The organism is Arthrobacter sp. TJ-266 (assembly GCF_058269115.1).
The window spans coordinates 229,562-284,404 of sequence record NZ_JBZCNC010000003.1 but is presented as its reverse complement, the minus strand read 5'-3'; the positions used below and the strand labels follow the sequence as shown (position 1 = coordinate 284,404).

General features: G+C 69.8%; 54 protein-coding genes, 1 tRNA gene and 1 pseudogene (2 of these 56 only partly in view). 24 read left to right on the top strand and 32 right to left on the bottom strand.

The window, feature by feature from the left end; genetic code table 11:
- Together pstA and pstB are read left to right on the top strand one after the other, a co-directional pair.
- Nucleotides 1-606 carry the 3' portion of a phosphate ABC transporter permease PstA gene (gene pstA / locus AC4D12_RS09960; protein WP_490949768.1) on the top strand. Its footprint begins 498 nt before the window's first position, so 606 of the gene's 1,104 nt are visible here — the last part of the coding sequence; its start codon lies beyond the left edge, outside the window; it ends in the stop codon at nt 604-606.
- A 39-nt stretch (nt 607-645) separates the two neighbouring features.
- Nucleotides 646-1,425 carry a phosphate ABC transporter ATP-binding protein PstB gene (gene pstB / locus AC4D12_RS09955; protein WP_490949767.1) on the top strand — a complete coding sequence of 260 codons (780 nt, stop codon included), beginning with the start codon at nt 646-648 and terminating at the stop codon, nt 1,423-1,425.
- A 190-nt stretch (nt 1,426-1,615) separates the two neighbouring features.
- Here the strand turns inward: pstB and AC4D12_RS09950 are convergent, their stop codons facing one another.
- From AC4D12_RS09950 to AC4D12_RS09940, 3 genes are all read right to left on the bottom strand, one after another.
- Complete coding sequence (locus AC4D12_RS09950; protein WP_490949766.1) at nt 1,616-2,626, bottom strand: inorganic phosphate transporter; 1,011 nt, start codon at nt 2,624-2,626, stop codon at nt 1,616-1,618.
- The gene (locus AC4D12_RS09945) at nt 2,627-3,244 is read right to left on the bottom strand and encodes a DUF47 domain-containing protein (protein ID WP_490949765.1); all 618 of its coding nucleotides are present in this window, start codon (nt 3,242-3,244) and stop codon (nt 2,627-2,629) included.
- A 212-nt stretch (nt 3,245-3,456) separates the two neighbouring features.
- Nucleotides 3,457-4,104 carry a hypothetical protein gene (locus AC4D12_RS09940; RefSeq protein WP_490949764.1) on the bottom strand — a complete coding sequence of 216 codons (648 nt, stop codon included), beginning with the start codon at nt 4,102-4,104 and terminating at the stop codon, nt 3,457-3,459.
- A gap of 124 nt (nt 4,105-4,228) precedes the next feature.
- Here AC4D12_RS09940 and AC4D12_RS09935 point away from each other — a divergent pair.
- Nucleotides 4,229-4,302: transfer RNA gene (locus AC4D12_RS09935), tRNA-Lys, on the top strand.
- Nucleotides 4,303-4,357: 55 nt separating this feature from the next.
- On the opposite strand, the pseudogene AC4D12_RS09930 reads toward AC4D12_RS09935, so the two are convergent.
- Nucleotides 4,358-5,109, bottom strand: a pseudogene (locus tag AC4D12_RS09930) (ZIP family metal transporter).
- Between the two features lie 309 nt (nt 5,110-5,418).
- Here AC4D12_RS09930 and AC4D12_RS09925 point away from each other — a divergent pair.
- The 4 genes from AC4D12_RS09925 (at nt 5,419) to AC4D12_RS09910 (ending at nt 8,727) form a co-directional block, all read left to right on the top strand.
- Entirely contained in the window at nt 5,419-6,690 is a 1,272-nt protein-coding gene (locus AC4D12_RS09925; protein WP_490949763.1) for an endonuclease/exonuclease/phosphatase family protein, read from the top strand.
- Between the two features lie 233 nt (nt 6,691-6,923).
- Complete coding sequence (locus tag AC4D12_RS09920) at nt 6,924-7,145, top strand: hypothetical protein (protein WP_490949762.1); 222 nt, start codon at nt 6,924-6,926, stop codon at nt 7,143-7,145.
- Between the two features lie 128 nt (nt 7,146-7,273).
- On the top strand, nt 7,274-8,008 hold the full coding sequence (locus AC4D12_RS09915) for a hypothetical protein (RefSeq protein WP_490949761.1): 735 nt from the start codon (nt 7,274-7,276) through the stop codon (nt 8,006-8,008).
- Entirely contained in the window at nt 8,005-8,727 is a 723-nt protein-coding gene (locus AC4D12_RS09910; RefSeq protein ID WP_490949760.1) for a hypothetical protein, read from the top strand. The genes AC4D12_RS09915 and AC4D12_RS09910 overlap by 4 nt, the downstream gene beginning before the upstream one ends.
- 290 nt (nt 8,728-9,017) lie before the next feature.
- Here AC4D12_RS09910 and AC4D12_RS09905 read toward each other — a convergent pair whose 3' ends face one another.
- From AC4D12_RS09905 to AC4D12_RS09885, 5 genes are all read right to left on the bottom strand, one after another.
- On the bottom strand, nt 9,018-9,296 hold the full coding sequence (locus AC4D12_RS09905; protein WP_490949759.1) for an HPr family phosphocarrier protein: 279 nt from the start codon (nt 9,294-9,296) through the stop codon (nt 9,018-9,020).
- Between the two features lie 51 nt (nt 9,297-9,347).
- Nucleotides 9,348-11,495, bottom strand: a complete 2,148-nt coding sequence (locus tag AC4D12_RS09900; RefSeq protein ID WP_490949758.1) for a PTS fructose transporter subunit IIABC — start codon at nt 11,493-11,495, stop codon at nt 9,348-9,350.
- Entirely contained in the window at nt 11,495-12,517 is a 1,023-nt protein-coding gene (locus AC4D12_RS09895; RefSeq protein ID WP_490949757.1) for a 1-phosphofructokinase family hexose kinase, read from the bottom strand. Before AC4D12_RS09895 ends, AC4D12_RS09900 begins: the two co-directional genes overlap by 1 nt.
- On the bottom strand, nt 12,514-13,281 hold the full coding sequence (locus tag AC4D12_RS09890) for a DeoR/GlpR family DNA-binding transcription regulator (RefSeq protein WP_490949756.1): 768 nt from the start codon (nt 13,279-13,281) through the stop codon (nt 12,514-12,516). Before AC4D12_RS09890 ends, AC4D12_RS09895 begins: the two co-directional genes overlap by 4 nt.
- Before the next feature lie 235 nt (nt 13,282-13,516).
- The gene (locus AC4D12_RS09885) at nt 13,517-13,771 is read right to left on the bottom strand and encodes a DUF6458 family protein (protein ID WP_490949755.1); all 255 of its coding nucleotides are present in this window, start codon (nt 13,769-13,771) and stop codon (nt 13,517-13,519) included.
- Between the two features lie 347 nt (nt 13,772-14,118).
- Between AC4D12_RS09885 and AC4D12_RS09880 the strand changes: the two genes are divergently transcribed.
- Together AC4D12_RS09880 and AC4D12_RS09875 are read left to right on the top strand one after the other, a co-directional pair.
- Entirely contained in the window at nt 14,119-14,388 is a 270-nt protein-coding gene (locus AC4D12_RS09880; protein ID WP_490949754.1) for a GlsB/YeaQ/YmgE family stress response membrane protein, read from the top strand.
- 233 nt (nt 14,389-14,621) lie between these two features.
- Complete coding sequence (locus AC4D12_RS09875; RefSeq protein WP_490949753.1) at nt 14,622-15,407, top strand: hypothetical protein; 786 nt, start codon at nt 14,622-14,624, stop codon at nt 15,405-15,407.
- 38 nt (nt 15,408-15,445) lie between these two features.
- Here AC4D12_RS09875 and AC4D12_RS09870 read toward each other — a convergent pair whose 3' ends face one another.
- Nucleotides 15,446-16,693 carry a DUF445 domain-containing protein gene (locus AC4D12_RS09870; protein WP_490950120.1) on the bottom strand — a complete coding sequence of 416 codons (1,248 nt, stop codon included), beginning with the start codon at nt 16,691-16,693 and terminating at the stop codon, nt 15,446-15,448.
- A 150-nt stretch (nt 16,694-16,843) separates the two neighbouring features.
- Here AC4D12_RS09870 and AC4D12_RS09865 point away from each other — a divergent pair, with 150 nt between their 5' ends.
- Entirely contained in the window at nt 16,844-17,716 is an 873-nt protein-coding gene (locus tag AC4D12_RS09865) for a glycerophosphodiester phosphodiesterase (RefSeq protein ID WP_490949752.1), read from the top strand.
- A gap of 28 nt (nt 17,717-17,744) precedes the next feature.
- The gene (locus AC4D12_RS09860) at nt 17,745-19,601 is read left to right on the top strand and encodes a glycoside hydrolase family 15 protein (protein ID WP_490949751.1); all 1,857 of its coding nucleotides are present in this window, start codon (nt 17,745-17,747) and stop codon (nt 19,599-19,601) included.
- 115 nt (nt 19,602-19,716) lie between these two features.
- On the opposite strand, the gene AC4D12_RS09855 is transcribed toward AC4D12_RS09860, so the two are convergent.
- Nucleotides 19,717-20,907 carry a zinc-dependent alcohol dehydrogenase gene (locus AC4D12_RS09855; protein WP_490949750.1) on the bottom strand — a complete coding sequence of 397 codons (1,191 nt, stop codon included), beginning with the start codon at nt 20,905-20,907 and terminating at the stop codon, nt 19,717-19,719.
- A gap of 99 nt (nt 20,908-21,006) precedes the next feature.
- Here AC4D12_RS09855 and AC4D12_RS09850 point away from each other — a divergent pair, with 99 nt between their 5' ends.
- The 3 genes from AC4D12_RS09850 (at nt 21,007) to AC4D12_RS09840 (ending at nt 22,859) form a co-directional block, all read left to right on the top strand.
- Nucleotides 21,007-21,843, top strand: a complete 837-nt coding sequence (locus AC4D12_RS09850; protein WP_490949749.1) for an AzlC family ABC transporter permease — start codon at nt 21,007-21,009, stop codon at nt 21,841-21,843.
- The gene (locus AC4D12_RS09845) at nt 21,840-22,151 is read left to right on the top strand and encodes an AzlD domain-containing protein (protein ID WP_490949748.1); all 312 of its coding nucleotides are present in this window, start codon (nt 21,840-21,842) and stop codon (nt 22,149-22,151) included. The genes AC4D12_RS09850 and AC4D12_RS09845 overlap by 4 nt, the downstream gene beginning before the upstream one ends.
- Before the next feature lie 189 nt (nt 22,152-22,340).
- The gene (locus AC4D12_RS09840; protein ID WP_490949747.1) at nt 22,341-22,859 is read left to right on the top strand and encodes a hypothetical protein; all 519 of its coding nucleotides are present in this window, start codon (nt 22,341-22,343) and stop codon (nt 22,857-22,859) included.
- Nucleotides 22,860-22,877: 18 nt separating this feature from the next.
- Here the strand turns inward: AC4D12_RS09840 and AC4D12_RS09835 are convergent, their stop codons facing one another.
- The 4 genes from AC4D12_RS09835 to pta form a co-directional block, all read right to left on the bottom strand.
- The gene (locus tag AC4D12_RS09835; protein WP_490949746.1) at nt 22,878-23,216 is read right to left on the bottom strand and encodes a YnfA family protein; all 339 of its coding nucleotides are present in this window, start codon (nt 23,214-23,216) and stop codon (nt 22,878-22,880) included.
- A gap of 68 nt (nt 23,217-23,284) precedes the next feature.
- Nucleotides 23,285-24,184 carry a cutinase family protein gene (locus tag AC4D12_RS09830; protein ID WP_490949745.1) on the bottom strand — a complete coding sequence of 300 codons (900 nt, stop codon included), beginning with the start codon at nt 24,182-24,184 and terminating at the stop codon, nt 23,285-23,287.
- Nucleotides 24,185-24,346: 162 nt separating this feature from the next.
- Nucleotides 24,347-25,462, bottom strand: coding sequence for an acetate/propionate family kinase (locus AC4D12_RS09825; protein WP_490949744.1), 1,116 nt, complete (start codon nt 25,460-25,462; stop codon nt 24,347-24,349).
- A 36-nt stretch (nt 25,463-25,498) separates the two neighbouring features.
- Complete coding sequence (gene pta / locus AC4D12_RS09820) at nt 25,499-27,580, bottom strand: phosphate acetyltransferase (protein WP_490949743.1); 2,082 nt, start codon at nt 27,578-27,580, stop codon at nt 25,499-25,501.
- Nucleotides 27,581-27,713: 133 nt separating this feature from the next.
- Here pta and AC4D12_RS09815 point away from each other — a divergent pair, with 133 nt between their 5' ends.
- Together AC4D12_RS09815 and AC4D12_RS09810 are read left to right on the top strand one after the other, a co-directional pair.
- On the top strand, nt 27,714-28,061 hold the full coding sequence (locus AC4D12_RS09815) for an ArsR/SmtB family transcription factor (RefSeq protein ID WP_490949742.1): 348 nt from the start codon (nt 27,714-27,716) through the stop codon (nt 28,059-28,061).
- A gap of 12 nt (nt 28,062-28,073) precedes the next feature.
- Nucleotides 28,074-28,571 carry an SRPBCC family protein gene (locus tag AC4D12_RS09810; RefSeq protein WP_490949741.1) on the top strand — a complete coding sequence of 166 codons (498 nt, stop codon included), beginning with the start codon at nt 28,074-28,076 and terminating at the stop codon, nt 28,569-28,571.
- Nucleotides 28,572-28,659: 88 nt separating this feature from the next.
- On the opposite strand, the gene AC4D12_RS09805 is transcribed toward AC4D12_RS09810, so the two are convergent.
- Nucleotides 28,660-29,805 carry a fatty acid desaturase family protein gene (locus tag AC4D12_RS09805; RefSeq protein WP_490949740.1) on the bottom strand — a complete coding sequence of 382 codons (1,146 nt, stop codon included), beginning with the start codon at nt 29,803-29,805 and terminating at the stop codon, nt 28,660-28,662.
- Nucleotides 29,806-29,825: 20 nt separating this feature from the next.
- Nucleotides 29,826-30,932: a ferredoxin reductase gene (locus AC4D12_RS09800; RefSeq protein ID WP_490949739.1), complete on the bottom strand. Its 1,107-nt coding sequence runs from the start codon at nt 30,930-30,932 to the stop codon at nt 29,826-29,828.
- 97 nt (nt 30,933-31,029) lie between these two features.
- Here AC4D12_RS09800 and AC4D12_RS09795 point away from each other — a divergent pair, with 97 nt between their 5' ends.
- Nucleotides 31,030-32,235 carry a PucR family transcriptional regulator gene (locus AC4D12_RS09795; RefSeq protein ID WP_490949738.1) on the top strand — a complete coding sequence of 402 codons (1,206 nt, stop codon included), beginning with the start codon at nt 31,030-31,032 and terminating at the stop codon, nt 32,233-32,235.
- On the opposite strand, the gene AC4D12_RS09790 is transcribed toward AC4D12_RS09795, so the two are convergent.
- Nucleotides 32,223-33,083, bottom strand: coding sequence for a DNA-3-methyladenine glycosylase family protein (locus AC4D12_RS09790; protein WP_490949737.1), 861 nt, complete (start codon nt 33,081-33,083; stop codon nt 32,223-32,225). The two genes, AC4D12_RS09795 and AC4D12_RS09790, sit on opposite strands and share 13 nt — an antisense overlap.
- Nucleotides 33,080-33,880, bottom strand: coding sequence for an SDR family NAD(P)-dependent oxidoreductase (locus AC4D12_RS09785; protein ID WP_490949736.1), 801 nt, complete (start codon nt 33,878-33,880; stop codon nt 33,080-33,082). The genes AC4D12_RS09790 and AC4D12_RS09785 overlap by 4 nt, the downstream gene beginning before the upstream one ends.
- Before the next feature lie 265 nt (nt 33,881-34,145).
- Between AC4D12_RS09785 and AC4D12_RS09780 the strand changes: the two genes are divergently transcribed.
- Entirely contained in the window at nt 34,146-34,451 is a 306-nt protein-coding gene (locus AC4D12_RS09780) for a DUF4193 domain-containing protein (protein ID WP_055765785.1), read from the top strand.
- 99 nt (nt 34,452-34,550) lie between these two features.
- On the opposite strand, the gene AC4D12_RS09775 is transcribed toward AC4D12_RS09780, so the two are convergent.
- Nucleotides 34,551-35,045: a hypothetical protein gene (locus AC4D12_RS09775; protein ID WP_490949735.1), complete on the bottom strand. Its 495-nt coding sequence runs from the start codon at nt 35,043-35,045 to the stop codon at nt 34,551-34,553.
- A 96-nt stretch (nt 35,046-35,141) separates the two neighbouring features.
- On the opposite strand from AC4D12_RS09775, the gene AC4D12_RS09770 reads away from it, so the two are divergent.
- From AC4D12_RS09770 to AC4D12_RS09760, 3 genes are all read left to right on the top strand, one after another.
- Nucleotides 35,142-35,783 carry an alpha/beta hydrolase gene (locus tag AC4D12_RS09770; RefSeq protein WP_490949734.1) on the top strand — a complete coding sequence of 214 codons (642 nt, stop codon included), beginning with the start codon at nt 35,142-35,144 and terminating at the stop codon, nt 35,781-35,783.
- A 58-nt stretch (nt 35,784-35,841) separates the two neighbouring features.
- Complete coding sequence (locus AC4D12_RS09765) at nt 35,842-36,768, top strand: AEC family transporter (protein ID WP_490949733.1); 927 nt, start codon at nt 35,842-35,844, stop codon at nt 36,766-36,768.
- A gap of 175 nt (nt 36,769-36,943) precedes the next feature.
- Complete coding sequence (locus AC4D12_RS09760; RefSeq protein ID WP_490949732.1) at nt 36,944-37,768, top strand: YsnF/AvaK domain-containing protein; 825 nt, start codon at nt 36,944-36,946, stop codon at nt 37,766-37,768.
- A gap of 11 nt (nt 37,769-37,779) precedes the next feature.
- Here AC4D12_RS09760 and AC4D12_RS09755 read toward each other — a convergent pair whose 3' ends face one another.
- Nucleotides 37,780-38,178 (bottom strand): VOC family protein, encoded by a 399-nt coding sequence (locus tag AC4D12_RS09755; RefSeq protein WP_490949731.1) that lies wholly within the window; start codon nt 38,176-38,178, stop codon nt 37,780-37,782.
- 111 nt (nt 38,179-38,289) lie between these two features.
- Between AC4D12_RS09755 and AC4D12_RS09750 the strand changes: the two genes are divergently transcribed.
- Entirely contained in the window at nt 38,290-38,916 is a 627-nt protein-coding gene (locus AC4D12_RS09750) for a DEAD/DEAH box helicase family protein (protein ID WP_490949730.1), read from the top strand.
- A gap of 19 nt (nt 38,917-38,935) precedes the next feature.
- Here AC4D12_RS09750 and AC4D12_RS09745 read toward each other — a convergent pair whose 3' ends face one another.
- From AC4D12_RS09745 to AC4D12_RS09705, 9 genes are all read right to left on the bottom strand, one after another.
- On the bottom strand, nt 38,936-41,029 hold the full coding sequence (locus tag AC4D12_RS09745) for an iron ABC transporter permease (protein ID WP_490949729.1): 2,094 nt from the start codon (nt 41,027-41,029) through the stop codon (nt 38,936-38,938).
- Nucleotides 41,030-41,035: 6 nt separating this feature from the next.
- On the bottom strand, nt 41,036-42,028 hold the full coding sequence (locus AC4D12_RS09740; protein ID WP_490949728.1) for an ABC transporter substrate-binding protein: 993 nt from the start codon (nt 42,026-42,028) through the stop codon (nt 41,036-41,038).
- A gap of 122 nt (nt 42,029-42,150) precedes the next feature.
- Nucleotides 42,151-42,993, bottom strand: a complete 843-nt coding sequence (locus AC4D12_RS09735; protein WP_490949727.1) for an ABC transporter ATP-binding protein — start codon at nt 42,991-42,993, stop codon at nt 42,151-42,153.
- 88 nt (nt 42,994-43,081) lie between these two features.
- Nucleotides 43,082-43,918: a class F sortase gene (locus tag AC4D12_RS09730; RefSeq protein ID WP_490949726.1), complete on the bottom strand. Its 837-nt coding sequence runs from the start codon at nt 43,916-43,918 to the stop codon at nt 43,082-43,084.
- 159 nt (nt 43,919-44,077) lie between these two features.
- Nucleotides 44,078-45,535, bottom strand: a complete 1,458-nt coding sequence (locus AC4D12_RS09725; RefSeq protein ID WP_490949725.1) for a hypothetical protein — start codon at nt 45,533-45,535, stop codon at nt 44,078-44,080.
- Between the two features lie 301 nt (nt 45,536-45,836).
- Complete coding sequence (locus AC4D12_RS09720) at nt 45,837-47,180, bottom strand: ABC transporter permease (protein WP_490949724.1); 1,344 nt, start codon at nt 47,178-47,180, stop codon at nt 45,837-45,839.
- Nucleotides 47,177-47,854 (bottom strand): ABC transporter ATP-binding protein, encoded by a 678-nt coding sequence (locus AC4D12_RS09715; protein WP_490949723.1) that lies wholly within the window; start codon nt 47,852-47,854, stop codon nt 47,177-47,179. The genes AC4D12_RS09720 and AC4D12_RS09715 overlap by 4 nt, the downstream gene beginning before the upstream one ends.
- Entirely contained in the window at nt 47,851-49,455 is a 1,605-nt protein-coding gene (locus AC4D12_RS09710) for an efflux RND transporter periplasmic adaptor subunit (RefSeq protein ID WP_490949722.1), read from the bottom strand. The genes AC4D12_RS09715 and AC4D12_RS09710 overlap by 4 nt, the downstream gene beginning before the upstream one ends.
- Nucleotides 49,456-50,460, bottom strand: a complete 1,005-nt coding sequence (locus AC4D12_RS09705) for a hypothetical protein (RefSeq protein WP_490949721.1) — start codon at nt 50,458-50,460, stop codon at nt 49,456-49,458. It lies immediately after the preceding gene.
- Nucleotides 50,461-50,654: 194 nt separating this feature from the next.
- On the opposite strand from AC4D12_RS09705, the gene AC4D12_RS09700 reads away from it, so the two are divergent.
- A complete protein-coding gene (locus tag AC4D12_RS09700; RefSeq protein WP_490949720.1) occupies nt 50,655-51,398 on the top strand; it encodes a CPBP family intramembrane glutamic endopeptidase in 744 nt (247 codons plus the stop codon).
- A gap of 134 nt (nt 51,399-51,532) precedes the next feature.
- The gene (locus tag AC4D12_RS09695; protein WP_490949719.1) at nt 51,533-51,772 is read left to right on the top strand and encodes a hypothetical protein; all 240 of its coding nucleotides are present in this window, start codon (nt 51,533-51,535) and stop codon (nt 51,770-51,772) included.
- A gap of 81 nt (nt 51,773-51,853) precedes the next feature.
- Here AC4D12_RS09695 and AC4D12_RS09690 read toward each other — a convergent pair whose 3' ends face one another.
- Together AC4D12_RS09690 and AC4D12_RS09685 are read right to left on the bottom strand one after the other, a co-directional pair.
- Nucleotides 51,854-52,804 carry a manganese catalase family protein gene (locus AC4D12_RS09690; RefSeq protein WP_490949718.1) on the bottom strand — a complete coding sequence of 317 codons (951 nt, stop codon included), beginning with the start codon at nt 52,802-52,804 and terminating at the stop codon, nt 51,854-51,856.
- Nucleotides 52,805-53,011: 207 nt separating this feature from the next.
- A protein-coding gene (locus tag AC4D12_RS09685) for an Ig-like domain-containing protein (RefSeq protein ID WP_490949717.1) crosses the window boundary here: on the bottom strand, nt 53,012-54,843 show its 3' portion. It continues 1,354 nt past the right edge of the window; 1,832 of the gene's 3,186 nt are visible here — the last part of the coding sequence; its start codon lies beyond the right edge, outside the window; its stop codon occupies nt 53,012-53,014.

Genomic DNA, 54,843 nt, shown 5'->3' with positions numbered 1-54,843 from the left:
TACCTCGTCGAGTACGGCACGGGCGGCACGCTGGACCGCGCGATCACCTTCTTCGTGGACGTCATGACCGGCATCCCCTCGATCGTCGCGGGCCTGTTCGCCGCAGCCTTCTTCGCCCTGCTCTTCGGTCCGGGCACCAGAACGGGCTTCGTGGCGGCGGTCGCGCTGTCGGTGCTGATGATCCCGGTCGTGGTGCGCTCCACGGAGGAGATGCTGAAGATCGTCCCGAACGAGCTGCGCGAGGCGGCCTACGCGCTCGGCGTCCGCAAGTGGCGCACGATCGTGAAGGTGGTGGTGCCGACGGCGATCTCCGGTATCGCCTCTGGCGTAACCCTCGCGATCGCGCGCGTGATCGGTGAGACGGCGCCTATCCTCGTCACGGCGGGCTTCGCGAGTTCCATCAACGTCAACGTCTTCGGTGGCTGGATGAGCACCCTCCCCACGTTCATCTACTACCAGATCCTCACGCCCACCTCCCCGACGAACATCGACGCGAGCACCCAGCGCGCCTGGGCGGCGGCGCTGATCCTCATCGTGATGGTGATGCTCCTCAACCTCGTGGCCCGTCTGGTCGCCCGGGCGTTCGCGCCCAAGACCAGCCGCTGATCCGCGGCCTGCCGCCCGACCCGAAACGATAAGGAAAGAATGTCCAAGCGAATCGACGTCAAGGACCTGAACGTCTACTACAGCAAGTTCCTTGCCGTGGAGGACGTCAACATCAACATCGAGGCACGCTCCGTCACGGCGTTCATCGGCCCCTCGGGCTGCGGCAAGTCCACGTTCCTCCGCACCCTGAACCGCATGCACGAGGTCATCCCCGGCGCGCGCGTCGAGGGTGAGGTGCTGCTGGACGGCGACAATCTCTACGACTCCGCGGTGGACCCGGTGACCGTTCGTGGCCAGATCGGCATGGTCTTCCAGCGCCCCAACCCGTTCCCCACCATGTCCATCCGTGACAACGTGCTCGCCGGCGTCAAGCTCAACGACAAGCGCATCAGCAAGTCGGACGCGGACGCGCTCGTCGAGAAGTCGCTGCGGGGAGCCAACCTGTGGAACGAGGTGAAGGACCGCCTGGGACGTCCCGGCTCCGGTCTCTCGGGTGGCCAGCAGCAGCGCCTCTGCATCGCCCGCGCCATCGCCGTCTCGCCGCAGGTCATCCTCATGGACGAGCCGTGCTCCGCGCTCGACCCCATCTCGACGCTCGCGATCGAGGACCTCATCAACGAACTCAAGGCCGAGTACACGGTGGTCATCGTGACGCACAACATGCAGCAGGCAGCACGCGTGTCCGACCGCACGGCGTTCTTCAACATCGCCGGGACGGGCAAGCCGGGCAAGCTCATCGAGTACGACGACACCACCACGATCTTCAACAACCCGAGTATCAAGGCCACGGAGGACTACGTCTCCGGTCGCTTCGGGTAAACCCCTGACGCACTGCGGCACAGCACCGCGAACGACGACGGCGGCTCCTTCCGGGGCCGCCGTCGTCGTGCGTCCGGCCGTGGGCCGCAAACCCGGGGCAGATGTCCCGCGGAAGGGGTAAAGGAACCCCGTGTCCGGACAGCCGCCGCGGCGGCACCGGGAATCGTGAGGGTCGATCCCTGCCGGCGACCTAGAGCAGCGGGCTCAGGGCGAGGAAGAAGATGGCGCCCATCAAGGCGGTCGCCGGCGCGGTGGTCAGCCAGACCGCGAGGATGCGAATCACGGTGGGACGCTGCACGGAGGCGCTGTGGCCGTTCGCACCTGCGCCCACGATCGCCGAGGTCATGGTGTGCGTGCTCGAGAGCGGCACGTGGAGCGAGATGGCCCCGATGAAGAGCATCACCGAGCTCACTCCCTGCGCCGTCATGCCGCGCAGCGGATCTACACGGACCAGCTTGTTGCCGAGGGTGTGGGTGATCCGCCAGCCGCCGAACAGTGATCCCGTGGCCAGCAGCACGGCGGCGAACACCTGGACCCAGAGCGGCATGTCCGAGCCGACGGCGTAGCCGGAGCCCACCAGCGCGAGCAGGATCACCGCCATGGTGCGCTGTCCGTCCTGGAGCCCGTGCCCCAGTGCGAACGCCCCGGCCAGCACCGACTGCGCCATGCGGTTGCCGCGGTTCACAGCCGCGGGGGAGCCGTTGCGCAGCAGCCACGTGGCCGGGAACACCGCCACGTAGGCGAGCACGTAGGCGACGACGGGCGAGAGCACGAGCGGCAGTGCGATCTGGAGCAGGAGCATCCGGCCCATGCCGTCCATGGACGGGCCGCTGGTCAGCTGGGACGCGGCGCCGGCTCCCACGAGGCCGCCGAGCAGGGCGTGCGTGGACGAGGATGGCTTGCCGCGGTACCACGTGAACAGTCCCCAGAGGCAGGCTGCGAGCAGGGCCCCCATGAGGATGCCGAGTCCAACGGTGCCCGAGGGGAGCCCGATGGCGGCGTCCGTGAAGAAGAGTGCCAGGGAGGTGCTGAGGAGCGCGCCCACGAGGTTGAACAGGGCCACGAGCAGGACGGCGACGGTGGGCGTGAGCGCCCGCGTACGCACCGCAGTGGCCACCGAGTTGGAGACGTCGTGGAAGCCGTTGAGGAAGGCGAAACAGCCGGCCGTGGCCACGACGGCACCGAGGAGGAGGGGCTCCACCTACGATTCCTTGACGATGATGCCGCCAACCTGCGTGGCGACCCTCCGGATGTCCTTCGTGACGTCGACGAGCTGGTTCGCCACGTCCCGGTGCCGGGCGTAGACGAGCGGCTTGTGGTCGTTCAGGAGTTCGGCGCACCAGCTGCGGTGCGTCCGCTCCGCGCGGCGGGAGAGCCGGAGGATCTCGATCCAGTACTCCTCGAGGTCCTCCATGGACGTGAGGCGCTGCATCGCGGTGGCGGTGAGCTCGGCCTGCCGGTTGATGACCTCGAGCTGGTCCGCGGCCCGGCGGCTGAGCTTGCTCAGCTTGTACAGGGCGATCAGCTCACCGGCGCCGTCGAGCTTCTCGATCGCCTCGTTGAGCAGCCGCGACAGCGCATAGAGGTCCTCCCGCGGCAGGGGGTTGATGAAGGAGGACCGCATGGAGGTGAGGAGGGCGAAGTGCAGGTCGGTCGACGCGGACTCGTGCTGGTGGAGTTCCTCCACGAGGCGGTCGTACTCCTGGGTGGAGGCCCCGAGGATGGCGGACATGGTGCCGACGCCGAGGACGAGTTGCTGCGCCATCCGCGAGAGGAGTTCGAGCCCGGCGTTCTCCTGTGGGAAGAGGCGTAGTTTCACGGAGTCTTCCTGGACGGGCACGGAGCTCTCAGTGCGGCGGGCGGTACCGGACGCACTGCGTCGGGGCAAAGTAGTGGCGCCGAACCGGGAGCGCCTCTCGGCGGAAGGCCGCTCGAAGCGGCTGAGTGTTGAAGCCCGGGGGTTCCACGGTCCGACGCCTCTTCAAGTCTTGCCCTCCCCGCAGCCCGTGTCAACATCGGTCCCCGGGACGTTCAGTCGAGCTCCCCGCGACGCCACGACGACGCGGCGTGCTCGAGGTCCTCGGCCGTCTTGATCAGTTGGTGGGAGTTCCGCGTGAGTTTGGAGGCGTGGGCGCCGTTGGCGATCTCGGCGTCGTCGGCGTGGTTCGCCTGTCCGAGGGCGATCACCCGGCAGAACGCGGCGAAGCGTTCCAGCGCGACGTCGAACTCGCCCTCGAAGGCGCCGGAGAGGATGGTGTCCGCCATCGCGGTCATCTCCGCGGCACCCGGCGGCTCGGCGACCCCGGCCACCACTTTCGAGACCTGCGCCACCTCCTTGCCCGACGTGAAGTACGCGGCGATGCGCTCAGGGTTCTGCTGGGTCGCCGCCCGCAGTGCGTACAGCCGCCAGAGGGCGCCCGGGAGGGAGCGTGCGGGGCTTTCCGCCCACATCTCCGCGATGGCCTCGAGACCCTGCTGGTCGGCGAGCTCGACGAGCCGCCGGGTGACGTCGGGATCATCGGCATCGCGTCCGTGGTGCACCAGTGCGTGCGCCGCCATGTGTGCCGCCTCGGACACCCGGGAGGGGTCCACGCCACCCGCGAACACCTCGAAATCCATGGGTGCGAAAGGCTTCGGCTTGTGCGGCCGAGGGCTCTTGTTGGTGTAGTCGCCGTCCATGGGACGAGGATACTCCTGCGGTTCACCGGCCCTGCCGCCGTACCCGGGGCGGAGGCCTTCTGCGATAAAGTGGACGGGTCATCGCTGCACGACGGCGGCTCCCGCCGGCCGGGCACGATGCGGCGGGCCCTTAGCTCAGTTGGCTAGAGCAATGGACTTTTAATCCGTGGGTCGTGGGTTCGAGCCCCACAGGGCCCACCGCCACGCAGGAGGGGTTCCGGTACGCGCCGGGACCCCTTCTGCGTGTGAGGGATCAGCCGGCAAGCTCGTGCACCACGAAGGCCGACAGGAAACCGAGCGCGGCGATCAGCCCGGTGAGCAGGTGCTGCCGTTCGAACGCCTCGGGGATCATGGTGTCCGCGACCATGGCGAGGATGGCGCCGGTGGCGATCGCGGTGATGAAGGCGATGGTGCCGCCCGGAGCCTCTGCCAGGAGGGTGTAGCCCGCGAGGGCGGCGAGCCCGGAGGCCAGCGCGATCCCACCCCAGAGTCCGAACACGTACCGCGCGCTGCGGGCCGCGTTCTTCATGCCCGCGCTGCTCGAGAGACCCTCCGGCACGTTGGAGACGAACACCGCGACGAGCACGGCGGGGTTGATCGCCCCTCCGGCCACCAGCCCGAGCCCGAGGACCACCGACTCCGGGACACCGTCCAGCAGGGCCCCGAGCGCGACCGCGTTGCCGCTCCCGGCGTCGTCCTCGGTGGGCTGCTGGGAGCCCGAGCGTTTTCGGTGCTGCGCGCCCCGGTGGGCGAGCAGGACATTCCCGCCGACATGGGTGAGCGCGCGGCGAGGAAGCCGAGCGCCGTGGGCGCCAGGCCGCCCGTCTCCTCGGCCTCGGCGACCAGTTCGAACGCGAGAGCGGAGATGAGCGCGCCGGCGCCGAACGCCATGACGTAGGACACCACCTGCGGCGGGACGCGCCAGCGCCGTGCGATCGCGGCGCCGATGAGGAGGGCGGCGCCCGCGACGGCACCCCACCCGAACGCCTGCATCCGGAGCGGCACACCACACCTCTCCCTGGTCGTCCTGCTGACCGACCTGGCCGACGGCGTGGATCGACGGCCCAGCGTCGCACGGCCCCGGCCTATCCGGGGCAGGATGTTCGGCCGGATCCGCCCCTTGACCGGTCCTGTCCGGGGAGTCCCGACCGGATGATCCGGCGGCGCGCCGGACGGGCCACCGTGCGACGTCGAATCGTTACCTCCCGGACTCCTTCCGTCCTCGGAGCGCCGTTAGGCTCGAAGGACGGAAGCACGATCATCGGTGCCGAGCTGTGTCCCTGGGGCCGTTCGGCCGGGAGCTGAAGGGTCCTCATGCGAGTACGCGCACACTGCTCGGTCGCCGTACTGACGGCCTGCCTTCTCGTCACCTCGGCCCCCGCGGCGCTCGCGGACCCCGCGGACGAAACCCGATCATTGGGGACAGGGGCGTCGGCCGACGCCCGGACGCCCCTCCGGTTCGCGACCTACAACGCGAGCCTCAACCGCCTCGCGGCAGGGGATCTGGTCAGGGACCTCAGCACGCGCGGCAACGCCCAGGCCCGGGCCATCGCCGAGGTGGTGCAGATCAACCGCCCGGACGTCCTGCTGCTCAACGAGTTCGACTACGTCCCGGACGACAGGGCCGCGAACCTGTTCCGTGACAACTACCTCGCGGTGGGCCAGAACGGCCGTACCCCGATCGACTACCCGTACGTGTACACGGCGCCCTCCAATACGGGCGTGCCGAGCGGGTTCGACCTCAACAACGACGGCACGGTGGGTGGCGCGGACGACGCCCTGGGCTTCGGCACTTTCGAGGGCCAGTACGGCATGGTCATCTACTCCCGCTACCCCATCGAGCAGCAGGACGTCCGCACCTTCCGGACCTTCCTGTGGAACGACATGCCCGGGGCCCTCCTGCCCGACAACGCGGCCACCGCGACGCCCGGCGACTGGTACTCGCCCGAGGAACTGAACGCGCTGCCGCTGTCCAGCAAATCGCACTGGGACGTCCCCGTGACCGTGGGCGGCCGTACCGTGCACGTCCTCGCCAGTCACCCCACCCCGCCCGTGTTCGACGGCGCCGAGGACCGCAACGGCAGGCGCAACAGCGACGAGATCCGCTTCTGGTCCGACTACGTGACCTCGGGCGCGGCCGCCTCCTACATCTACGACGACGACGGCGGCACGGGCGGCCTGAAGCGCGGCGAGCGCTTCGTCATCATGGGGGACCAGAACAGCGACCCCCTCGACGGCGACTCCCGCGAGGGGTCCATCGACCAGCTGCTGCAGAACAAGCTCGTGCAGGATCCGACGCCCACGTCGCGGGGTGCCGTCGAGGCCTCGGCGCTGCAGGGTGGCGCGAACGCGATCCATCAGGGCGACGCCGCGCTGGACACGGCCGACTTCGAGGACCGGAACGCCGGCAACGTGCGCGTGGACTACGTGCTCCCGTCCCGCGGACTGCGGGTGGCCGGCTCCGGCGTCTTCTGGCCCCGCGTAGGACAGCCGGGGTCCGAACTGACGGGCATCTTCCCGTTCCCCACGAGCGACCACCGGCTCGTCTACGTGGACATCACCGTGAACGGGTCGCGGCAGCGCTGACCCGCGGAGCACCACTCCCTTGCCCGGGCCCGCACGGCGGGTGTACGTTCGAGGGCATGAGGACAATCCTGTTTCAGTAGCGAGACGGCTCCGCCGATCTCACCGCATCTTGTCGATGTCATCACTCCAAGTGCGCCCACTGAACCCGGTCCTCGACACCCGTCGCCGCAGCTGATGGTGCGCGCCGTGGGGTCCGCCGTTGCTGAGTGAGCGCTCCGAACGGAAGGAACCCCATGACCAGCACACCCAAGAAATCAGTCACGTCCGAGGAATCGGAACGCACCGACGCCGCAGCGGCTCGCGCTCGCAAACTGCTCGACGATCCGCGCGCGAGGCTCGCCCTGGAGAAGAAGAACCAGGCGGCCAAGCCCTCCGCGGGAACCGGTGCAGGCCACGCGAAAGCGGCGCACGAGAGCGGGAAGCAGGGCAAGAAGGAGAAGAAGGTGCGTTGGTGAGGCGGGCTCGCAGCGCCGGTTAACTGGAGCTGGCTCCGAGTTCTGCGTATGGGGGAATCGCAGAATTCGGAGCCAGCGATCTCAGTATACTTCGACGGGACACTGGAAAGTCCAATCGAAAGGTGAGAATGGCCGTCACAGCAAAAGCCTTTCAGCTGTGGCGTTCCCGCGTCGCCCCGCAGGCCACCGTGACGGACGTCTGCCGTGTCGCCGGGATCAAACGGTCGACCCTCGCGCAGCAGTTGGTGCGCGGGAAGGTGTCCGTCGCGACCGTCGTCGCGATCGCCCGGGGGTACGGCGTCTCCCCGGTGCGGGCCCTCGCCGAGTTCGACGGGTACGAGGACGTCCCGGCGGGCGTGCGCACCCCCACCGATGCCGAACTGGTCAGCCAGGTCTCCCACATCGACATCCTCCGCCTGCTGCTGGCACGCAGCGCTGACGAGGAGTGCGCGGGGACGGACCTCCAGTTGCAGCTCGCCCCGTTCCCGCACCGGAACTCCGTGCGGGCATGGATCGAGGCGGTGGACCCGGGTGATCTCCGCCAGCAGATCGCCCTCAGGACCGGCGTGGCCCGGCAGAACCTGTCCGCGCAACTCACGGCCGGGCGGCTCGCCCCGGAGATCGCCGTGGAGGCCGCGCGCATCGCCGGGGTCTCGCTGACGAGCGGTCTTGTGGTCACCGGTCTGCTCACGCCCGAGGAGGGTGGCTGGCCGGAGGACGGACGGGCTCGCGCCCTGTGTGCCATGCCGGACCTCGATCTCGTGTTCCTGGCCCGCGACAGGCTCGACGTGCTCGGCAAGCAGATCAGACGTTCCGAGCTCGACGACACGAAGGATCGCGCCATGTGGGAGAACCTCGGATGAACCCGGCCATCATCCAGTGGGGGGCGCTGGCCCTGTGCGCAGTGGGGGCCGTGATCCGTGTGCCCGGGCTGAGGAACGGGCAGGGCCGGACCGTCTTCGCCGCTCTCGTCCTCCTGACGGCAGCCGTGGCGCTGTCCCTCTCACCGATCTACGAAGTGGTGGACGCGGCTCTGGGCGGCGTCAACGTGGCGAACCTCGTGCTCCGCTTCGTTCTGTATGCCGTGTTCGTGCTCCTCGGTGTGCGCATGGCGGCGGCCTTCGGTTCCGCGCTCGGGAAGCGGCTGATCATCGGGCCGTTCGGCGTGGCGATCCTTGCGCTGACGGTGATCGCCACGCTGTATTTCTTCGTCGCCAGCGAGCTGCCCACGAGCTCACGGTCGCTGTACGCCTTCGATGACCAGGACACGGTCCAGCAGTACGCGGCCGTCGGCAGGCTCTACCCCGGATACGTGTCGGCCTGTCTCGTCCTGCCGGCGGTGGCCTCCGTACTGGACGCGCGATCACGGGCCATCCACAGGGTCGCCTGTGCCTTCCTGGCCAGCGGGTTCGGTCTCGTGGTGGTGTTCGTCCTGCTGCGGCTGACGTCGATCGACCTGCGGCAGTGGGACATCGTGCTGCCCTTCACGGCGATCGTCCTGACCGTGGTGGGGCTGTGCCTCATCCGCATCGGACGCACGATGATCCGGCGTCGGGAGCGGCACGCCAACCTGCTCGCCTGAGGCTGGAGCGGTACGGAGGCCCGGTTCTCCGGCACTCCCCGGAGTAATGAGATGCAAACGTGTCCTACGGTGATTCACAGATTCATGATCGTGTGTAAAAATTATGATTATGTAACTGCCGCTGTCCGTGGGGGGTCAGCGGATGGTTATCAGGCGAGTGGCTGTGTCCATGAGAACGGGTGGACCCAGTCACTCGAACCATCTGGGGACGACACAGAGGGCGCCTCCCGTTGCTTGCCAGCAGCGGGAGGCGCCCTTTTCCGTGATCGGCGTCGCCGACCTGCGTGCGCCTACTCGGCGTCGTGGTCCGTCTCGATGATCCGGGCCAGTCCCTCGAGGGCATCCTCGGCGCCGTCGCCCTCCGCACGGAGCACCACGACGTCACCGTGCGATGCGCCGAGGCTCATGAGGGAGAGGATGCTCGAGGCGTCCATGGCCTCCTCCGCGGGTTCGCCGTCCATGGCGATGGTGACCTCGAGGGGCAGCTCACCCGCGGCCTCGGCGAAGATCGACGCGGGCCGAGCGTGCAGCCCTACGCGGCTGGCCACTGTTGCCTTGCGTTCTGCCATGGTGATGCTCCTTCTCTAGGTGGTATCCCGTACAGCCAACCGGACGTGGGGTCAGGCTGCAACCGGTTCCGCGACGGGCGTGTTCGTCTTCCTGGTCGCGAAGCGCTTCAGGGCGATGACGGCGAGGGCCGAGATGATCGTCCCGACGATGATCGCCACGATGAACAGCGGCAGGTTGCCGATCGCGAAGAAGACGAAGAACCCGCCGTGCGGAGCCTGCGATGTGACGCCGGTGCCCATGATGATGGCGCCCGTCGCCGCGGAACCGAGGAGCGAGGCAGGGATGACGCGGAGCGGGTCGGCGGCGGCGAACGGGATGGCACCCTCGGAGATGAACGCCGCTCCGAGCAGCCATGCGGCCTTACCGTTCTCCCGCTCGGCCAGCGTGAACCTGCGCTTGTCGAGCAGGGTCGCGAGGGCCATCGCGAGGGGCGGCACCATGCCGGCGCCCATGACCGCGGCCATGATCTGCAGGGGAGCGGGGTTGTCCACCACCGATCCGGTGCTCAGCCCGGCGACCGCGAAGGAATAGGCCACCTTGTTGATGGGCCCACCGAGATCGATGGCCATCATGAGGCCCAGGATCACGCCGAGGCCGAGTGCTGCAGTGCCGGTCAGGCCGGAGAGCCAGGAGTTCAGCCCCGTGGTGATCGCGGCGATGGGGCCACCGAGGACGAGGAACATGAGCCCGGAGGCGACGATCGAGGCCACGAGCGGGATGATGACGACCGGCATGAGACTGCGGAGCCACTTCGGAACGGCGATCCGCCCGATCATCAGGGCCACGTAGCCGGCGAGCAGGCCGCCGACGATCCCGCCGAGGAACCCGGCACCCATGAAGCCGGCGACGGCACCCGCGACGAAGCCCGGTGCGATACCGGGCCGGTCCGCCAGCGCGTACGCGATGTAGCCGGCGAGTGCTGGGATCAGGAACCCGAGGGAGAGCTGCCCGATCTTGAAGGCGACCGCCCCGAGGTACGTGGCGAGCCCGCCCTCCGGGAGGTTGGTGAGGCTGTTCTCGAGCGTGATCGCATCGGCGGTCTCGGTGATGAGGTAGCCGCCGAGCAGGAAGCCCAGCGCGATCAGCAGACCGCCGCCGGCGACGAAGGGGATCATGTAGCTGACGCCGGTGAGGAGTGCCCGCTTGAGGGTGCTGCCGATGCTGTCCCTGCCGCCGTCGTCGTCCGACTGCTGCTCACCGGCGGTGCCGGCGACGCGACGCGCGTTCGGGTTGTCCGCTGCCGCGAGGGCCTCCTCGACCATCTCGCCCGGCTCGTCGATGCCGCGCTTGACGGGCGAGGAGATCACGGGAAGCCCGGCGAAGCGCTGCTTGTCCCGCACGTCGACGTCCACGGCGAAGATGACGGCGTCCGCTGCGGCGATCACGGCGGGGTCGAGCGGCGTGGCACCGGAGGAGCCCTGCGTCTCGACCTGCAGGTCGATGCCGCGCTCCTTCGCCGCGGCGACGAGGGAGTCGGCCGCCATGTAGGTGTGGGCGATGCCCGTGGGGCACGCGGTGACGGCGACGAGGCGACGGACCTTCGTGCCGGTGCCCGCACTGCCACCAGCGCCATGGTCGACGGCGGGACCGGTGGTGTCCGTGCCCGCCGGAGAGGTGCCCAGGGTCGCTGCGGCTTCCGAGGCGTGGTCGCCGTGCTGCGAGGCGTGCTGTCCGGAGGCCTGCGACGACGCAGCGTGCGCGCCTGCGCCGGCGGTTCCTGCCGCCGTCGTCCCGGTGGCCGCGTCGCCGATGCCGAGGGCACCGTTGACGAGCGCGACGACGTCATCGGGAGTGCGCGCGGCGCGGAGCGAGGCCGTGAAGTCTTTTTTGATCAGCGAGCGGGCGAGCTTGGAGAGCAGCTTCAGGTGCTCCTGGTCGGCGCCGTCCGGGGCCGCGATGAAGAACACGAGGTCGGCGGGGCCGTCCTTGGCACCGAAATCGACGCCGGGGGAGAGGCGGGCCATGGCGAGAGTCGCCTCCGAGACGGCCTTCGAGCGGCAGTGCGGGATGGCGATGCCACCCGGAACGCCGGTGGAGGTCTTCTCCTCACGGGCGAGGGCGTCCGCGTACAGGCCGTCCACCTCGGTGGAGCGGCCCTGCGCCGCGACCTGCTCCGCGAGGAACCGGATCACCGAGGAGCGCTCGGCCCCCAGGTCGACGTCCAGAGCAACGAGCTCCGGGGTGATGAGTTGGGACATCAGCTTTCCTCCTGTGCGGTTGGTCCCGCGACGGACCCGGTTTCGCGTGGTTCGATCACGGGCATCGTGACCTCGAGGGGTGTGACGACGACGGCGGCCGGCGTGGTCTGGTCGAGCGACGGAACGGTGGAGCCCGGAAGCCCTGCGGCTGCCGATCCGTGCGCCACGGCCTGACGCAGGCAGTTCTCCGGCAGTTCGCCGGCACTGTGCGCCAGGAGGTACCCGGCCAGCGCGGAGTCTCCCGCGCCGACCGTGGAGCGTGTGGTGATGGGTGGGTGCACGGCGTGCCAGGCACCCGCGCTCGTGACGAGCAGGGCGCCCTTGGACCCGAGGGTTGCGAGCACGGCACCGACGCCCGCGGTGATCAGCACGGCGCAGGCCCTCGCCGCAGCCTCGTGGTCGTGCTCGAGCTCGTCCCCCGAGCCGATGCCGGTGAGTTCGCTCAGCTCCTCGGCATTTGGTTTGAGCAGATCGGGAGCGGGCACTCCCGCCGCGGCCTCGATCAGCGGCGAACCGCTCGAATCGATGGCGATGAGCGGGGCATCGAGGCCGTAGGCATCCCGGACGGCTGCGGTGACCCTCGTGTAGAAGGTCACCGGTACGCCGGGCGGGAGGGATCCGGCGAGCACCAGCCAGTCGGCGCCGTCCACCTCGGTGACGACGGCGTCGAGCAGGGCGTCGAGCTGGGCGCCCGTGAGTTCGGGGCCGGGTTCGTTGATCTTCGTGGTGGTGCCGTCCGGCTCGGTGATCGCCGTGTTGATGCGCAGGCCTGCTCCGATGGGCAGGTTCCGGAAGGGCACCGACGTGCTGCGGAGGCCCGCGACGACGGCGTCGTCGTCGTCGCCGGGCAGGATGGCGAGGGTCCGGGTGCCGGAGGCGGTGAGCGCCCGGCTCACATTGACGCCCTTGCCGCCGGCCTCCTGACTGACGTGGGTGGCGCGCTGGACGGCACCACGGGCGAGCGGCGCGGCGATCGCGACGGTGCGGTCCATGCTCGGATTGAGGGTCAGGGTCAGGATCACGCGACGATCACCTCCACATCGGCGTCGGCGAGGGCGTCCGCGAGGGGCGGGGCGGGTGCGCGGTCGGTGATGAGCACATCGAGGTCCTCCAGGTGGGCGAAAGCGACGAGCGACTCCTCGTCGAACTTGGACGAGTCGGCGAGCAGGACGACGCGGCGTGCGCTGCGGATGATGGCGGTCTTCACGGCGGCCTCGTCGGTGTCCGGCGTGCTCAGGCCGAAGCCCGCCGAGATGCCGTTCGTGCCGATGAACGCGAGATCCGCGCGGAGCCGCCCGAGGTGCGCCACGGTGCTGCTGCCGACGGCGGCACTCGTCAGGGCCCGCACGCGGCCTCCCACCAACTCCACGCTGAGCCCGGCGCCGGAGAGGGCGGCGGCGACCGGGACGGAGTGCGTGACGACGGTGAGGCCGGCGCCGGCCTCCTCGACCAGTTCGTCCGCGAGGGCTCCGATGGTGCTGCCGGCGTCCAGCAGGACGGCGCCGGTTGCGGGCACGAGGGCAAGTGCGGCGAGGGCGATGCGTTTCTTCTCGGGCGAGTGCTGCGAGGCACGGCTGGAGAGGCTGGGCTCGTTGGTGGTGGCACCGCTGCCGGAGATCGCGCCGCCGTGGACCCGGCGCAGCACGCCGTCGCTCTCCAGGAGGGCGAGATCGCGGCGCACGGTCTCCTTGGTGATACCGAACCGCGAGGAGAGGCCCGCGACGGTGACGCGGCCTTCCGCGGAGACCAGACCGCTGATCTGGCGGTAGCGCTCTTCGGCGAACATGGGACTCCATCGTCGTGCCGTCGTCGTCATGGTGTACGAGGATCGTCGCAGAACGGATGTTTGCTTATCTGCGTTTGAGTGACTCTATCTTCGCTTCTGATGTGACGTCAAGCACTTTCTCTTCCGACCAGAAGCAAGCGGACATGACGAAGGCCGGGGCATGATGCCCCGGCCTTCGTTCGTGGCCCAGTGAACCTGCTCAGGTGTTCACATGCTGTCGTTCGGTGCCGCCTGCTCAGAGGCCGGTGTCTCGGGACTCGCGCCGCGTGATCGTCTCGCCGGTGTTCGGGTCGACGACGGAGCGGGACTCCGAGACGCGCGCCTGCCTCCGGGGCGCGGCCAGGACGAGGGACGCGATGAGTCCGACGACGCCCACGGCCATCAGGATGTAGCCCACCAGGGCGAGGTCCACGAAGGAGACCTGGACCTGGACGGCGAACGCGAGAATTGCACCGAGTGCAATAAGAAAGATTGATGATCCGATTCGCATGATGAGAATCCCTTCGGGTTGGCGACACTGACTGTTCTCGAGAAATACCCCAGCGGTTTCACTCACCTTGCCGCGTGCTGCCGACGTGGCCCGCATGCCGTCATCCTACGGCCCGACCGCCTGCTGTATGGCCTCGGCGGGCATCGATCCGGTATCGGCCTCCGCCGGAGGACGTGAACCTCGATTTCAGTGGCCAATTCTTGCTAAGCAGGATTAGCATGATCTCAGGATCACACGCTAAGCAGGCTGATGAAGTACAGTAGGAGCAAGTTGCACTCCGGTGCATCACATTTATTGGAGAGCCGGCCGTGTCACAGCGGCGGCTCACATCACTCAAGGAGCACCTCATGAGTTTCATCGGATTCCTCATCCTCGGCCTTATCGCCGGCGCCCTCGCCAAGCTGATCATGCCCGGCAAGCAGGGCGGCGGCATCTTCATCACGATGCTGCTCGGCGTCATCGGGGCCTTCCTCGGCGGCTTCATCGGCGGAAGCATCCTCGGCGTCGACCTCGGCGGGACGTTCTCGCTGATGTCCATCCTGTTCGCCGTCATCGGCGCGCTGATCGTTCTCTTCATCTACGGCCTCATCACCGGTCGCAAGCGCTCGCGCGTCTAGCCTGACCAGGCACCGACCGGGCCGGGGGGCCGGTCATTCGGAGGGCGTCACCGTAGCGGTGGCGCCCTTCGCGCGTCCCGGCGCGGACGCTCCCCGCGGACGCAGGATGCACCCCCGGCCCCGGGCGCCAGGCGTGCGCCGGGAGCGGAACCCCGTGCGACGCCGAAAACTCCCCACCTACACTCGAATCACGTGGCTTTTGCCCGTGCCCCAGGATCTGCGAGAGGACCACCATGTTCGGCCGTCACAAGGAGAATCCGGCAGTCAAGGCCGCGAACGGAACGTTGTTCGACAGGGACGGCAACCCGAAGCCGGCCATCCTGCGGGGGATCGAGCGCGCCCTTGACGTGCAGCGGCCCTTCATCCTCTCCAACCTCGCCCGCCTGCGGCGCCGCAACCCGAAGGCGTCCCCGGCGGAGCTCGCCCGTCTCCTCGAGCGTGACTACCTGCGGGCGACGACGGCAGCAGGTGCCGCCGTCGGTGCCACCGCGGCCGTGCCGGCGGTCGGGACGGTCGCGTCGCTGGGGCTCTCCGCCGCAGCGACGGTGGGCTTCCTCGAGGCGACCGCACTGTACGCCGAGTCCATCGCGGAACTGCACGGCATCAACACCTCGGAGCCGGAGCGTTCGCGGGCCATGGTGATGGCGATCCTCATGGGTGAGGAGGGCACGGCGCTCATGCGGTCCATCCTCGGTGCGTCCGCAGGCCAGGGAGCCCCGCAGTACTGGGGCCAGCTGGTGAACAAGGCGGCGCCGGCATCCCTCGTGAAGAGCATCTCCGGCTCCATCCAGCGCCGCTTCCTGAAGAGGTTCCTCGCGAAGCAGGGAGGCTTCATGCTCGGGCGTGCGCTGCCGTTCGGCGCGGGCGCCGTGATCGGCGGGACCGGCAACCACCTCATGGGCAAGGCTGTCATCCGGGCCACCCGCGAGGCCTTCGGACCCCTGCCGCAGACCATCCCGGGTCAGCTCGCGGAGGCGCTGCAGCTGCCGGGGAAGACGACCGGGCAGCACGGCTCCTGACTCCGGTAGGGAGCGGCCGGCATGACGCCGGTACTTGCCTACCCGAAGACGGCGTTCGCGACCGTGAAGATCACGAGGCCCGCGAGCGAGCCCACCACGGTGCCGTTGATGCGGATGAACTGCAGGTCCTTGCCCACCTGCAGCTCGATCTTGCGGGAGGTCTCCTCGGCGTCCCACCGCTCCACCGTCTCGGAGATGACCCCGGCGATCTCACTGCGGTAGGTGCGGACGGCGTAGGACGCGGCGTCGGCGATCCAGCGGTTCACCTTCCCGGCCAGTTCGACGTCGGTGGTGAGGCGTGAGCCGATGTCCCGGACGGCGGCCTTGAAGTTCGACGTCAGCTCGCTGTCGGGGTCGTTGACGGCATCGAGCAGGGCCGCCTTGATCGTGGCCCAGGTGCGCGCGGTCAGGTCGATGACCCGCGGATCATCGAGGAGCTGGCCCTTGATCTCCTCCGCCTTCGCGATGGTCTCGGGCTTGTGCTGCAGGTCCTGGGCGAGGTCGCGGAGGTAGGTGTCGATCGCGATGCGGACGTCGTGCCGGGGATCGTCCTGCACGGCCCGGATGAACTTCGAGAGTTCCGCGTGGACGCGGTCGCCCACCACGCCGTCGACCAGCCGCGGCACCCAGGTGGGGGAGCGCTGCGCGACGACCCGCGTCACCACCGAGTAGTTGGCGTCCACCCAGTCGCCGGCCCGGTCCACGAGGAGGTCCACGAGGCGGTGGTGGTGCCCGTCGGCGAACACGCGCTCGGCGATGCTGCCGATCGGTGGTCCCCACGGCGGCTCGAGGAGGTACTTGCGCACCATCGATTCGATGACCCCCTGCACGGCGTCGTCGTCGAGCACCGTGAACAGGCCGCGGATCACCGCCGCGCCCTCGGCTGCCACGCGGTCTGCGCTCTCCGGCTTCTCCAGCCAGGCACCCACCTTCTGGGCTATCCGGGCGGAGTCGAGCTTGGCTCGCACCACGTCCTCGGACAGGAAGTTCTCCTCGACGAACTGGCCGAGGGACTCGCCGATCTGGTCCTTCTTCCGCGGGATGATCGCGGTGTGGGGGATCTTCAGCCCCATGGGGTGCTTGAAGAGGGCCGTGACCGCGAACCAGTCCGCGAGCGCGCCGACCATGCCGCCCTCGGCGGCCGCGCGGACGTACTCGAGCCACGGGTAGGTGTCCTGCAGGGCGAAGGCCACCACGAAGATCACCGCCATGAGCACCAGCAGCCCGGTGGCGAGACCCTTCATGCGGCGGAGGGCGGCCGCCCGTTCCACGTCCGGGTCTGTCATCTGAGCGTCCACCGTCCGAGTCTAGCGAGGCACGCGGGGAGGCCTGCCGCCGTCGTCGGGCTGATGTGGCCGCACCGGACGCTCGCGTACGGTGATAACCGGGCCCTCGCCCCGACCATCCCCCGAAGGCCACTCGTGAAGGGAAACGCCATGACGCCGGTCATCTTCGCCCACCGCGGCAGCAGCGGAACCTACGCGGAGCACACCCGCGCCGCCTACCTGCAGGCGCTCGCCGACGGCGCCGACGGTGTGGAGTGCGACGTCCACCTGACGCGGGACGGCGAGCTCGTGTGCATCCACGACACCACGCTGGACCGCACCACGAGCGGCACGGGCGACGTCGCGGACAGGATGCTCTCCGAGCTACGTGCGCTCGACGTCTGCTCGTGGAAGGGCGCCACCATCCCGGCGGAGTACGGCAGCCCCTCCGAGCAGCTCCTGACACTCGGCGATCTGCTGGTCCTGATCCGCGGTGCCGGACGCCCCGTCAAGCTCGCGATCGAGCTCAAGCACCCCAGCCCGTTCGGCCTCCGGCTCGAGGACGCCCTGATCGCCTTCCTGCTCGACGAGGGGTGGGACCCGGAGTCCTCGATGCTCGGCCGGGTGGAGATCAGCTTCATGAGCTTCAACCCCGACTCGATGCGGCATCTCGGGGAGATCGCGCCGCACCACGTCCTCTGCCAACTCGTGGCCGACGTCGAGCCGCAGGAGGTGCGCGATGCGCTCAGCTTCGGGTCCATCGCCGAGGGCGCGCTGATCAACGTGCTCCGCAGGGCGTTGAGGGAGGGCGAGGAGCTGATCGACCGGCAGCAGGTGGGCATGGCGGGCCCGGGCATCCAGTACGCCCGCGCGCATCCGGACCGGTTACGGCGGTGGCTGCACGACGGCGCCCGGCTCCGTGTCTGGACGGTGAACACGGTCGAGGACGCCCGCTTCCTCGCGGATCTCGGGGTGCAGGAGCTGACCACGGACTACCCAGCGCGCATCCGCCTGGCCTTCGCCGAGGAGGAGCACGCCGGGTAGAGCCGGGCTGAGCCCCGGTGGCGCCCGGATGCACTCGGCGCGCGCGGGGCCGCTGTGGTTGAGTGGAACGATGCAATCCCCCATCGAGGACTACGCGCTCGTCTCCGACCTCCACACCGGCGCCCTGATCTCCCGTGAGGGCAGCGTGGACTGGCTCTGCTTCCCGCGGTTCGACTCCGAATCGGTGTTCGCCGCGCTGCTCGGCACGGAGGAGCACGGGCGCTGGCTCCTGACGCCGTCGTCCGCCGGCGCGGAGGTGGTGGAGCGCAGCTACATCCGCTCCACCTTCGTGCTGCAGACGCGCTGGCGCACGGCCGACGGCGAGGTGCTGGTCACCGACTTCATGCCCGTGACGGACCGCCGGGCGAACGTGGTGCGGCGCATCCAGGGCCTCAGCGGCACCGTGACCATGCGGCAGGAGTTGGAGATCAGGTTCGGGTACGGGGAGATCGTCCCGTGGGTCAGCCAGGACACGTCCGACGGCGTCCCGGCCCTCCTGGCCATCGCGGGACCCAACGCGTTGGTGCTCCGTGGGCCACGCCTGCGGCCCACCGACCACCGCCACGAGGGAGTGTTCACGGTGTCCGCCGGGGACGTCGTCGACCTCGAGATGGTGTGGTTCCCCTCGCACAGGGAGGCCCCGGAGCCCCTCGACATCGACGAGGCCCTGGATACGACCATCAGTTACTGGCGCGCCTGGGCCGCGAGCTGCCTGAACGACGGCGAGTACGCGGAGGCCGTGGAGCGCTCGCTGCTGGTCCTGAGGGCGCTGACGCACGAGGACACAGGCGGGATCGTCGCGGCGCCCACCACCTCGCTCCCCGAGCAGTTCGGCGGAGGACGGAACTGGGACTACCGCTTCGTGTGGCTGCGCGACGCCGCGCTGACGCTCGAGGCCATGATGACCCACGGCTTCGCGGACGAGGCCCTGAACTGGCGTAGCTGGCTCCTGCGCGCGGTGGCCGGCGACCCCGAGGACCTGCAGATCATGTACGGGCTGGCGGGCGAGCGCCAGCTGCCCGAACGCGAGCTGCCGCACCTGCCCGGCTATGCGGACTCCGTACCCGTCCGCGTGGGCAACGGTGCGGTGGACCAGTACCAGGCCGACGTGGTGGGCGAGGTGATGGTGGCGCTCGAGAAACTGCGCGGGCACGGCGTCACCGAGGACAACTTCTCCTGGCCGCTCCAGCGCGCACTGCTCGGGTTCGCGGAGAACCACCTGGACGACCGCGACCACGGGATCTGGGAGATGCGCGGCGAGCAGCAGTACTTCACCCACTCGCGCGTCATGATGTGGGCGGCCTTCGACTGCGCCGTGCGTGCCGTACGGGACCACGGCCTGAGCGGACCGCTCGAGCACTGGACCGCCATCCGCGACCGCCTGCGGGAGGAGATCCTGGAGCGTGGCTACAACCACGAGTTGCGGGCCTTCACCCAGACCTACGGCGGCACTGAGATGGACGCCTCCCTCCTGCAACTCCCGCAGGTCGGTTTCCTGGCCTTCGACGACCCCATGATGCTCGGCACCGTGGCGCGGATCGAGCACGACCTCCTGGACCCTCAGGGGCTGCTGCTGCGCTACCGGACCGGGAACTCCGACGACGGCCTCGAGCCGGGCGAGCACCCGTTCCTCGCCTGCTCCTTCTGGCTCGTGGGACAGTACGCCGAGACCGGCCGGGTGGAGGACGCGAGGCGCCTCATGGACCAGCTGGTGGGCTACAGCAACGAGCTGGGCCTGCTCTCGGAGGAGTACGACGCCGCCGAGGGCAGGATGGCAGGCAACTACCCGCAGGCGTTCTCCCACCTCTCACTCGTCCGCGCGGCGGACGCCCTGCAGATGGCGCAGGGCAGAATCGACGCCCACGCATCGATCGGGCGCGACTGACCGCAGCCGTCCGCGACCCGCGCCGACGACGGCGGGAGCCCGGCGTGGCCGGGCTCCCGCCGTCGTTCCGCGGTGTCCGGGGGCCTGCCGGGCTCCCGTGCTGTCCGCAGGCGTCCTAGGCGGTGACGCCCTGGGGCTTCAGGACCACCTTGATGGTGCCGTCCGTCTTCTTCTGGAAGTTCTTGTACGCGGCCGGCGCCTCGTCGATCGAGACCTCGTGGGTCATGAGGTCCGTGACGCCCAGCGGATCCGAGGGCTCCTCGACGATCGGGAGGAGCTCGTCCGTCCAGCGCCGCACGTTGCACTGGCCCATGCGGAACTGGAGCTGCTTGTCGAACATGTTCAGCAGCGGCATGGGGCTGGCGGTGCCGCCGTAGACACCGCTCAGCGAGACCGTGCCGCCGCGGCGGACGGCGTCGATCGCGGAGTGCAGCGCCGAGAGGCGGTCCGTGCCACCGGTCTCCATGACCTTCTGGGCCAGCTTGTCCGGCAGGATCCCCACGGCGTGCTGCGCGAACGCGCCGACGGGGGAGCCGTGCGCCTCCATGCCGGCGGCGTCCACGATCGAGTCCGGGCCGCGCCCGTTGGTCATGCTCCTGAGCTCCTCGGCGGTGTCCTTCGTGAAGTCGACGGTCTCGATGCCGTGGCGCTTGGCCATGTCACGGCGCTCGGCGACCGGTTCGACGCCGATGACGCGGTGGCCGAGGTACTTCCCGATGCGGGCGGCGAACTGGCCGACCGGCCCGAGACCGTAGACCGCGAGCACGCCGTCCTTCGGCACGTCCGCGTACTGCACGCCCTGCCAGGCCGTCGGGAGGATGTCGGAGAGGTAGAGGTACCGCTCGTCCGGCAGGTCGGAGCCGACCTTCACCGGACCGTAGTCGGCGAAGGGCACGCGCAGGAACTCGGCCTGGCCGCCCGGCACCGAGCCGTACAGCTCCGAGTACCCGTAGATGGCGCAGCCGGAGCCCGCCGAGTGGACCTGCGTCGTCTCGCACTGGGACTGCAGGCCGCGCTTGCACATGTAGCAGTGGCCGCAGGAGATGTTGAAGGGGACGACGACGCGGTCGCCGACCTTGAGGTTCGTCACTCCCGCCCCGACCTCCTCGACGATCCCCATGGGCTCGTGCCCGAGGATGTCGCCCTTGTGCATGTAGGGGCCGAGGACCTCGTAGAGATGGAGGTCGGAGCCGCAGATGGCCGTCGAGGTGATGCGGACGATCGCATCGGTGGGCTCCTGGATGGTGGGATCAGGGACGGTCTCGACGCTGACGTTGCGCTTGCCTTGCCATGTCACTGCCTTCATGGGTGCTCCTCGCGGTAGTAAGTAGGCTTTCCTTTCCTACTCTGCACCTCCGGCGCAGGAATAGGAAGCCGGTGCGCCGGGGTCGCCTAGCCTTGTCGGGTGCGCTTGCTCCAGTCCCCGGCCGTCCGCGTGGCCCTCTCGGTCGCCGTCGCCACCGGTCTCTACGGGCTGTCCTTCGGCGCTCTGTCGGTGGCCGCGGGCCTCGACCTCCTCCAGACCATGGCGCTCAGCCTCCTGCTCTTCAGCGGTGGTTCCCAGTTCGCGTTCATCGGGGTTGTGGCCGGTGGCGGGAGTGGTTTCTCGGCGATATCGGCCGCTGCCCTGCTCGGCATCCGCAACGGTGTCTACGGGATGCAGATCAACGTGCTGCTCCGGCCGTCGCGGCGGTTGACGCTGCCCATGGCGCACCTCACCATCGACGAGTCCGTGGCGACGGCGACCGGCCAGGCCGACCCTGACGAGCAACGCCGTGGGTTCTGGGCCGCCGGCATCGGCGTCTTCGTCCTGTGGAACCTCTTCACCCTCGTGGGAGCGCTCGCGGGCAACGCGCTGGGCGATCCGGCCCGGTTCGGGCTGGACGGCGCCGCCGTCGCGGCCTTCCTCGGCCTGCTGTGGCCACGCATCCGCGCACGGGAGCCGGCGGCGATCGCCGTCGTCTGCGCGGTGGTCACGCTCATCGCCGTTCCGTTCGTGCCACCCGGCGTCCCGATCCTCGTGGCCGCGGTGGTCGCCGCCGGTCTCGGGCTGTCCGGCCTGGGGCCGGCGACCGAAGGGCTCGAGCCCGACGTCGAGCCGTACCCGCCGGGGTCCTCCTACGGTGCTGGACGTGGCTCCGAGGAGTCCGGGCCCGGCGGCGGTGCTCGTCCGGTGAATTCGTACGACCGTCCCGACGACGGTCACGGGCGTGGCCCTGGCGAGAGGGCGGGGAACGCATGAACCTCTGGGGCTGGATCCTGCTGGCGTGCGCCCTCTCGATCGCGACGAAGTTCCTCGGCTTCCTGGTCCCCGCGAAGCTGTTGGACAACCCGCGGATGCTGCGGGTGGCCGGGTCGCTCACCATCGGGCTCCTGGCCGCGCTGACGGCGACGAACACGTTCGCCTCGGGTCAGGCGCTGGTCGTGGACGCGAGGGTCGTGGCCCTGCTGGCGGCCGCCGTCGCGCTCTGGCTGCGGGCGCCGTTCCTCGTGGTGGTCGCGGTCGGGGCGATCGCGGCCGGTGTGGCGAGATTGCTCGGGGCCGCGTAGGGCCGAGCCCTGTTCCCCCACTGCTCCTCCCGTTCGACCGGTCCATCGCATGGGGGGACGGTGCATTTCGGGGGGACGGGCTGATCACGTGGGAGGACGCCTCGGTGGGGACATCAGGACAGGCCGGCAGGAGAATGTCATGGGCACGTGATGCAGTACCCCTCATCATCAGGACGACGAGGGGGCACCGTGCAGACGACCGACGAGAACGCAGCATCGGAGAAGATCCGGATGCTGGCGCTGGCGAGCAACGCTGCATGGGCCGAACAGGTCGCCGAGGCGGAGAACGAGCGCCGCTGTCTGGAGAATCACCCGTCGATTCTGGTGGCGCTGGAGCGAACCCTCGATCTGGTGGTCGCCTGCGCACGTGGCGAGGACGTGCTCCACGCCGTGGTGACCAGCCCCGCACGATCCGAGCTCGGCACCCAGCTCCTCGTCGTGACGCCTGCTCTCGTCCTTCGTGCGCGGCTCGCGGGATACATCGAGGACGATCCGGAGGTCACCGTCCTTCCGCGACGCGCGCTGCACCGGCTGACGGTGACGAGTCACTACGAGGACCGTGATGAGAGGGACCCGGTCTCCTACCCCGAGACCCGGGGTTTCGAAGCGGTCTACGACGGGAACGAGCGGATCCACTGTGATGAGGATTCGTCATGTGACTTCTTCGGGGCGATCCTCAGTGAGTTCACCCGGGATCTGACGCGATAGGCGGTCCGCTGCGACCGCTCAGACGGCCGGGCGGGGGACGAACATGATCAGTGCGACGCCGACCAGGCAGACCGCCGAGCCGATGACGTCCCAGCGGTCCGGGCGGAAGCCGTCGACGAGCATGCCCCAGGCCAGAGATCCGGCCACGAAGACGCCGCCGTACGCCGCCAGGATGCGGCCGAAGTTGGCGTCCGGCTGGAGCGTCGCCACGAAGCCGTAGGCGCCGAGGGCCATGATGCCCAGCCCGGCCCACCACCACGGCCTGCCCTCACGGACCGCCTGCCAGATGAGCCACGCACCGCCGATCTCGGCACCCGCGGCCAGGACGAACAGGAGGGCCATGCGCACGATCGTCATGGAACCAGTGTGCCGGGCGGCGGCTCCGCAGCCGTGTCAGCCGCGGAGCCGCCTACCGTGCGGAGGGATCAGCAGGCGCTGACCAGTGACCAGGTGCCGGGCGCGGTCTCGCGGAGGGACACGACGTTGAAGCGGCTGGTGTAGCCGAGGGAGTCGCGCGAGCCGACGGCGTAGGCGCGGTTGAAGATGTCGCGGGCCCGGCCGGCATCGACGTGGTCTGCGGTGTCGTCACGCACGCAGGTGCCGGTGGGTGTGGTGGGCGGGGTCGTCGGTGGGGTCGTCGGGGGAGTGGTCGGGGGCGTACCGGTGCGGACCAGGTTGGCGGCGAACTGAGCCGCAGTCGCGATGGAGCCGTTGCTCGGGTAGCTGGTGTGGCCACCGCTGACGTTCTTCGGCTGGCTGCCGCACACGGTGTCCGAGGTGCCGCAGTAATCGGCCGAGCGGGCGCCGTAGGTGGTGCTGGACGAGGCGATCGTCGCGCCGCCCTGCAGGCCCAGCGGGTTACCGAAGACCGTGATCGCCGAGATGCGGTCCGCGAGGGCGGCGGGGATCACCGATCCAGTGCCGCCGGTGGAGGTGCGGATACCGAGCGCCTTGTCCACGACGGTGGCGCCCTGGGAGTACCCGCCGAGCACGAAGCGGGTGTTGGGGCACGCCGCGGCGACGCTGGTGATGTGGTTGACGAGGTCGGTGGAGCCGGCGCCCGCGCTCGTCTGGGAGAGGTTCGCGCCGTAGACCACGGCGTAGCTGCTGACCGTGTAGCCCGAGAGCTGGCTGGTCAGTTCGCTCACGAGGGGCCGTCCGACGATGCCGAGGCCCTGGGGCTCACCGGATCCGCGCGCGAAGGAGATGTCGATGTCGGTGCAGGCGGCCTGTGCCGGCTGCTCCGTGGCGACCACCGTGCCGGTGGCCAGGGCGGCTGTCAGACCGAGGGCCGCGACGACGCGGCCGAGGAGGGAGTTCTTCATGGAGATGTCCTGGGGGTCGAGGGGGAAGGGTCGATGGCCCGGGCGGGCCCTTGGACGTGCTTGTGGCACCAGCACGGGACAACCCTAGGAAGGCGTTCCTCCCGGACGCAAGGTAGGACGAATGAACATTCGCGGACCTCTTGCGGCCCGTCCTTGGTGGTGCTAAACGTCCCGGACGACGGCGGCTGTCGCCTCCGCGATCGCCGCCTCCTCGTTCGTCGGCACCACGAGGACGGGGAAGGCCGAGGCGGACGTGCTGATCACGCGAGCCTGCTTGCTGCGCTCCGCGTTGAAGGTCTCGTCGAGCTCGAGTCCCAGGGCACCGAGCTTCGAGACGACCGCGGTGCGGAAGTCCGGTGCGTTCTCGCCGATGCCCGCGGTGAACACCAGTGCCTGCGCTCCGCCCACCGCCACGTGGTAGCCGCCGACGTACTTCGCCAGCCGGTAGGAGGCCACCTCGAAGGCGAGCGTCGCGCGCTCGTCCCCGGCCTCCGCGGCCTCGGAGACCGACCGCATGTCATTGGTCCCGGTGAGGCCCTTCAGCCCGCTGTTCCGGTTCAGGAGCGTGTCCAGATCCTTCTCCGTGTACCCCTCGCGGAGCAGGAACAGGAGGATCGACGGGTCGATGTCCCCCGAGCGCGTTCCCATGACCAGTCCCTCGAGAGGCGTGAACCCCATGGAGGTGTCGATGCTCGCGCCGTCGCGCACCGCCGTCACGGAGGCACCGTTACCGAGGTGCGCGATGACCCCGGTGAAGCTGTCCGTGCCGAGGAGTTCGGCGGCGCCCCGGGCCACGTAGGCGTGGGACGTGCCGTGGAAACCGTAGCGGCGGATGCCGTGCTTCCGGTACAGCTCGTCCGGAACGGCGTAGCGCCAGGCATGCTCGGGCAGGGTGCGGTGGAACGCGGTGTCGAAGACGGCGACCTGCGGCATCCGGGGCCACTTCGCGGAGATGGCCCGGATCCCCGTGACCGCCGCGGGGTTGTGCAGGGGCGCGAGCGGGTTGAGCCCCTCGATGGCGCCCGTGATCTCGTCGTCGATCAGCACGGGTTCGCTGAAGCGCTCCCCGCCGTGCACCACGCGGTGCCCGACGGCGTCGATGCCGCGGTCGCCGAGCGCGGCGGCGACGTCGCGGTCCACGCGGTCCAGGGCGGCGGTGTGGTCGGGGACCTCGGCCTCGCCGATGCGTTCCACGAGGCCTTCCGCCAGGACGTCGTGGCCCTCGCGCACCTGGTACTTGAGCGAGGACGAGCCGGAGTTGATGACGAGGATGATCATGGGGTCCTGTCCGGTAGAGGGATGGGAGGTGGGGCGTCAGGAGGCGGCGGGCTGCTGCGCCTGCACGGCGGTGATGGCCACCGTGTTCACGATGTCCTCCACGGTGCAGCCGCGCGAGAGGTCGTTGACGGGCTTACGGAGGCCCTGGAGGACGGGCCCGACGGCGACCGCCCCGGCCGACTGCTGCACGGCCTTGTACGTGTTGTTGCCGGTGTTGAGGTCGGGGAAGATGAAGACCGTCGCCTGGCCCGCCACGGTGGACCCGGGCAGCTTGGAGGCCGCGACCGAGGCGTCGACGGCGGCGTCGTACTGGATGGGGCCCTCGACGGCGAGATCCGGGCGCTGCTTCCGGACCAGCTCCGTGGCCCGGCGGACCTCGTCCACCGCGCCGCCGTGGCCGGACTCACCGGTGGAGTACGAAAGCATTGCGACGCGGGGCTGCACGCCGAACTGCTCCGCCGTCTCCGCCGATGCCACCGCGATGTCCGCGAGCTGCTCCTCGTTGGGCTCGGGATTCACCGCGCAGTCGCCGTACACCAGTACGCGGTCCTGCAGCAGCATGAGGAACACCGAGGAGACGATCTTCACGCCGTCCTTGGTCTTCACGAACTCCAGCGCCGGCCGGATGGTGTTCGCCGTGGTGTGGGCGGCCCCGGACACCATGCCGTCGACCTTCCCGAGCTGCACCATCATGGTGCCGAAGTATGCTCCTTCGAGCATCCTTTCGCGGGCCTGATCGAGCGAGACGTTCTTGTGGGCGCGCAGCCGCGCGTACTCCTCCGCGAACTCGTCGCGGAGCTCGGACGTAGAGGGGTCCACGAGCGTGATGCCGGTGAGATCGATGCCCTGACCAGACGCCAGTTCACGGACCTTCGACTCGGGACCGAGGATCGTCAGGTCACAGACGTCGCGCCGGCGGAGGATCTCCGCGGCCTTCAGCACGCGGACGTCCTCACCCTCCGGCAGCACGATGTGCTTGCGCTCGGCCCGGGCCCGCTGGATCAACTCGTGCAGGAAACGCAGCGGCGTCATGCTCACCGGCCGGGGGAGTTCGAGGCGCTCGAGCAGCTCGTTCTCGTCGACCTGCCGCGACCAGGCGCCGAGTGCGGCGGCGGCCTTGCGACGCAGTCCACTGGCGATCTCCCCGCGCACCTCGCTGACGCGCCGGGCCACGGTGTAGGTGTCGTCGTCGAGCGCGAACACGGGGAAGGGCGCCTGGGCGAGCAGAGCGAGGATGTTCGGGTCGGGTGCGAGACCGCCGGTCAGGACCATGGCGGACGGCACGGGGAACTCGGGCGAGAACGACGACGCCAGCGTGGCCACCAGCACGTCCGCGCGGTCGCCGGGCACGATCACCAGTGCGCCGTCCGTGAGCAGGTGCAGGAAGTTGCCGACGTTCATCGCGGCGACGCGCACGCTCGTGACGTCCCGCTCCAGGTTCGAGTTACCGGCGATCTGCCGGGCGCCGAGCTCGGCGGACACCTCGGAGACGGTGGGCTGCGAGATCTCGCTGAGTTCGGGGATCACGTACACGGGCCGGCCCGAGCGGCCCGGCCGCACGTGCTCGCTGATGGAGGTGACGGCGTCGTCCGCGGCCCGGTTCACCATCATGGCGAGCAGCGAGACCTTCGCGGCGTCCAGTTCCCGGCGGGCCACGTCCACGGCGTCGGCGGCCTCGTCCACGGACATGTCCTTCGCGCTGACGACGGCGAGCACCATGGCGCCCAGGTTGTTGGCGAGGCGGGCGTTGAGATCGAACTCGACGGCGGCGTCGTTCCCGGAGAGGTCCGTGCCCTCGACGATCACGACGTCGCACTCGGCCGCGATCTCGCTGTAGATGGCGACGCAACGGGCGTCGATCTCGGCGCGGTCACCCGTCACGAGCAGGGCGCGTGCCTCGGCGCGGGTGAGGCCGCCTCGCGCGCGGCTCCCGGGGAGGTCGAAGGCGCGCTGCATGAGGCGCACCATGGGATCCGCCGTGGGGTCGCTGCCTTCGACGATGGGCCGGAAGAACCCCACGCGGTCCGCGTGCCGGTGCAGCATGTCGGCCAGCCCCAGGGAGATCAGGGACTTGCCGGAGCCGTTGGTCATGGCGCTCACATAGATTCCACGGGTCATGGCGCCAGTCTTGCAGGCTCCCCGGATGCGTGCCATAACCGGTGTCACGTCCGCGGGCTGATCGATCCGTGCGTCGACGGCACGGCGGGGAAGGTCTTGACGGACGGCCCGTGGATACGTAACGTACAACCACATGGTTGTAGATCAGCGGAGCGACGACGGGGTAGACCGCCTGTTCCAGGCGCTCGCCGACGCGACGCGGAGGGACATCGTGACCCGCGTGCTGGTGGCCGAGTACTCGGTCTCCCGGCTGGCCGAGCAGTACAAGATGAGTTTCGCCGCGGTGCAGAAACACGTGGCCGTCCTCGAACGGGCGTCGCTCGTCACCAAGGAGAAGCGGGGACGGGAGCAGATCGTGCGGGGACGGGTGGACGGCGTGCAGCGGGCCCGACGCCTGCTCGACGACTACGAGACGATCTGGCGGCAACGGGTCGACCGGATCGGGGACATCCTCACCGAGGACGCGGAGCAGGACGACTAGGAAGGCATCATCATGGCTGTCATCAGGACGGAGAAGGACGTCGAGTCCCTCCACTTCAGGCTCGTCGCGGAGTTCGACGCCGGTGTGGACCGCGTCTGGCAGATCTGGGCGGACCGGACACAACTCCAGCGCTGGTGGGGGCCGCCCACCTGGCCGGCGACCTTCGAGACCTACGAGTTCCAGGAGGGCGGCCGCGCCGCCTATGTCATGACCGGGCCGGACGGCGAGAAGGCACGGGGCTGGTGGCGGATCACCGCCGTCGAGCCTCCCCGGCTGCTGGCCTTCGTGGACGGCTTCGCGGACGAGAACGGCGATCCCGTGCCGGACATGGGGGAGACGACGGCGACCGTGACGCTCGAGGACCTCGGAGGCCGCACGCGGATGACCATGACCACGGCGTTCCAGTCCCTGGAGCAACTCGAGCAGATGGCCGCGATGGGCATGGAGGAGGGCGTCCGCGAGGCCCTCGGGCAGGTCGGCGCGCTCCTCGCGGAGGACGCCCCCGTCTGAGGGGCGGCCGCCCCCCTTGGGGGTCCGGCGGGAATGGAAGAAGCGCCGCCGCTCCCGGAGAGGGTGCAGCGGCGCTCCGTCCGAAGGCCTAGGCCGTGGCGGTCTTGGCCTTGCGCGGCGGCAGGGCCAGCTTGAAGATCTTCGCCCACGTGGAGCCGACCTGCTTCGGCAGGGGGCCCGTGGTGTAGGGGAGCTTGTAGCGCGTGCAGATCTCGCGAACCTTCACCGCGACCTCGGCGTACCGGTTGGACGGCAGGTCCGGGAAGCAGTGGTGCTCGATCTGGTGGGACAGGTTCCCGGACATCAGGTGCATGAACTTGGAGCCCGAGATGTTCGCCGAACCGATCATCTGGCGCACGTACCAGTCGCCGCGCGTCTCGCCGTCCACCTCCTCCTCGGTGAACGTGTCCGTGCCGTCGGGGAAGTGGCCGCAGAAGATGATGGCGTGCGCCCAGAAGTTACGGATGGCGTTCGCGAGGAGCGTGCCGTAGAGCGCCTGCTTGCCGGAGCCCGTGAGCATCGCGACGGCGGGGGTGGCGGCATAGTCCTTCGAGAACTGCTTGACCACCTTGACGCCCACGGCCTTGAGGTCGCGGTTCATGGCCTCCTTGGACTTGAGGCCCTCCTTGTACTCGGGGATCTCGAGGTCGTACAGGGCGATACCCCACTCGAAGACCGGCGCGAGGATCGCGTTGTACACCGGGTTGCCGAGGTTGAACGGCTTCCACGGCTGGTCCGGGTCCATGCGCAGCAGGTTGTACCCGATGTCGCGGTCCTTGCCGATGACGTTGGTCCAGCGGTGGTGCAGGTCGTTGTGCGTGTGCTGCCAGGAGCGCGCCGGGGTCACGAAGTCCCACTCCCAGGTGGTGGAGTGGATGTCCGGATCGCGCATCCAGTCCCACTGCCCGTGCAGGACGTTGTGGCCGATCTCCATGTTCTCGAGGATCTTGGCGACGCTCAGCATGGCCGTACCCGCGAAGAAGGCGGGCTTGTGCTTGGCGAACAGGAGCGTGCCGCGGCCCGCGAACTCGAGCGAGCGCTGGATGCGGATGATGCGGCGGATGTACGCCGCGTCCGTGGCGCCGCGCTTCGCGAGGATCTCGTCGCGGACGGCGTCGAGCTCGCGTCCGAGCTCCTCGACCTGCTCATCGGTGAGGTGCTTGGCGGCGTCGGGCCGGACCAGCGGGTGGCCCGAGGCCGCAAGGGCGCCCGGGCGGGTCAGCGTGGTAGTCATGGGGACTCCTCCGATAGTGGTTAAAGGTCAAGGTTCACGGGCCCGGCGGCTGCCGAGACGCAGGTCTGGATGAGCTGGCCGGGATTGTTGTGCACTTCGCCGCTGCGCAGATCCCGGACTTGTCCGGCGCGGAGCGGCACGAGGCAGCTGTGACAGATGCCCATGCGGCACCCGCTCGGCATGAGGACCCCGGCGTCCTCGCCGATGTCGAGGAGCGGGGTGTCGCCGTCAGCCTGGACCTCGCGGTCCGACTGCTCGAAGGTGACGAGTCCGCCGTCGTGCCCCGCGCCGGCCGTGAGGTCGGTGCTGAAGCGCTCGATGGTCAGGGTTCCCGTGCCGCTGGCGTCGGCCCCGGCCGAGACGCTCGGGACGGTCCGGGACTGTTCGAGGGCGGCTTCACGCTGCCACAACTCCTCGGCGTCGTTGAGGAAGCCCTCCGGCCCACAGGCGTAGGCCGCGCGGGAGCGCCAGTCGGGGCAGAGATCCGCGATGGTCTTCGCCGTGAACTCCAGGCGTCCGCGGGCGGCGGTGAACCAGTGGCGCACCTTCAGATTGGGGAACTGGTCCGCGAGCTCGTCGAGCTCCTCGCGGAAGAGGCTGCTCTCGGGGGTGCTGTTCGAGTTGATGAGCACCACGTTGGCGTCAGGCCGGCGCGGGATCAGCGTGCGGATCATGGACATCACGGGGGTGATGCCGCTGCCGGCGGTGAGCATGAGCAGGGAGCGCGGGTGCTCGGGAAGCACGAAGTCGCCCTGCGGGGGCGCGAGGAACAGGACGTCGCCGGGCTTGGTGTCGCGGACCAGGACGTGGGACACCGAACCGGCGTCCTTCACCGTGATCGCCGGGTCATGCCCGGCGGCATTGCTCAGCGAGTACGAGCGCCACTGGCGCACGCCGTTCAGCTCGACGCCGATGCGCGCCCACTGACCGGCCTTGTGGGCGTGCCAGCCCTGGCCGGGGCGGAAGTAGATGGTGGCGGAGTCCTCGGTCTCGCGCACCACGCGGGTCACGACGCCGCGGAGCTGCCGCGAGGAGTACACCGGGTTGAACAGGGCAAGGAAGTCCTCGGGCGTCAGCGGGGTGGTCAGCGCGGATGCCGCGCGAGCCAACTGTCGAAACCGGATCATTACATCAACGATATAGTCCTCGCCGCTAAAATTCTTCGCGTCGGACATACAGTTGACGCGAGCGAATTATCTTGACGGCACAGACAGGGTAAGCGATATGAGCGCAGACGCGATGGCCGTGGCTCCCCCGGATCCGCCGTGGCTGGCCCTGCCCCCGTCCGTGAGCGACAAGCTGAGGCCGCTCACCGGCGATCTCGTGGAGGCCATCATCCAGGCCGTGCCGCAGCTCGTCCCCGCGTATGCCCGGCCCATCGAGGGAAGTTTCGGGCGTGGCCTGCGCATGGGCGTGGCCGCGGCGTTGGAACGGTTCTTCGAGCTCCCGGGCACCCGCCTCCCGGCACTCTCCGACGAGAGCCGCCAGCTCGTGGCGGGCCTCGGACGCGGCGAGTTCCGGCAGGGGCGCAGCATGGACGCGCTGCTGGGTGCGTACCGGATGGGCGCCCGCGTGACGTTCCGGGAGGTCTCGCGGCGGTCCATGGGCGAGGGGTACGGGCCCACCGTCGTGGTGGATCTCGGGGAATCGATCATGGCGTACATCGACGAGCTCTCCGCCGTCAGCGCCGAGGCGTACGCGTTCGAGCAGTCGGAGCGCGCAGGCGCCGTGGACCGGCGCCGGGCGGAGCTCCTCGAGCTCCTGCTGCTGGGCCGAGCCGACGAGACGGCGCTCCGCCAGGCGGCGTCGCTCGCGGACTGGGCCGTACCCGCCCAGCTCGCCGTGGTCACCCTGCCGCTGGAGCGGGCCCAGGGCGTACGGCAGCGGCTGGGTCAGGGCGCCATCGTGATCGAACGCGAGACCGACGCCGTGGGGCTGGTCCCGGACCGCCCGAGCCTCCGCGCGGACCTCGAACGGGCGCTCGCCGGCCGGAGCGCGTCGATCGGCCCGACGGGCGCCCTGGAGCAGGTGGCGCAGTCGCTGCGCCTCGCCGTGCTCGCCGCCACGATGCTGCCGCCGCGGGAGGGTGCAGACCAGCCGCCCGTATGGGCGGACGAGCACCTCACCGAGGTGGTCCTCGCGGCGGAACCCACGGCGGTGGAGGAGCTGGCGCGACGCCGGCTGGCCCCGCTCGCGGACCTCGCCGACGGCCAGCGGGAGAAACTCGAGGAGACGCTCCTCGCGTGGCTGCGGCACTGGGGTCAGCGGGCACCGATCGCGGAGGAGCTCGGCATCCACGCGCAGACGGTCGGCTACCGGATGCTGCAGCTCCGGGAGGTCTTCGGCGAGGACCTGAAGAATCCCCAGGTGCGGTTCGAGCTGGAGATCGCCCTCCGCGCCGCCCGGCGGAACGACGGCTACCCGGAGTAGGTCGCGGACGTCCAGAGGTGGAACAGCGCGTAGGCACGGAACGGGCGCCACGCCTCCGAGAGCCGCTCGGCGTCCCGGATGCTCGGGTTGCCCATGGCCCGGCGCGCCACGAGGTCGCCCGGCGTGAACGCGTCGGGGTCCCGCAGCACGCGCACGGCGAGGTGGTCGGCGGACCACGGGCCGATCCCCGGGATGGCCAGCAGGTCCTTACGCAGCATCGCGTGGTCACCGGCGGCGTCGAGTGACAGGCCGACGGCGACGGCGCGGGCCACGTTCTGCACCGTCGCGGCGCGTGAGCGGGTCACGCCGATGGCGGCGCGCAACTCCTCGTGCGGCGCGTCGGCGATGACCGACGGCGCCGGGAAGACCGTCAGCCCGCCCGGCCCGGGTGTGCCGTACGCCGCGGCGAGACGTCCGCCGAACGTGCCTCCCGCCGCGACGGACACCTGCTGCCCGAGGACGGTCATGATCGCTGCCTCGAAGGGTTCGGGGTAGCCGACGGCGCGCAGGCCCGGGCGGGCGCGCACCAGCGGTCCCAGCAGGGGGTCGGCGTCGAACGCGCGGGCGACGGCGGCGACGTCCGTGTCGAGGTCCAGCCAGCTCCGGACGGTCCGGGTAAGGTGCGCCCACTCGCCGTCGTCGTCCGTGTCCGCGGTGAGTTCGACGTCGCCCGCGTGCACCGTCAGGGTGACGCGCCGCGGTCCGCCGTCCGTGGTGAGCAGCCGCGTGTGCGAGCGCCCGGACCTGTCGCTGATCTCGCACCCGGCGATCGAGTGGTTGGCGAGGATCGCGGCCATGGGACCGGCCTCGAGGGCGCCGTTCGGTGGGAGCCGCGCGGAGCGGCTCACGGGAGGATGGAGTCCACGTATCCGCCGTCCACCCGCACCGCGGCGCCGGTCGTCGCCGAGGCGAGCGGGGAGGCCAGGTAGGTGACCATGGTCGCGATCTCCTCCGGTTCGATCAGGCGTTCGAGCAGCGACTGCGGCCGGTGCTCGCGCATGAACTGCCGCTGCGCGTCCTCCCACTCGAGGTCCTTGTCCACCAGCTGGTACACGAAGTCCTCCACGCCACCGGTGTGGGTGGGGCCCGCGATCACCGAGTTCACGGTGACGCCCGTGCCCTTCGCCTCCTTGGCGAAGCCGCGTGAGACGCCGAGCAGTGCCGTCTTGGACACGCCGTAGTGGATCATCTCGGCGGGGATCACCACGGCGGAGTCACTCGCGATGTACTGGATGCGGCCCCAGCCCCGAGCCATCATGCCGGGTAGGTACGCGCGCGTCAGCCGCACGGCGGTGAGGACGTTGACCTCGAAGTAGCGCCGCCACTCGGCGTCGTCGATCTCGAGGGCGGGCTGCGCGTCGAAGATGCCCAGGTTGTTGATCAGGACGTCGACGGCGGGTAACGCGCCGAGCGCCCGGGCCACGCCCTCGTCCGTGGTGACGTCCGCAGGGATGGCGACGAGCTCGGCGTCGGGCACGTCCGCACGGATGGCCTCCATGGCCCGGGCCACACCGCGGTTGCTGCGGCCGTTGACGCCCACGCGCGCACCCGCCCTCGCGAGGCCCGCAGCGATCGCCCGGCCGATCCCCTGGGTGGAACCGGTCACGAGAGCGGTCCTGCCGCTGAGGTCGAGTGCAACTGCCATGGGGAGCTCCTGGGACACGTGTGCGGTGGGGTTTCCCGACAACCCTACGACGGCGGGACCCGCCCTTCGGGAGGCCCCGTTCCCTCTAGCACGGACGGGCTGCGACGTCACATTGTGGGGCGGATCACGGTCGGTGTGATCGATGGAGAAAAGTACCAGCCCCAGCGGGTATATTGCAGCCGGTATACGGAATACTTCCCCCTCTCCCGAGGTTGAGGATGGCATCTGGGCGTCATTCCCGCCCATAAGAAGGAGATACACCCCCATGGCAACCGACTACGACGAGCCACGCGTTCGGCCGGAGGATCAGCCGGCCAACGAATCGCTCGAGGCGATCCAGGCACAGCGCAGCGCGACAACGCAGACGGCGCTCATCGATGTCGAGGACGGCGAGACCGCCGAAGGCATCGACCTCCCCGGGGCTGACCTCTCCCACGAGGAACTCCTCATCCAGGTCATCCCGCAGCAGGAGGACGAGTTCACCTGCATGTCCTGCTTCCTGGTCCACCACCGCAGCCAGCTCGCGCGTGAGAAGAACGGCGAGAAGTACTGCACGGAGTGCGAGGGCTGACACCAGCCCTGCAGCATGAGAGCTCCTGACCGGACGGTCGGGGGCTCTTGTCGTCTGGCCCCGCCGCGTCAGCGGCGGGGCCCGGGCATCTCAGTCGCGTCAGCGGCGGGGTCCGGGTTCTGCCGCAACCACCGTCAGCGGCAGGCCGGCGGCCGCGCAGGACGCCCGCACCATGGCGTTCTGCTCATCCGCCCGCGTCAGCCTGTTGTTCACGCCCGTGTCGTCGCACCAGTCCACGGCGTAGGGGAAGGCCGAGACGAGATACTCGCCGGGTTCCGCATCCAGTGGCACCACGACGTCGGCTGCGAAGGCGCCGGCATCGCCCATCGGTTCCAGGGCGCGGAGAAGGACGGTCCCGTCGGCGGTGGTCAGGAGTACCTCCACCCGCGCGTCATCTCCGTAGCTGGGATCGCAGTCGGCGTCGGCAGCGGACACCCGCACCGATCCGCCGGCCTCGATCCGCTCCGGTGTCAACGCGGAGGGTGGGGGCATGCATGCGGGCGGGAGGAGGGACCCGCCGACGCCGTTGCCGCAGCCGGAGAGTACGAGCGCCACCACTCCGGCGGCTGCAAGCGCGCCACGACTCCCGACCATGGCCTGATCCTGCCCCGCGCTTCACCCTCGGTACACCTCCCGGCGGCAACAGCAACCGCATCGTGACGCACGGCCGGCCCCCAGTACGGTGAAGGCATGACTTCATCCCAGGTGATCGTGCTCCCCGGCGGCGGCTACGGCATGCTGTCCGACAACGAGAGCGAGGTCGTCGCTGAGCGGCTGCGCTCGCTCGGCCTCTCGGCGAGCGTGTTCGAGTATCCCGTGCAGACCCGCCATCCCGGCCCGCTCGACGCCGTCCGCGCCGAGATCCGGCGGGTCCGCGCCGAGGGGGCGGAGAAGGTGGCCCTCCTCGGGTTCTCCGCGGGCGGTCACCTGGCCGGCCATGCCGCCCTCGCGGCAGGCGCCGCAGAGGACGAACGTGTGGACGCCGCCGTGCTCGCCTACCCCGTGGTGTCCATGGAGCTCGCGACGCACCGCGGCTCGCAGGACGAACTGATCGGGCCCGACGCCGGTGCGCGGCTCCGCGCCGAGACCTCGCTGGACCGCCTGGTCACACCCGACGCGCCGCCCTTCTTCATCTGGCACACGGCGGAGGACGAAGCCGTACCCGTCACGCACGCCTATCTGCTCGCGCAGGCGCTGACGGCCCACGCCGTTCCCCACGCGCTGCACGTCTTCACCGAGGGCGAGCACGGGCTGGGCCTGGCCGAGGGGCAGGGCGCCGCCGGCCAGTGGATGCGGCTCGCGGCGGAGTGGCTGCAGGCTCGGGGCTGGTGAGGGCGGCGGTCCCGCCCGCCGTGTCGTCGAGGAGCCCGGTGCGCGCTCGGACCGCCCGATGATCCTCCAGACCGTGGTGGCGCTGGGACCCGTGATCGGCCTGATCGCCCTCGGGTACGGCATCAGGGCGCGGGGGTTCCTCGCGCCGTCGTTCTGGCCGCCTGCCGAGCGCCTCTGCTATTTCGTGCTGCTACCGGCCCTGTTCGTCAACGGCACGGCGACGGCGGACCTGGCGGGCCTGCCGATCGCCCTGATGGCCCCGGTGCTCGCCGGCCCCGTGATCCTCACGGCGGTGGGGCTCGTGGTCGCCCAACGCTGGCTGGACCTCGACGGTCCGGCGTTCACTTCGGTGATGCAGGGCAGTATCCGCTTCAACAACTACCTCGGACTCTCCATCGCCCTCGCTCTCTTCGGGGCCGACGGCGTGGCTCTCGCGGCGATCGCCAACACCATCCTCGTACCCCTCGTGAACGTGCTGTGCACGCTCGCGTTCGCCCGGTACGGCTCGGAGAGACTGACGCTCGGCGGTACGGTGCGGAGCATCGCCACCAATCCGCTGATCCTCGGCTGCGTGATCGGCATACTCCTCAACGTGACGGGCATCGGCCTGCCGCCGGGCATCGCGGAGTTCGTGCGGACCCTCGGGGCGGCATCCCTGCCACTCGGGCTGCTCTGCGTCGGGGCTGCGCTCGAACTGCGGAGCATGGGCCGCAACCTCGGCGCCGTGGGCCTCGCCACCGTGGTGAAGTTCGTGGTGCTGCCGGGGCTCGGGATCGCGGGGTGCCTGCTCGTCGACCTGACCGGGCAGCCGGCCGCGACCGTGATCCTGTTCCTCTCCCTGCCCACGGCATCTTCCGCGTACGTCATGGCACGGGCCCTGGGTGGCGACTCCCGGCTCATGGCCTCGACCATCACGCTGCAGACGGTTGCCGGCGTCCTCTACCTGCCGCTGGTCTTCGTCGTCATCCGCGCGCTCACGGGCTGACCTCGCGCCGGCGGGACCGCCTGCACGTTCACGGGCTGACCTCGCGCCGGCGGGACGGCCGCCATGCCGACGGGCACGGCCTCACCCCAACGGAGATCCGGGTACTAAGCATGCTTGCTATCAGCGGTGGCGCGACCTACGGTGAGGAGGAGTCAACCTCTTCGAAAGGGTCATCATGATCACGCTCGACCAGATGAAGGAATCCATGAACGCCGGCGCCAACGTGCTGAGCGAGGACGGCGCGGTGCTCGGTCCCATGGGTCAGCTCTACGTGGACGACGCGACCGGCGAGCCGAGCTGGGTCACCGTCTCGACCCACACGGTGGGGAACCCCGAATCCTTCGCGCCGCTGCAGGGTGCCACGCTGCAGGGCAAGGACGTCCGGCTGCCCTACACGCATGCGAAGGTGTACGACTCCCCGAAAATGTCCCAGGACGGCCACCTCAGCCCGGAGGAGGAGCAGCACCTGCTCAGGTACTACGGGCTGATGGCGGGGAAGGACGACGCCGTCGACGCCCTTGATACCTCGGCTACCGCGGGCACCGGCACGCCTGCCCGCCCGCGTACCTCCCGCCCCGAGGGCGACGACTACGCGATGACGCGCTCCGAGGAGCAGCTCCGCGTAGGCACCGAACTCCGCGAGACCGAGCGCGTGCGCCTGGTCAAGCGCGTGGTCACCGAGGACGTCACCATGACGGTGCAGATCCGGCGCGAGGAGCTCGTGGTGGAGCGCGTGCCGGTGAAGGACGGCGCACCCCTGTACGACGACGGTGCAGGCACCTTCAGCAGGGCCGAGCGCGACCGCCTCTACTCGGCGGTGGAGACCGCCTTCAGCGGCGACGTCGTGGAGATGGTGCTGTACGAGGAGAAGCCCCGCGTGGAGATCGACGTGGTGCCGATCGAGCGCGTGCGACTCTCCCGCGAGGCCCACACGCAGGACGAGGTGGTCCGCGGGCAGGTGCGCAAGGAAGTCATCGAGACGGAGCGCTTCGACGCCTAGGAGGCCCGCGGTCAGGCGTCGCGGGAGGACAGCACGCAGAACTCGTTGCCGTCGGGATCGGCGAACACGTCCCAGCTGACCTCCCGGCCCTGACCGACGTCCGCCCGCGTGGCGCCGAGCTCCAGGAGCCGCTCGATCTCCGCCTCGCGGTCCTGGCTCGTGTGGGGCGCGAAATCGAGATGGATCCGGTTCTTCGACTGCTTCTCGTGCTCCACCCGCACGAAGACGAGGCCAGGCGGTGTCTGCTCGAACGTCAGCGTGGCGCCCACCTCGCGGGCCCAGGTGGGGATCACCACGGCCTCGTCGTCGTCCTCGAAGATCACCTCCCACCCGAGCGCCTCACGCCACCAGTGGGCGAGGGCCCGGTGGTCGGTGGATTCGATGACGGCGGAGTACCAGCGGAGTGTCATGCCCACGATTGTGCCTCCGGCCCGCCACCTGCGGAAGGTGGTGTCGGACAGGATCTGTCCGCGATGTCGGCGCACCTTGCGGTGCATCTCCCCGCGGGGCAGGTTCGCCTCATGATGTTTCTCGTCTCGGGCGCCAGCGGCGTCGGCAAGTCCACCGTCGGCGCCCACCTCGCGGAGGTTCTGCCCCTGGCGACCTTCCGGTGCATCACGCTCGACGACGTCCTGCCGGCCCCGCCCCATCCCGACACGGCGTACCGGCAGCGCGCCGCTCGCGCCGCCGTCGTCCGCGCCCTCGACGAGCAGGCGCACGGGCGGCACACCATGCTCGCGAGTGATCCGGTTGCGGCAGGCGAGCTCCTGGCTGTTCCCGAGGCGGAGGGGCTCGACGGCGTGGCGGTGTGCTTGCTCCATGCCTCGCCGGAGGCGCAACGGGAGCGCCTCGCGGAGCGGGGCGAGAGCGAGGAGGCGCTCGGTCACCACGCGGCGTTCGCGCGGTGGATGCACAGCCATGCGACCGACGCGCAGCACATGCAACACGTTCTGATCAACGGCGGTGCGGATGCGATGCAGTGGGACCGGTGGACGGCGCTTCCCAGCGGCGATCCTGGCTGGGCCATGCACGTCATCGACACCTCCGCCCTGGACAGGGCGGCCGTCGGGGCTGCCGTACGGCACTGGATCGACGACGCACTGGCGGGCCGCGCCCCGGTGTTCGCCGGCGAGTGGTTCACCGCCTGAGGAGTTTCGGCGCCCGGCCTCAGCGCGCCAGTCTGCTCCTGAACAGCAGGTACACGAAGTACGGCGTGCCGAGCAGAGCCGTCAGGAGCCCTGCCGGGAGTTGGGCCGGGGCGATCGCCGTGCGGCCGATGACGTCACCGAGGCACACGAGCACCGCGCCGAGCAGCATGGCGGTCGGCAGGGCCAGGCGGTGCTGCGGACCGACCAATGCTCGCGCAGCATGCGGCGCCACCAGCCCCACGAAGGCGATCACGCCGATCCCGGCGACCGAGGACGCGGTGAGCAGGACCGCGAGGCAGAGCAGCAGGAGTCGCGCTCGCGGGACGCGCACACCGAGCAGGCGGGGTGTGTCCTCGTCGAGGGCGAGGAGGTCCTGGGTGCGGTGCAGGGCCGAGATGATCGGCGCCGCGAGGATCAGGGCCGCGGTCATGGGCACGAGGTGCTGCAGCGACCGCCCGTAGGTGGAGCCTGACAGCCACGTCAGTGCCTTCGCCTCGTTCCACGGATCGGTCAGCACGATCAGGAGCGTGATGACGGCGGTTGCCGCGGCCGAGACCCCGATGCCGACCAGCACCAGACGGTCCGTCTGCATGCCGCCGCGGAAGGACAGGCCGAAGACGACGACGGACACGACGGCGGCGCCGATCCCCGCCGCCCCGCTGATGAGCCAGAAGCCGGCCAGGGGCACGAATGTGATGACGATGATCGCTCCCACGCCCGCTCCGCCGGAGACGCCGATGATCGCGGGTTCCGCGAGCGGATTGCGGGTCACGGCCTGGATCGCGGTGCCGGCGAGGGCCAGGGAGGCGCCCGCGAGCAGGGATGCCCCGATGCGTGGCGCGCGCGTGTCCATGATGCTCGAGACCACGGGACCGGCCTGGCCGGTGGCCCAGTTGGCGATATCGCCGAGCAGCAGTTTGGCGTCGCCGAGGAGCGCCCCGGCCACCGCGACGGCGATCAGCAGCACCCCGAGGACCACGATCACGGCCGTACTGCGCGCCGCGGTGATGGGCCGCAGGGCCACGTTCTTCGGCTCGCGGGAGGGTCCGTCGGATCTCATGCGGTGCGCGAGCGCCACGAGGAAGACGGCGCCGAAGAGGGTGGTGACCACGCCGGTGGGAACCTCGACGGCGCTCTCGGCGCCGATGGCCGCGCGGAGCGCCACGTCCGCGGCGAGAACGAGGAAGACGCCGAGGAGTGCCGATGCCGGGATGAGCGCGAGGTGACGGTGGAGCCCGGGGATGCGGGGGGCGGCGAGGCGCACGACGGCGGGCGCGGCGAGCCCCACGAACCCGATGGGGCCGGCGACCGTGACGGCAGCGGCGGAGAGCAGCACCGCCAGGACGATCGCGAGCACCTGCGTGCCACGGACGTTGATGCCGAGCACGCGCGCCTGGTCCTCACCGAGGGTGAGGAGGTCGAGGGAGCGGGAGCGCAGCAGCAGCACGAGGAGGGCGGCGCCCGCGAGAGGCGCGAGCAGCGTGACGCGCTCCAGGCCGCTCTGCCCGAGCGACCCCGACCCCCAGGCGAAGAGGCCTTGGGTCTCCTCGGTGAACAGCAGCAGGAACATGTTCGTGAGCGCGCTGAAGGCCAGTGCGAGGGCGGACCCCGCGAGCACGAGGCGGACGCTCGAGGACTGCCCGGCCCCGGCCAGTGCGAGGACCAGGGCCGCCGCCGCGAGGCCGCCGAGGAAGGCGACGCCCACCGCCCCGAGCAGGGGCACCTGCAGGCCGAGTGCTGCGACGGCGACGACGGCGAGGTGCGCGCCCGCGTTCACCGCGAGGGTGTCCGGGGAGGCCAGGGAGTTCCGCGAGACGGACTGCATGACGGCCCCTGCGGCTCCGAGCGCGACGCCCACGAGGACACCCGCGGCGAGGCGCGGCACCCGGCTGTCGAGGACGACGGCGGCCGACAGGGCGTCGTCGTTCCCCGTCAGGAGCGAGAGGATGTCCGCGGCACCGACGCTCGCGGTGCCCTGGGTGAGGTGGACGAGCGCGAGGAACGCGGTGGCGACCGCGAGCAGTGCGCCGGCAACGACCAGCCGCACCCCGACCCGGTCCGGCGGGGTGCCGGTCGGGGCGGGAGGGGCTTCGGCGAGCGTTGCCGGCGGCATCGGGAGCTACTGCGCGGACTGCGCGGCATCCACCGCGGCGTCGATGATCTGGTTCATGGAGCTCGGCCCGCCGAAGACCCACAGCGAATCCGGGAACCGCGTGACGTCGCCGGACTCGACGAAGGGCAGGGCGGTCCAGACCGCGTTGTCGGCGAGCTCGTTCTGGTACGGATCCCCGTAGGAGTCGTTCGCGATGTACCAGAAGCGGGTGTCCGCGGGCAGAGCCGTGAGGCCTTCGACGTCGGTCTGCGCGAGACCGTAGGCGGCGTCGCCCTCGAGGTCCCACGCGTTGGCGAGACCGAGTTGCTCGAAGACGTTGCCCACCAGCGACCCCTCGGTGAACGGCCGGATGGACACGCTGCCGGCGTCGGCGTAGGCATCGGAGAACGCGACGCTCGCCCCGGCCGCACCGGCTTCCTCGATGGCGGCCTTGCCGTCGGCGAGCTTCGCCTCGAACTCGGTCCGTAACTCGGCGGCGGCGTCCTCGGTGCCGGTGATCGTCGCGATCAGGTCGATGTTCTCGAACATCTGACCGAGGTTGTCCGTCGCGTCACCGCCGGGGATGACGACGACGGGCACGGTCTCCTCGATCTGCTCGATGGCCCCCTCGGTGAGCTGATCGGTGACGATCACGACGTCGGGGGTGAGGGACACGAGGGTGTCGATGCTCGGCTCGCCGCGCAGCCCGACGTCCGTCACGGAATCGTCCAGCGGCTCGGCGCTGACCCAGGTGGCATAGCCTTCGACGTCGGCGGCGCCCACCGGCATGACGCCGAGCGAGACCAGATTTTCGATGGCGTTCCACTCGGTGGCGACCACGCGCTCCGCAGGGCCGTCCAGCGTGACCTCCTGGCCGCGGGCATCGGTGACGGTGATGGATTCACCTGCCGCCGCGGTCTCGGCCGGGGCGTCCCCTGCGGCCTCCTCGGTGGTCCCGCACGCGGTGAGGGCGAGCAGTGCCGTTGCTGCGAGGGCAGCGAGCATCTTCTGGTGGGTCATCGATGTCATTCCTGTTCGGTGCGCCCGCAGTCGGTGCGCGGTGGGTGGAGCCGTCCGTCGGGTGCGCGGACGGCCGGGGGTCGGTGCCGGGATCGGTTCGGTGGCTCTCGAGCGTGAGCGGGTCAGGAGGCCGTGAGGACCGCCGCGGGGTGCGCCGGGCTGTTGTGGCGCCCGACGGCGCGGGTACGGACGGTGCCGCCCGAGACCGTGACGTCCACGCGCACGCCGTACGCGCGGGAGAGGTTCTCGGCCGTGAGCACCTGCACCGGTGCGCCCTGCGCCGCCACTACGCCGTCCTCGAGGAGCACCACGTGGTCCGCGATGGCGGCGGCCTGGTCGAGATCGTGCAGCACCACCCCGACGGTCACCCCGTGCTCGGTGGCGAGGTCCCGTACGACGTCGAGGATCTCGACCTGGTACCGGAGGTCGAGGTGGTTGGTGGGCTCGTCGAGGAGCAGAACGCCGGTGTCCTGGGCGAGGCAGCTGGCCAGCCATACGCGCTGGGTCTGGCCGCCGGAGAGGGCTGCGACGGGACGATCGGCGAGATCAGCGGTGCGCGTGAGGCTGAGGGCGCGGTCGATCGCGGCGCTGCCGCGCGGGTCCGCTCCAGTCCACCGGCTGCGGTGCGGGTGCCGACCGAAGGTGACCACCTCGCGCACGGTGAGTCCTCCCGGCACGGGCCTGCTCTGGGCGAGCAGCGTGATGGTCCGGGCGAAATCCCGGGCCGAGAGGGCGCGCACATCCGCGCCGTCCTCGAGCCGCACTGCACCGGAATCCGGTGCGTGCAGCCGGGCGATGGTCCTGAGCACTGTCGATTTCCCGCTGCCGTTCGGGCCGATCAGGGCGGTCACGCTCCCTGGCCGGAGATCGAAGGAGACGGGCCCGACGACGCGCCGGCTGCCGTAGGAGATGTCGAGCTCCGCGACGGACAGCGACGGGTCTGCGGAAGCGTGATGGGTGGACACAGTCCAAAGGTTAGGCTGTCCTAACCCTGAGCGCAAGAAATTAGGGCACGATCGCGTGACTTAATCGTGGCGCCCCAGAATCAGGAGATCAGGCGGGTGAGGCGGTGACGACGACGTTCTTGCCCCAGGGATCTTCCGTGAAGCAGCTGATGATCACCAGGCGGTTCGGGGTGATGTTCCAGATGTCGCTGTTCTTCAGCGAGTCCTTGTCGTAGGTCGTCACGGCGTCCACCACGTAGTTCATCGGGCCGGCCATCGTGTCGAGCACGATCGCGTCGCCGGCCTCTACGTCCGTGCTGAACAGGTCGAAGGGCGCGTCCCGTCCTTCCCAGCTGTGTCCGGCGATGTAGGTGGTGTCGGTGGAGCCTCGGCCCGGGGCCCCGTAGGCGGTGAGCCAGTATCCGTCGTCGCTGATCGGCGGCACGATCGATTGCGCGGCGAGCTCCTCGGCCGTGGGGATGAGTGGAAGGACTGCCACGTCAATGCCCGCGCCCGGCACCGTGATGCGGGTGGGGGCGACACCGTTCGGAGAGGCCGGCGGTGCGGGCGCGGGTGCACCTGCCGCCTCCCCGGGTCCGCTTGGAGTCGGCGTGGGGGAGACGACAGGGGCTGGAGGGGTGGGGCTCGGTGCGGCAGGCGGGACCTGCGCGGCGGGTGACGTCGGGCCCGGGTCCGCAGGAGCGGGCGGCGCCGTCAGAATGGGTGCGTCGAGGGCCAGGTCCTGAGCCTGGGTGTCCTGTGCGGCCTGGGACGAGTCACCAAGCGTCGGGATGAAGACGATCATCGCGGCCACGAGGGCCGCGGCGGCAAGGGGGAGCAGCGCCAGACGCGACACCGTCATGATGCGCTCGGCCGTGGTGGGAGCGCTCTGCTCGACCAACCCGTCAGTCTCCGTTGTGGCGTCGTCGGGTGCGGGGTCTTTCATCGCGTCCTCAGTGTGTTCGGTGTACCTGACCTGCTGGGTGTTCTCGATGAACCGGAATGCTCTGCGATTCCGGTTCTGTAGTGGAACTGGCCGGAGGTGCCGGCCTGATGGACCGGCACCCCCGACATTCCTACCTTCCGGGGTCACCCCCGGTCAGTGTCAGTTGCTGCGCTGTGCCTTCTTGCGGAGGCCGAAGGCAGCTGCCGTGACGCCGAGACCGGCGGTCATGAGGCCGAGGAGGCCCAGGCCCGCTGCCGGGGACTCTTCGGTAGCCGCTGCGGTCTGGACGTTCACGCCGCGGTTGTTGCCCGTGGTGCCGGCGCCGCCGGTGCCCGTGCCGCCACCCGAGCCGCCACCGACGACGACGCCGGTCCCGGTACCCGTGCCGCCACCCGAGCCGCCGCCGACGACGCCGCCGCCGCCGGTTCCACCGTTGTTCGAGTCGACGATGATGTCGATGTCCACGATGACCTGGACAACGCCCGGGCCGCCGACGGTGCCATCGACGCCACAGGCTGCGATGGAGGCATCGAACAGGGCCTGGAGGGCCAGGAGGTCGAGTGCCTCACCATTGAGCTGGAGCTGGAGTGCTGCCAGGATGTCGAGCGCGGCCTGCAGCTCGAGGGCGGCAGCATTGATCGCCTCGAGATCGCCGGCGGCGATGAGGTCGGCTTCGAGGCTCGCGACGATGGCCGCCTGGAGATCGAATGCCGTCTGGGCGTCGGCGGCGGCCTGCGCGAGCAGCTCGAGGTCGAAGTCCGCGAGGACTGCCAACTGTGCAGCCAGCGCCAGGTCGAGCGCTACCTGTGCGTCTGCCACCAGGTCGAGCTGAGCGGCAAGAGCATTGGTGACATCGAGTTCGGCGTCGTCAACTGCCAGGCCGAGGGTCGTCACGAGGCCGAGCGCGGTTTGGAGGTCACCATTCGCCGCTGTCACCGCGAGAGCGGCATTCGCCTGAGCGGTCACAGCTGTGTCGAAGCGAGCCTGCGCCGCTGCGTCATTCGTGGGGTCGAGATCCCCCAGGGCAGTTGCGAGTGCAGTGGTTGCCAGGGCGAGCTCAGCAGCGGCGTCGGCCTCCAGATCGATCGCGGCGTCAAGGTCCTCCTGGGCAAGGCCGGCGTCAACGACAGCCTGCGCCTCGGCGGCGATCGCCAAGGCCAAGGCCTCCTGCGCGGCGAGCACGAGGTCCGCCTGGGTGCCGATGACGAGCAGAAGGTTCGACTCGGCCTGGTCGACGGCGGATTCGGCGTCGGCGACGGCCGTCAGGGCTGCAGCAAGCGCGACGTTCGCCCGGTCCAGGTCGCCCTGCAAGCCCGCGAGAACGCCGAGTTCCACGTCGAGGTCAGCCCGGATGTCGACCTGTGCGTCCGTCGACCCGTCGATCAGCGCGTCGAGTGCTGCCTGGGCATCGACGACGTTGTCGAGGGCTACATCAAGGTCGATGAGCAGGTCAGCGTCCAGGCCGGCATTGCCGAGGGCTGTGAGGAAGGCGGCCTGCGCGGAGAGGCACTCGGGGGAGTCGAGGTCCGCTGATGCGGGTGCTGCGGAAAAGAAGAGGCCTCCTGCGGCCAGAGCGACGGTGGAACCGGTCGCCAGCATGCGATTGCGAGTGAGCATTTCGTGGTCTCCAAGTACTTCGAAGGTGACTCCCGAGAAAGCAGGGGAGGGAACCCGAGGCTCCCTTTCCGCCCCGATTCGTTCTGCTTCTCATGCCACACCAGGGGCCCGGCCCGCGCTACGGCCGCTCGGCCACTTTTTCTTTGGCCGGGAGGTTTGTAAGTACCCTGAGAAATATCGGCGAATTCGCCGGATGGTTATGGAACTAGCCACATGGCCAGACCGTATGGAGGGCGGGAGACGAGGAGTTGCGGGCAGCGGCGCGGAGAACAACCGGTCGCTGCTGTGCCGACCTTCGCCGTCAGCTCCCGCGCAGCGCCACCACGGGCTCGATGCGCGTGGCCTTTCGAGCCGGGAAGCTGCCGGCCACGAGTCCCACGACCGCTCCCAGTACGGCCCCTCCGACGGCGACGAGCGGGCTCGTGACGGGCGTCCACTGCTGGGACACGGAGATGGCGATGACGGCGAAGACCCCGAGCGTGGCGCCGAGGAGGCCGCCGAGCAAACCGATGATCACCGATTCGAGGATGAACTGCCGGGCGATCTGCCGCCGGGTGGCGCCGATGGCGCGGCGGAGGCCGATCTCCCCGGTGCGTTCCATGACCGAGAGCATGGTGACGTTGGCGATCCCCACGCCGCCGGCGAGGAGCACGACGACGGACAGCACCACGAACACGAGGTTGATGTCCGCCTGGACGTCCACCGCGAGATCGGAGCGGCCCTCCGGGGCCACCACGTCCACGGTGTCCGGGGCGTCCGGTGCGAGGGCCAGGGCGGCCTGCTCGGCGACCTGCGGCCCGGCGCCGAGCATGATCCGCGCCTGCACGTCCCCCGGCGCGGTCAGCCCGAAGTCGGAGCGCGCCGCACCGGTGGTGATGACCACGCTCTCGAGGAGTTCGGGGCGCTGCTGCACATCGCCGAACACCCCGACGACGGCGTAGGGGAGGCCGTCGATGAAGATGGAGGGCTGCGAGTCCACGCGGGTGATCCCGAGCCGCTCGGCCAGCCGCTCGCCGAGGACGGCCACGCGGTCCTGGCGTTCGTCGTGACCGGCGTCGAAGATCCGGCCGAAGCGGACGGACCCCTCGAGGGCGTCGACCAGCCCCGGTGAGGTGGCGAAGACGCGGGGCGGGGAGGTGATCGGGGCGGAGGGGTCGTTGACGGGTACGGCCGTCACGGTGCCCTCGCCGAGCTGCACCTCGGTGATGAGGGCGGCCTGCTCCACCCCCGCGATGCGTTCCAGGCGCTGCACGGAGTCCCAGGGAAGGGTGCTCGTGGCGACGCTGTCCCCGCCGGCGGTCTGCGCCTGCACGGGGGAGGCGATCACTTGCGTGGCCGCGAAGGCGTCGAACCGCTTGGCGAGCTGGCCCGCCGTCGTCTGTGCGAAGCCGATGGTGGCGACGAGCGCGCCGATCCCGAGGATGGTGCCGGCGAGGGTCATGAGGAGCCGGCCGGGCCGCGTCCCGAGGTCCGAGGTCGCCTCGATGAGCAGGTCGATGAACCCGAACCTGTCACCCGGGGGCACGGCTTGGACGAGGTCCGGGTACTCGTGGACGTCCTCGAACGGTACGGTGTCACCCGAACCGTCACCGAGACCGTCGTCGGAGCGCGCGGGGATGTCCGCTTCAGGACGACGTCGTCTCATGCGCTGGTGCTCACCCGTCCGTCGGAGATCCGCACGCAGTGTGGCGCACGGCGTGCCACGGCCTGGTCGTGCGTGATGATCACGAGCGCCAGCCCGTCGGTGACGAGTTCCTCGAACAGTTCCATGACGTCCGTGGTGGTCACGCCGTCCAGGTTGCCGGTGGGTTCGTCCGCGAGGAGCAAGCTGGGCCGCGTGACGACGGCGCGTGCCACGGCCACGCGCTGGCGCTCGCCGCCGGAGAGGGTGCCGGGCAGGAAGTCCACGCGGTGGCTGAGGCCCACACGCTCCAGTGCCTCCCGGGCGCGGTCCTCACGCTCGGCGCGCGGGGTGCCGCTGTAGAGCATGGGCAGCATGACGTTCTCGAGCACGGAGCGCCGCGGCATGAGGTGGAACGCCTGGAACACGAAGCCGATGCGCTGGGCCCGCACGGCCGCCCGGGTGTTCTCGTCCAGCGCGCCGGTCAGATGCCCGGCGAGGCGGTACTCGCCGACGCTCGGCCGGTCGAGGAGGCCGAGGATGTTGAGCATCGTCGACTTCCCGGAGCCGCTCGGGCCCACGATCGAGACGTAGTCGCCGTCGTGCACCGTGAGGTTGATGCCCTTCAGGGCCTGCACCTCCGGCGGGCCGGGGAAGGAACGCGTGACGTCGCGGAGGTCGACGAGCGGGGTGCTCACCGCCCCACCACCACGAGATCGCCCTCGGCGAGGTCGCCCTCGATCGGCGTGATCTCCACCGCCCCGGGGGTCGCGAGGCCGCTCCGGACGACGACGAGGCGCGTGCGCGCTTCCTCCCCCTCCCGAGGATCGCCGTCGGCGACCTCCACGCGGGTCTCACCGCCCGGCCCGGCACTCAGCGCCGCGTAGGGCACGGAGAGCACCTCGCCGTCGGTGGCCCCGACGGCGATGGAGACGCGCACGTTGGAACCCTGGAGTTCGAGGATCTGTTCGGGTGTCAGGGGATCGGGCAGCAGATCGATGGTCCACCGCTGGGAATCGCCCTCGCCGGGTGCCAGCGCCTTGATGGTCGCCTGGTGCTGTGTGCCGTCGGGCAGTTCGAAGGAGGCGCGGTCCTCGACCTTCAGCAACCGGGCGTCGGCCTCGGCCGCGGAGCCGGCCAGCCCGAGGGTGGCCCCGGAGACGGTCATGGCCGCGCCCTCGAGCACGGACCCGCGCTGGGCCGCGACGGCGTCCACGCGCCGGGGGAGTTCGGAGAGGTACAGCACCTCTCCGGCGGGGAGCGCCGGCAGGGCGGCCTGTTCGGCGCGCACCACCTCCTCCTGGGCCTGGGTGAGCTGCGTGAACGCGGCGTCGACGGCGGCTCGCTGGGGTGCGTTGGTGCGGTCGGCGCCGATCTCCTGGCGGCGCAGCTGCGCGAGCTCGAGGGCGTCCACGAGGTTGCCGATCAACAGCTGGTCCCGGGGCTCGGCGTCCTGTGCGGCAGCGAGTTCGCGCCCCGCGCTTGCCACCGCGTTGTCCGCCTCGCGTACTTCGACGGCCGTGGCACCCACGGGAGTGGTCGACAGCTCGTTCTGCGCGGTGAGCAGTGACTGCTCGGCGGCACGGAGCTGCTCCTGGGCTCCGCGCAGGGCTTCCGCCCCACCCTCCTCGGGCTCGGGAGCGGAGTACCCGGCGTTGGCGTACAGCGTGGTGAGCGCGGCGGCCGACTCCACGCCGAAGGTCGCGTCCGCGGGGTCCCCGGCGTCGATGCCCACGGCCCTCATGGCCGTCTTGAACTGCACCACGTCCGGGCCCGTCACGCCGACCTGCAGCGTCCGGTAGGCGGGCAGCTCGCCGGGCAGCACGATCACGGGGCGGCCGGCCACCTCGAGGGCGACCGACATCGCGTCGAGGTCCGTTCCGACCTCGGGGACCTGGCCCGTGACGACGGCGGGGCCGTCCACGGTCGCGGTGTCGATTCGCACCTCCACCGGGTTGGCGAAGGCCACCTCACCGCGGATGGTGACGTCGTTGCTCAGCTGCCCGAACTCCACCGGTGCGGTGACCAGGCCGGGAGCGGGAGGCTCGGCGTCGCCCGCGGCATCAGCCGGAGACACCAGGAACCGACCCAGGAGCAGGCCCGCCACGAGGCTCAGCACGGCGGCGACGGCCACGAGCCACAGCGTGCGGTTGCGCCGGAACACCGCGGCCATCCCGCCCGACGACGGCGCGGTGGCCGGTTCCTCCCCCGGGTACTCGTCCTCGAGGAGATCCAGGCCTTCCGTCGGTGCCGTTCCGTCGGGGTCGTTCATCGGTTCGTCGCGTCGAACGTGGTCCACTCAGGAATCCTGCTCGAGATCGGCCTTCAGGGCGTCGATCTCCGCCTGATGGTCCTCGATGAACTGCTGCTCCTGCGCGAAGCGCACCTCGTTGGACTTCTGCTTGTAGTCGGTCTTCTCGCGGCAGTCGAAATCGATGAGGGCGAGTTCTATCTCCTTTTCCCCCAATTCCTCCATTCCTGCTTCGTCGGGCATGGGAGGCGCCGTCATGTCCTCGGCGCCTTCTTCGATGGTCGGCATCGGCATGTTCTCGTAGAACTCGTTCATTTCCTCATTGATGCTGTTCTGGGCATCCATCTGCTTGTTGAATCCGGGCCGGCCGGCATCTGTCATGCAGGACGCCCATTCGGCGTCGATGTCCGCGAGGTCGGGGGAATTCATGCTTCCCTCGTAGAACTCGTTCATCGCGTCCATGAGGGGCTTGTGCTCGTCCGTCGCCATGGGATCCGTCACGCCGCGCTCGTTCTCGGCCCAGCCGTAGCACCCGGCGGTCGTCCAGTCGTACTCCATGGCCTCGCCCTCCTCAGGCATGTCCTCGGGGTCGGGTGCGGGACCGTACAGGGCTTCGTTGAAGGCCTGTGCCTCCGACTCGGAGAGGCTCGCGACGTAGTCGGCGTTCGCATCGACGTATTCGCCCACGTCCCCGCTCTGCATCTCCTCCTTGCCGGGGTAGTTGACCATCCCGTAGCCGTACTGGGCCACCCACTCGCGGGAGTCGAAGTCGTACTCCTCGCCGTAGGAGAAGCTCATGGTGGCGCTCTGGATGTTCGGCGTGTACTCGAAACCCTCCTCGGTCATGCACTGCGCCACGAGGTCCTCGCGTTCCCGCTCGTCCTCCGCGTACTTGGCCTGCTGCTCCTCGGGGCTGAGGTCCGCTCCGTAGGCCGAGGCGAAGATCTCCGAGATCGGGGATTGCTCCTCCTCCTCGGCAGCGGGAGTCTCGGACGAGGACGCACAGCCCGCCAGAAAGGCGGAAGCACAAAGTGTCAGGGACAGGGCGGTCATTGTTCTGCGTGAAGGGCGCACGGCTTCTCTTCCTCGAGAGGGGTGTTTCTGTGGATGCTATTCCCGATGTGCCCGTGACCGATTCATACTCAGGGAGGATATTGCGCCGAAGATGGTAACGATTCCGAACTCTTCCCTTTTCGGGTCAGTAATGGTAAGGCGCTGTGAATACTCGATCGTGGAAGAGTGGCACGGTGATCAACCAGCAGCCGGGAAATTCAGCAGCGCCTTTTCACGCGCGGCAGCCGCTCACGCTGAAGCAGGCGGTGAGGGCGCTCGTCTTCGTCGTCCTGTACGTGGCGGCGGTGGTGGGCCTCTTCCTCCTGGTGGCCTTCGCGGATCCGTTCGAGCTCACGTTGGCGGGTTTCCTCCCGGCGTTCCTCGGTCTCGTCACCGCCGCGGCGATGCTCTCGCTGTACGTCCACCTCGTTCGACGCAACGGGCTGTCCTTCGCCGACCTCGGCTTCCGGCGACCGGGACCTCGCATGGCTCATCTGCTGTGGCAGGTTCCGACGACGATTCTCACAGCCGCCGTCATCCAGGGTCTGTTCTTCGCCGTCCTGCTCGCCTTCGGTCTCGACCCGGCCGCCGCGCAATCGACCAACGATCCGCTGCAGGACCTCCGCGGGCTCCCCTGGCCAAGGGTGGCCGTCGTCGTGATCGCGGTCGCCGTGGCCACACCCCTCTGGGAGGAGGTCCTGTTCAGGGGCGCTTTTCTCGACGGCTTCTCGCGGCGGTTTCGACCGTGGGCGGCCATCACACTGTCAGCGGCCCTGTTCGCCGCCGTCCACCTGGTCCTCGTCGGCTTCGTGTACCTCCTCACGCTCGGCGTCGCACTGGCGCTCCTGCGCCGCTTTCACGACAACCTGTGGGCTCCGGTCATCCTCCACGCAGTGAACAACGGTCTCGTGGTGCTGTTCATTCTGACCGCTGCATGATGCGCGGACCCGTTGACCGCGGGGCGCGTCCCCACGAATAGCAAGCCAGCTTAGGATCGGCGTAGGGTGGCAGGACGACGTCGGGCGCATTGCGCGACGTCCGACCGATCCAGCTTGCATTGGAAGGACCATCCATGAGCACCCAGAACGAGCAGCCCACGCACGACGCCTCCGCCGACCAGGCGCTGTCCGAATCACTCTCGGCTCACGCCGACCTTCCCGAGGCCAGCGACCCGGTGGACGAGAACCTGTCGGGATCTCTCTCCGGCCACGCCGACCTTCCCGAGGGTGACGGCCCCGAGGGCGGTGTCCCCGAAGCCGACGAGCCGCTCGAGGAGATCGACGGCAGCCCGGTCCGCACCGAGAACAGCTGACCGCCGAAGCACCAACGGCGCCAACGACGACGGGACCTCCGCGCCAGCGGGGGTCCCGTCGTCGTTCTGCGTGCGGAGGGTCTACTTCATGGGGCCGAAGGTGGCGTCGATGTCGGCCATCTCCATGTCGGCCGTGGCCTGGATCAGGGCGAGCAGTTCGGGGTCCAGCCCCGGCGCGAACTCCTCGAGGCGCTCCGGTGCGATCTCCGACGGCACGCCCGCGGGGGCCTGCTCGCTGGCGTCGAGGGTGGTGCCGTCGTTCGAGGGTGACATCCCCTGGTAGATCTTCCCGGCCTCCGACTGCCCTTTGAGGTCGAAGGTGTACTGCTTGCTCTGCAGCCCGAGGTCGAGGAGCTTCTTGACCTCGGGGAACTGCTCGGCGTTGGTCTTCGGGATCGGCAGCAGCGACTTCCAGTTCACGCCGAGCGTCTCGAGGGCCTTCGCGTACCCGTTCTCGTGCGCCTGGTCGCGGACGATCAGGTAGGAGATGGTGGAGCGCGCCGTCTTGTTGTCCGTCATCTCGTACATGCGGCACTTCTGCAGACGCCCGGTGGCCTCGAGCATCAGGTTGTACAGCAGGTCCAGGGGCAGGTTGCCCGAGTTGTAGACGTAGCTGCCGCTCCACGGGTTGCCCGCGGAGTCGACGGGCAGGGCTCCCTGCGCACCCACGAGGTAGTGGTGGATGTTGCCCTGGGACAGGGCGAGGTTCAAGGGGATCGCCCCGCCGGCGCCGGGGGTGTCCAGCGGGTCGTCGAGCTTGCCCTGATAGCGGGGTGAACCGTCCAGGAGGCGGGAGATGGTGGTGCCGATCAGCTCCACGTGGCTGATCTCCTCGGTGCCGATGCCCTGGATCAGGTCGCGGTAGGGCTTCGCCGCCGCGCCGCGGAAGTTCATGCTCTGGAACAGGTACTGCATCATGGTGCGCATCTCGCCGAACTGCCCGCCGAGACCCTCTTGCAGGGCGTTGGCTGCGGCGGGATCCGGCTCGTCGGGGATGATCTCGTTGATGAGCTGCTGGACGTGGAAGAACATGGAGCCTCCTTGAGGGAGCGGCGGTATGCCGCTCCTGACCACACTCGTCCGGCGAAGTCGACCCCACAACCGACCTTGTTTGTCCGCGCCGGGGGTTGCCAGAACCGCGTTGATCGGCGGTGCGCTGCCCACCTGCGAACACGAGAACGACGACGGGACGCCCGCAGCGTGCGGACGTCCCGTCGTCGTTCGTGGGTCAAGCAGGCGTTACTGCCGGTTGAGGTTCAGCCGGTACGTGGTGGTGGCCGTACCGTCCTCGCTCGTGACCTCGATGACCGCGGTGCGGCTCTCATGCGTGGGCTGCGTGACCGTCACCGTGGCGTACGGATCGGTCGCGGTGGCCGCGATGGTGGGCAGCTTGCCCCGCCACCGCTCGGAGTACGTGGTGACGTCGGAGGCGAAGCCGGCGATGGGCGTGCCGTTGATGCTGATGCCCGAGAGCGAGGAGTCGAAGGACGTCGACGGGACGGAGCCCAACACCTCGATCTCGCTGACTACCATGTGCGTGTTCGGCCGTGCGGTCATGACCACGCGGACCGATTGCGCGGTCACGCTGCTCATCGGCAGGGTCACCACGGGCGCCGGGGCACCTGCGGGAACGCTGACGGGAGCACCGGAATCGGCCCACTGGCCGTCGGCGCCCTGGACCTGCAGCTGCACGGTCTGCGCGTAGCTGTCCGTGGTGCCGTCGCGGAAGAAGTGCACCTTCACGCCGCTCAGCGGCTGTGTCTGGCGGAGGTTCACCGTGAGGGTGTCGGCAAGGTTCTTGTTGCTCGAGCGCCAGTTGGACCAGGCCTTGTCACGGAGGTTCCCGTTGAAGAGGCCCGCCGTACCGTAGCCCGGTTCGGTGAACGTCGCGGTGGCCGTCGTGCCGCCGTCGTCCGCGATGTTGTCCGGCGTGCCCGCGGTGACCTGGATCAGGACGCTGGCGGGGATGGTGGCGCCGTTCCCGGCGTCGGCCCTGCCCTGCAGGGTGTAGACGCCCGTCGCCGGGTAGCTGACGGGAGTGTTCCAGGTGACCGAGCGCTCGAACGTTCCACCGAGGCTGCCGACGGCGGTGACCGTGGCGGGCAGCGACGGCAGGCCGTTGACCACGGCCTTGGCGCGTGCGGGCTGCGTGGAGACGAGGGTGTCCACCGTGACCACGGCTTCCACCGGGAACGCGTTCCCGAAGAGGTCCGTCGCGGTGCCCTTGACCGTCACGGTCCCGGGCTTCTTCCAGCGGTTCTCGTTGGGGAGCTTCCACGTCACGGGCAGCGAGCCGCGCGCGCCGTCGCGGTACACGGGGGTGACCGTCGTGGGGAGCGTCGGGGCCATGCCCGGGCTCGTCAGCGCGGTGACGTCCTGCACCGACTGAACGGTCTCGTCGAGGAGGGTCCAGCGCTGGTTGGCGCCGGAGTTCGCGAGGTAGAGCGTCACGGGGGCGCCCTCGGCCGTGGAGCCGCCGCCCACCTCGAGCAGCAGATCGGTCTCGGCGTTCACGAAGGTGTAGGTGCCGTCGCCGGTGGTCGAGGCGATCCACTCGGCGCGCGGGTTGGTCCCCACGGGAACGACGGCGGCAGCGCCGCCCTGGTCCGCGAGCTGGAACGCACCGTTCAGCGTGGTGATGGAGTAGCGCTCCTGGTTGGTGTTGTCCTCACCCAGGCTCGTGAAGCGGAAGAGCTGCTTCGTGTCCGCGGTGTCGCGCGTGCTGATGATCGCGCTGCTGCCGGCGGTCTCGATGGCCTTGCCGCTCTGCACGCCCGTGAGGCTGTACACGGAGCCGTCCTGGATGGCAGCGGCGTCCTCGGCGATGCCGGAGACACCGGAGACCACGAAGGTGGTGACGGACTCGGCGGGCGCGGTGACGACGGCGGAGGTGCCCTCGATCGCGACCGGCGTGCCCTCGACGAGCGCACCGTTCACGTCACTGACCACGGGGGTCACGGTGGCGCCCTGGGCAATGGCACCGAACTTCGCAAGGTCGAGGACCACGGGCTTGTCCTCGGTGTCCTCGTTGATGTGCACGAGCGCCGCGCCGTCGGCCGTGAGGGCCGCCG

What these genes read in the sequence shown, in the direction of transcription:
- AC4D12_RS09815 (WP_490949742.1), top strand. Translation starts at nt 27,714, where the DNA reads ATGGTTGTAGATCAGCGGAGCGACGACGGGGTAGACCGCCTGTTCCAG.
- AC4D12_RS09705 (WP_490949721.1), bottom strand. Translation starts at nt 50,460, where the DNA reads ATGACCGCCCTGTCCCTGACACTTTGTGCTTCCGCCTTTCTGGCGGGC.
- AC4D12_RS09730 (WP_490949726.1), bottom strand. Translation starts at nt 43,918, where the DNA reads ATGAAAGACCCCGCACCCGACGACGCCACAACGGAGACTGACGGGTTG.
- AC4D12_RS09745 (WP_490949729.1), bottom strand. Translation starts at nt 41,029, where the DNA reads ATGCCGCCGGCAACGCTCGCCGAAGCCCCTCCCGCCCCGACCGGCACC.
- AC4D12_RS09780 (WP_055765785.1), top strand. Translation starts at nt 34,146, where the DNA reads ATGGCAACCGACTACGACGAGCCACGCGTTCGGCCGGAGGATCAGCCG.
- AC4D12_RS09765 (WP_490949733.1), top strand. Translation starts at nt 35,842, where the DNA reads ATGATCCTCCAGACCGTGGTGGCGCTGGGACCCGTGATCGGCCTGATC.
- AC4D12_RS09750 (WP_490949730.1), top strand. Translation starts at nt 38,290, where the DNA reads ATGATGTTTCTCGTCTCGGGCGCCAGCGGCGTCGGCAAGTCCACCGTC.
- AC4D12_RS09830 (WP_490949745.1), bottom strand. Translation starts at nt 24,184, where the DNA reads ATGAAGAACTCCCTCCTCGGCCGCGTCGTCGCGGCCCTCGGTCTGACA.
- AC4D12_RS09835 (WP_490949746.1), bottom strand. Translation starts at nt 23,216, where the DNA reads ATGACGATCGTGCGCATGGCCCTCCTGTTCGTCCTGGCCGCGGGTGCC.
- AC4D12_RS09800 (WP_490949739.1), bottom strand. Translation starts at nt 30,932, where the DNA reads ATGATCCGGTTTCGACAGTTGGCTCGCGCGGCATCCGCGCTGACCACC.
- AC4D12_RS09865 (WP_490949752.1), top strand. Translation starts at nt 16,844, where the DNA reads ATGACGCCGGTCATCTTCGCCCACCGCGGCAGCAGCGGAACCTACGCG.
- AC4D12_RS09775 (WP_490949735.1), bottom strand. Translation starts at nt 35,045, where the DNA reads ATGGTCGGGAGTCGTGGCGCGCTTGCAGCCGCCGGAGTGGTGGCGCTC.
- AC4D12_RS09910 (WP_490949760.1), top strand. Translation starts at nt 8,005, where the DNA reads ATGAACCCGGCCATCATCCAGTGGGGGGCGCTGGCCCTGTGCGCAGTG.
- pta (WP_490949743.1), bottom strand. Translation starts at nt 27,580, where the DNA reads ATGACCCGTGGAATCTATGTGAGCGCCATGACCAACGGCTCCGGCAAG.
- AC4D12_RS09770 (WP_490949734.1), top strand. Translation starts at nt 35,142, where the DNA reads ATGACTTCATCCCAGGTGATCGTGCTCCCCGGCGGCGGCTACGGCATG.
- AC4D12_RS09870 (WP_490950120.1), bottom strand. Translation starts at nt 16,693, where the DNA reads ATGACAGACCCGGACGTGGAACGGGCGGCCGCCCTCCGCCGCATGAAG.
- AC4D12_RS09795 (WP_490949738.1), top strand. Translation starts at nt 31,030, where the DNA reads ATGAGCGCAGACGCGATGGCCGTGGCTCCCCCGGATCCGCCGTGGCTG.
- AC4D12_RS09890 (WP_490949756.1), bottom strand. Translation starts at nt 13,281, where the DNA reads ATGTTCGCCGAAGAGCGCTACCGCCAGATCAGCGGTCTGGTCTCCGCG.
- pstB (WP_490949767.1), top strand. Translation starts at nt 646, where the DNA reads ATGTCCAAGCGAATCGACGTCAAGGACCTGAACGTCTACTACAGCAAG.
- AC4D12_RS09860 (WP_490949751.1), top strand. Translation starts at nt 17,745, where the DNA reads ATGCACTCGGCGCGCGCGGGGCCGCTGTGGTTGAGTGGAACGATGCAA.
- AC4D12_RS09875 (WP_490949753.1), top strand. Translation starts at nt 14,622, where the DNA reads ATGTTCGGCCGTCACAAGGAGAATCCGGCAGTCAAGGCCGCGAACGGA.
- AC4D12_RS09805 (WP_490949740.1), bottom strand. Translation starts at nt 29,805, where the DNA reads ATGACTACCACGCTGACCCGCCCGGGCGCCCTTGCGGCCTCGGGCCAC.
- AC4D12_RS09725 (WP_490949725.1), bottom strand. Translation starts at nt 45,535, where the DNA reads ATGCTCACTCGCAATCGCATGCTGGCGACCGGTTCCACCGTCGCTCTG.
- AC4D12_RS09885 (WP_490949755.1), bottom strand. Translation starts at nt 13,771, where the DNA reads ATGCGAATCGGATCATCAATCTTTCTTATTGCACTCGGTGCAATTCTC.
- AC4D12_RS09720 (WP_490949724.1), bottom strand. Translation starts at nt 47,180, where the DNA reads ATGAGACGACGTCGTCCTGAAGCGGACATCCCCGCGCGCTCCGACGAC.
- AC4D12_RS09920 (WP_490949762.1), top strand. Translation starts at nt 6,924, where the DNA reads ATGACCAGCACACCCAAGAAATCAGTCACGTCCGAGGAATCGGAACGC.
- AC4D12_RS09915 (WP_490949761.1), top strand. Translation starts at nt 7,274, where the DNA reads ATGGCCGTCACAGCAAAAGCCTTTCAGCTGTGGCGTTCCCGCGTCGCC.
- AC4D12_RS09855 (WP_490949750.1), bottom strand. Translation starts at nt 20,907, where the DNA reads ATGAAGGCAGTGACATGGCAAGGCAAGCGCAACGTCAGCGTCGAGACC.
- AC4D12_RS09900 (WP_490949758.1), bottom strand. Translation starts at nt 11,495, where the DNA reads ATGTCCCAACTCATCACCCCGGAGCTCGTTGCTCTGGACGTCGACCTG.
- AC4D12_RS09905 (WP_490949759.1), bottom strand. Translation starts at nt 9,296, where the DNA reads ATGGCAGAACGCAAGGCAACAGTGGCCAGCCGCGTAGGGCTGCACGCT.
- AC4D12_RS09690 (WP_490949718.1), bottom strand. Translation starts at nt 52,804, where the DNA reads ATGTTCTTCCACGTCCAGCAGCTCATCAACGAGATCATCCCCGACGAG.
- AC4D12_RS09845 (WP_490949748.1), top strand. Translation starts at nt 21,840, where the DNA reads ATGAACCTCTGGGGCTGGATCCTGCTGGCGTGCGCCCTCTCGATCGCG.
- AC4D12_RS09785 (WP_490949736.1), bottom strand. Translation starts at nt 33,880, where the DNA reads ATGGCAGTTGCACTCGACCTCAGCGGCAGGACCGCTCTCGTGACCGGT.
- AC4D12_RS09740 (WP_490949728.1), bottom strand. Translation starts at nt 42,028, where the DNA reads ATGACCCACCAGAAGATGCTCGCTGCCCTCGCAGCAACGGCACTGCTC.
- AC4D12_RS09925 (WP_490949763.1), top strand. Translation starts at nt 5,419, where the DNA reads ATGCGAGTACGCGCACACTGCTCGGTCGCCGTACTGACGGCCTGCCTT.
- AC4D12_RS09695 (WP_490949719.1), top strand. Translation starts at nt 51,533, where the DNA reads ATGAGCACCCAGAACGAGCAGCCCACGCACGACGCCTCCGCCGACCAG.
- AC4D12_RS09810 (WP_490949741.1), top strand. Translation starts at nt 28,074, where the DNA reads ATGGCTGTCATCAGGACGGAGAAGGACGTCGAGTCCCTCCACTTCAGG.
- AC4D12_RS09940 (WP_490949764.1), bottom strand. Translation starts at nt 4,104, where the DNA reads ATGGACGGCGACTACACCAACAAGAGCCCTCGGCCGCACAAGCCGAAG.
- AC4D12_RS09825 (WP_490949744.1), bottom strand. Translation starts at nt 25,462, where the DNA reads ATGATCATCCTCGTCATCAACTCCGGCTCGTCCTCGCTCAAGTACCAG.
- AC4D12_RS09880 (WP_490949754.1), top strand. Translation starts at nt 14,119, where the DNA reads ATGAGTTTCATCGGATTCCTCATCCTCGGCCTTATCGCCGGCGCCCTC.
- AC4D12_RS09755 (WP_490949731.1), bottom strand. Translation starts at nt 38,178, where the DNA reads ATGACACTCCGCTGGTACTCCGCCGTCATCGAATCCACCGACCACCGG.
- AC4D12_RS09760 (WP_490949732.1), top strand. Translation starts at nt 36,944, where the DNA reads ATGATCACGCTCGACCAGATGAAGGAATCCATGAACGCCGGCGCCAAC.